The 57,671-nt window shown below is 42.2% G+C and carries 41 protein-coding genes (1 of these 41 running past the window's edge); 27 read left to right on the top strand and 14 right to left on the bottom strand.

The annotated features are described in order from the left end of the window. From P2W71_RS14535 to lhgO, 4 genes are all read left to right on the top strand, one after another. On the top strand, positions 1 to 639 hold the 3' portion of the coding sequence (locus P2W71_RS14535) for an SDR family oxidoreductase (RefSeq protein ID WP_276371992.1). It extends 405 nt beyond the left edge of the window; the window shows 639 of its 1,044 coding nt (coding positions 406–1,044); its start codon lies off the left edge, out of view; the stop codon is at positions 637 to 639. A 37-nt stretch (positions 640 to 676) separates the two neighbouring features. Beyond that, a complete protein-coding gene (gene rfbC, locus P2W71_RS14530; protein WP_276371991.1) occupies positions 677 to 1,225 on the top strand; it encodes a dTDP-4-dehydrorhamnose 3,5-epimerase in 549 nt (182 codons plus the stop codon). Between the two features lie 25 nt (positions 1,226 to 1,250). Further along, complete coding sequence (locus P2W71_RS14525; RefSeq protein ID WP_276371990.1) at positions 1,251 to 2,552, top strand: SAF domain-containing protein; 1,302 nt, start codon at positions 1,251 to 1,253, stop codon at positions 2,550 to 2,552. Positions 2,553 to 2,671: 119 nt separating this feature from the next. Further along, positions 2,672 to 3,868, top strand: coding sequence for an L-2-hydroxyglutarate oxidase (gene lhgO, locus P2W71_RS14520; protein ID WP_276371989.1), 1,197 nt, complete (start codon positions 2,672 to 2,674; stop codon positions 3,866 to 3,868). Positions 3,869 to 4,149: 281 nt separating this feature from the next. Here lhgO and P2W71_RS14515 read toward each other — a convergent pair whose 3' ends face one another. From P2W71_RS14515 to P2W71_RS14495, 5 genes are all read right to left on the bottom strand, one after another. Continuing rightward, complete coding sequence (locus P2W71_RS14515) at positions 4,150 to 4,980, bottom strand: WecB/TagA/CpsF family glycosyltransferase (protein WP_276371988.1); 831 nt, start codon at positions 4,978 to 4,980, stop codon at positions 4,150 to 4,152. 49 nt (positions 4,981 to 5,029) lie between these two features. Next, entirely contained in the window at positions 5,030 to 6,418 is a 1,389-nt protein-coding gene (locus P2W71_RS14510) for an undecaprenyl-phosphate glucose phosphotransferase (RefSeq protein WP_276371987.1), read from the bottom strand. Between the two features lie 312 nt (positions 6,419 to 6,730). Next, entirely contained in the window at positions 6,731 to 7,819 is a 1,089-nt protein-coding gene (locus P2W71_RS14505) for a response regulator (protein ID WP_276371986.1), read from the bottom strand. A gap of 29 nt (positions 7,820 to 7,848) precedes the next feature. Further along, positions 7,849 to 9,366, bottom strand: coding sequence for a HAMP domain-containing sensor histidine kinase (locus tag P2W71_RS14500; RefSeq protein ID WP_276371985.1), 1,518 nt, complete (start codon positions 9,364 to 9,366; stop codon positions 7,849 to 7,851). Between the two features lie 457 nt (positions 9,367 to 9,823). Continuing rightward, entirely contained in the window at positions 9,824 to 10,585 is a 762-nt protein-coding gene (locus P2W71_RS14495) for a Ku protein (protein WP_276371984.1), read from the bottom strand. Between the two features lie 128 nt (positions 10,586 to 10,713). On the opposite strand from P2W71_RS14495, the gene P2W71_RS14490 reads away from it, so the two are divergent. Next, a complete protein-coding gene (locus P2W71_RS14490) occupies positions 10,714 to 11,574 on the top strand; it encodes an alpha/beta hydrolase-fold protein (protein WP_276371983.1) in 861 nt (286 codons plus the stop codon). A 66-nt stretch (positions 11,575 to 11,640) separates the two neighbouring features. Here P2W71_RS14490 and P2W71_RS14485 read toward each other — a convergent pair whose 3' ends face one another. Next, positions 11,641 to 12,081, bottom strand: a complete 441-nt coding sequence (locus P2W71_RS14485; protein WP_276371982.1) for a peptidylprolyl isomerase — start codon at positions 12,079 to 12,081, stop codon at positions 11,641 to 11,643. 115 nt (positions 12,082 to 12,196) lie between these two features. On the opposite strand from P2W71_RS14485, the gene P2W71_RS14480 reads away from it, so the two are divergent. Then, positions 12,197 to 12,439: a hypothetical protein gene (locus P2W71_RS14480; RefSeq protein ID WP_276371981.1), complete on the top strand. Its 243-nt coding sequence runs from the start codon at positions 12,197 to 12,199 to the stop codon at positions 12,437 to 12,439. A gap of 136 nt (positions 12,440 to 12,575) precedes the next feature. Beyond that, on the top strand, positions 12,576 to 14,015 hold the full coding sequence (locus P2W71_RS14475; RefSeq protein ID WP_276371980.1) for a M48 family metalloprotease: 1,440 nt from the start codon (positions 12,576 to 12,578) through the stop codon (positions 14,013 to 14,015). A 9-nt stretch (positions 14,016 to 14,024) separates the two neighbouring features. On the opposite strand, the gene P2W71_RS14470 is transcribed toward P2W71_RS14475, so the two are convergent. From P2W71_RS14470 to P2W71_RS14460, 3 genes are all read right to left on the bottom strand, one after another. Beyond that, on the bottom strand, positions 14,025 to 14,369 hold the full coding sequence (locus tag P2W71_RS14470) for a P-II family nitrogen regulator (RefSeq protein ID WP_276371979.1): 345 nt from the start codon (positions 14,367 to 14,369) through the stop codon (positions 14,025 to 14,027). A 46-nt stretch (positions 14,370 to 14,415) separates the two neighbouring features. Then, the gene (locus tag P2W71_RS14465) at positions 14,416 to 15,741 is read right to left on the bottom strand and encodes an ammonium transporter (protein WP_276371978.1); all 1,326 of its coding nucleotides are present in this window, start codon (positions 15,739 to 15,741) and stop codon (positions 14,416 to 14,418) included. A 273-nt stretch (positions 15,742 to 16,014) separates the two neighbouring features. Then, a complete protein-coding gene (locus tag P2W71_RS14460) occupies positions 16,015 to 21,000 on the bottom strand; it encodes a tandem-95 repeat protein (protein ID WP_276371977.1) in 4,986 nt (1,661 codons plus the stop codon). Positions 21,001 to 21,148: 148 nt separating this feature from the next. Between P2W71_RS14460 and P2W71_RS14455 the strand changes: the two genes are divergently transcribed. Together P2W71_RS14455 and P2W71_RS14450 are read left to right on the top strand one after the other, a co-directional pair. Next, positions 21,149 to 21,610, top strand: a complete 462-nt coding sequence (locus P2W71_RS14455; protein WP_276371976.1) for an RNase H family protein — start codon at positions 21,149 to 21,151, stop codon at positions 21,608 to 21,610. A gap of 156 nt (positions 21,611 to 21,766) precedes the next feature. Then, entirely contained in the window at positions 21,767 to 22,816 is a 1,050-nt protein-coding gene (locus P2W71_RS14450) for a DUF4407 domain-containing protein (protein WP_276371975.1), read from the top strand. 55 nt (positions 22,817 to 22,871) lie between these two features. Here P2W71_RS14450 and P2W71_RS14445 read toward each other — a convergent pair whose 3' ends face one another. From P2W71_RS14445 to P2W71_RS14430, 4 genes are all read right to left on the bottom strand, one after another. Beyond that, entirely contained in the window at positions 22,872 to 25,622 is a 2,751-nt protein-coding gene (locus P2W71_RS14445; protein ID WP_276371974.1) for a tandem-95 repeat protein, read from the bottom strand. 168 nt (positions 25,623 to 25,790) lie between these two features. Further along, positions 25,791 to 28,259 (bottom strand): tandem-95 repeat protein, encoded by a 2,469-nt coding sequence (locus P2W71_RS14440; RefSeq protein ID WP_276371973.1) that lies wholly within the window; start codon positions 28,257 to 28,259, stop codon positions 25,791 to 25,793. Positions 28,260 to 28,436: 177 nt separating this feature from the next. Beyond that, the gene (locus P2W71_RS14435) at positions 28,437 to 29,240 is read right to left on the bottom strand and encodes a 3'-5' exonuclease (protein WP_276371972.1); all 804 of its coding nucleotides are present in this window, start codon (positions 29,238 to 29,240) and stop codon (positions 28,437 to 28,439) included. A 16-nt stretch (positions 29,241 to 29,256) separates the two neighbouring features. Continuing rightward, a complete protein-coding gene (locus tag P2W71_RS14430; protein ID WP_276371971.1) occupies positions 29,257 to 30,630 on the bottom strand; it encodes a Mur ligase family protein in 1,374 nt (457 codons plus the stop codon). A 238-nt stretch (positions 30,631 to 30,868) separates the two neighbouring features. On the opposite strand from P2W71_RS14430, the gene dnaB reads away from it, so the two are divergent. The 3 genes from dnaB (at position 30,869) to P2W71_RS14415 (ending at position 34,273) form a co-directional block, all read left to right on the top strand. Further along, positions 30,869 to 32,392 carry a replicative DNA helicase gene (dnaB, locus tag P2W71_RS14425; RefSeq protein ID WP_276371970.1) on the top strand — a complete coding sequence of 508 codons (1,524 nt, stop codon included), beginning with the start codon at positions 30,869 to 30,871 and terminating at the stop codon, positions 32,390 to 32,392. A 96-nt stretch (positions 32,393 to 32,488) separates the two neighbouring features. Continuing rightward, positions 32,489 to 33,277 (top strand): hypothetical protein, encoded by a 789-nt coding sequence (locus P2W71_RS14420; protein ID WP_276371969.1) that lies wholly within the window; start codon positions 32,489 to 32,491, stop codon positions 33,275 to 33,277. An 81-nt stretch (positions 33,278 to 33,358) separates the two neighbouring features. Continuing rightward, positions 33,359 to 34,273, top strand: a complete 915-nt coding sequence (locus P2W71_RS14415) for an aspartyl/asparaginyl beta-hydroxylase domain-containing protein (RefSeq protein ID WP_276371968.1) — start codon at positions 33,359 to 33,361, stop codon at positions 34,271 to 34,273. A gap of 20 nt (positions 34,274 to 34,293) precedes the next feature. On the opposite strand, the gene P2W71_RS14410 is transcribed toward P2W71_RS14415, so the two are convergent. Continuing rightward, a complete protein-coding gene (locus tag P2W71_RS14410) occupies positions 34,294 to 34,608 on the bottom strand; it encodes a tetratricopeptide repeat protein (RefSeq protein ID WP_276371967.1) in 315 nt (104 codons plus the stop codon). Between the two features lie 180 nt (positions 34,609 to 34,788). Here P2W71_RS14410 and P2W71_RS14405 point away from each other — a divergent pair, with 180 nt between their 5' ends. The 15 genes from P2W71_RS14405 to P2W71_RS14335 all read left to right on the top strand — a co-directional run. Then, the gene (locus P2W71_RS14405) at positions 34,789 to 35,526 is read left to right on the top strand and encodes an electron transfer flavoprotein subunit beta/FixA family protein (protein ID WP_276371966.1); all 738 of its coding nucleotides are present in this window, start codon (positions 34,789 to 34,791) and stop codon (positions 35,524 to 35,526) included. A gap of 14 nt (positions 35,527 to 35,540) precedes the next feature. Then, positions 35,541 to 36,494, top strand: coding sequence for an electron transfer flavoprotein subunit alpha/FixB family protein (locus P2W71_RS14400; protein ID WP_276371965.1), 954 nt, complete (start codon positions 35,541 to 35,543; stop codon positions 36,492 to 36,494). Between the two features lie 44 nt (positions 36,495 to 36,538). Continuing rightward, on the top strand, positions 36,539 to 37,138 hold the full coding sequence (locus tag P2W71_RS14395) for a bifunctional nuclease domain-containing protein (protein WP_276371964.1): 600 nt from the start codon (positions 36,539 to 36,541) through the stop codon (positions 37,136 to 37,138). A gap of 66 nt (positions 37,139 to 37,204) precedes the next feature. Further along, the gene (locus P2W71_RS14390; RefSeq protein WP_276371963.1) at positions 37,205 to 38,518 is read left to right on the top strand and encodes a nucleoside transporter C-terminal domain-containing protein; all 1,314 of its coding nucleotides are present in this window, start codon (positions 37,205 to 37,207) and stop codon (positions 38,516 to 38,518) included. A gap of 64 nt (positions 38,519 to 38,582) precedes the next feature. Then, entirely contained in the window at positions 38,583 to 39,263 is a 681-nt protein-coding gene (locus P2W71_RS14385; RefSeq protein ID WP_276371962.1) for an RNA methyltransferase, read from the top strand. A gap of 40 nt (positions 39,264 to 39,303) precedes the next feature. Further along, entirely contained in the window at positions 39,304 to 39,945 is a 642-nt protein-coding gene (locus tag P2W71_RS14380) for an ElyC/SanA/YdcF family protein (protein ID WP_276371961.1), read from the top strand. A gap of 115 nt (positions 39,946 to 40,060) precedes the next feature. Then, positions 40,061 to 42,523: a DUF5686 and carboxypeptidase-like regulatory domain-containing protein gene (locus P2W71_RS14375; RefSeq protein WP_276371960.1), complete on the top strand. Its 2,463-nt coding sequence runs from the start codon at positions 40,061 to 40,063 to the stop codon at positions 42,521 to 42,523. A 73-nt stretch (positions 42,524 to 42,596) separates the two neighbouring features. Continuing rightward, positions 42,597 to 44,531 (top strand): threonine--tRNA ligase, encoded by a 1,935-nt coding sequence (gene thrS / locus P2W71_RS14370; RefSeq protein ID WP_276371959.1) that lies wholly within the window; start codon positions 42,597 to 42,599, stop codon positions 44,529 to 44,531. Between the two features lie 85 nt (positions 44,532 to 44,616). Beyond that, entirely contained in the window at positions 44,617 to 45,189 is a 573-nt protein-coding gene (gene infC, locus P2W71_RS14365) for a translation initiation factor IF-3 (RefSeq protein ID WP_276372044.1), read from the top strand. 17 nt (positions 45,190 to 45,206) lie between these two features. Then, the gene (rpmI, locus tag P2W71_RS14360; protein WP_276371958.1) at positions 45,207 to 45,401 is read left to right on the top strand and encodes a 50S ribosomal protein L35; all 195 of its coding nucleotides are present in this window, start codon (positions 45,207 to 45,209) and stop codon (positions 45,399 to 45,401) included. Positions 45,402 to 45,479: 78 nt separating this feature from the next. Continuing rightward, a complete protein-coding gene (gene rplT / locus P2W71_RS14355; RefSeq protein WP_276371957.1) occupies positions 45,480 to 45,824 on the top strand; it encodes a 50S ribosomal protein L20 in 345 nt (114 codons plus the stop codon). A gap of 178 nt (positions 45,825 to 46,002) precedes the next feature. Next, complete coding sequence (locus P2W71_RS14350) at positions 46,003 to 49,155, top strand: hypothetical protein (protein ID WP_276371956.1); 3,153 nt, start codon at positions 46,003 to 46,005, stop codon at positions 49,153 to 49,155. Next, positions 49,155 to 50,297, top strand: a complete 1,143-nt coding sequence (locus P2W71_RS14345; RefSeq protein ID WP_276371955.1) for a hypothetical protein — start codon at positions 49,155 to 49,157, stop codon at positions 50,295 to 50,297. The genes P2W71_RS14350 and P2W71_RS14345 overlap by 1 nt, the downstream gene beginning before the upstream one ends. Continuing rightward, positions 50,278 to 51,525, top strand: a complete 1,248-nt coding sequence (locus P2W71_RS14340; protein WP_276371954.1) for a hypothetical protein — start codon at positions 50,278 to 50,280, stop codon at positions 51,523 to 51,525. Before P2W71_RS14345 ends, P2W71_RS14340 begins: the two co-directional genes overlap by 20 nt. 80 nt (positions 51,526 to 51,605) lie before the next feature. Continuing rightward, on the top strand, positions 51,606 to 57,671 hold a 6,066-nt coding region (locus P2W71_RS14335; RefSeq protein WP_276371953.1), incomplete at its 3' end, for a hypothetical protein.

Raw genomic sequence — 57,671 nt, 5'->3', positions numbered from 1 at the left:
GATTCTACACTCAACCCTTTGACGGCATATGCGCGTTCCAAGGTGTTTACCGAGCAGGACTTAAGACCGTTAGCGGATAAAAACTTTACGGTTACCTGCTTACGATTTGCTACGGCATGTGGAATGAGCCCTCGTTTGAGATTGGACCTTGTGTTGAATGATTTTGTTGCCTGTGCACTTGCATCAAAGCACATTACCATACTAAGCGACGGAACGCCGTGGAGGCCATTAATAAATGTTAAAGACATGGCGATTGCTATCGATTGGGCTATTGGCAGATCGGCATCACTTGGTGAGTTTTTAGCCGTGAATACTGGAAGCGAGGCATGGAACTATCAAGTTAAAGATTTAGCTGAAGCCGTTGCCTCCGTTATCCCCGGTGTTAAAGTTTCTATTAATACTGACGCTCCTCCAGATAAAAGATCTTATCGCGTAAACTTTGATTTATATAAAAAGATAGCGCCAAATCATCAACCTAAGTTCGATCTGATCACAACCATTAAAGATCTTAAGAAAGGTCTAGAGGAAATGAAATTCGGCGATGCTGATTTCAGAGATTCGAAACTGATGAGACTTAAAGTGCTTACATCTTTGCAAAGTTCATCTCAATTGAACAGCGATTTGAAGTGGCAGAAATAATTTAAAAAAATATCAAACAAAAAAAGCGGAGGGTAAATTGATCTTTACTGAAACTAAATTAAAGGGAGCTTTCATCATTGATGTTAAACGGCTCGAAGATGAACGCGGATTTTTTGGACGCGCTTGGTGTAAAAAGGAATTTCAGGAACACGGCTTAAATCCAAACGCCGTGCAAGCGAACGTATCTTATAACAAAGTTAAAGGTACGATTCGGGGAATGCATTATCAGGTAGCACCTTATATGGAAAGTAAAACCATACGATGCACATCGGGTGCGATATACGACGTTATTATTGACATCAGGCCTGATTCACCTACTTTTAAACAATGGATAGGGGTAGAATTAACAGAAGAAAGTTTTAGAATGCTTTATGTCCCCGAGGGATTTGCACATGGATTTATCACGCTTAAGGACCATACTTCCGTGCATTATATGGTAACAGAATATTATACGCCAGGAGCAGAAGCAGGAATAAAATTTGATGATCCGGCTTTTAATATTCAGTGGCCCATTAAGGCCGATGTTGTGTCGGATAAAGATAAAAGCCATCCATTGTTTGATGAAAAACTATTTAAATTAAAATAAAAGCCCAACTTAAAAATTTCACGCTATGATTATTGTAGATACCGCGCTCGCCAAACGCCATGAAGAAAAAAATCCGATAAGGGTAGGCCTGGTTGGCGCAGGATTTATGGGAAGAGGAATTGTATTGCAAATAGCAAACTCCGTTCCCGGCATGGAGCTGGTAGCCATTTATAATCGGAGTGTTGAAGGATCCAAGCGGGCTTATCGAGAAGCTGGTATTAACGATTTTCAAATTGTTAACACACAAGCTGAATTGGAAGACCGAATAGCAAAAGGAAAGTACTCCATCACTGAAGACCCTTTTCTGCTGTGCAAAGCCGAGAACATTGACGTTTTGGTTGAAGTTACAGGCGCGGTTGAATTTAGCTCCAGGGTAGTATATGAAGCGATCAAAAATAAAAAGCATGTCGTCATCATGGACGCTGAGCTCGATGGAACAGTAGGCGCGATTCTAAAGGTCCATGCGGATAAGGCAGGCGTTGTAATTACGAACGCCGATGGTGATCAACCTGGGGTTCAAATGAATTTGTTCCGATTTGTAAAAGGCATAGGTGTGAAGCCGGTGTTATGCGGAAACATCAAAGGGCTGCAGGATCCTTATAGAAATCCGACCACACAAGAGGGATTCGCAAAAAAGTGGGGACAGAACCCCGCAATGGTTACTTCATTTGCAGACGGCACCAAGATTTCTTTCGAGCAAGCTATCGTAGCTAATGCAACTGGAATGACAATCGGACAGCGCGGTATGTTTGGGCCTACTGTGCCCACAGGCACTCCGTTAAAGGAAATCATGAGTAAATACCCGTTGGATGTTTTAACCTCAGGTCCAGGCATTGTGGATTATTGCGTTGGCGCCGAACCAGGTCCTGGTGTCTATGTTCTTGGTACACATGACCATCCGTTACAAAAACATTATTTAAACTTGTACAAGTTAGGCGAGGGGCCTTTATACCTGTTCTATACACCATACCACCTTTGTCATTTTGAGGTTCCGATGACGTGCGCAAGGGCCGTACTTTTTAACGATGCAGCGATTACGCCGCTTGGTGCACCATTGGTAGAAGTTGTAACAACTGCTAAAATAGATCTTAAAGCAGGGCAAAAACTCGATGGCATTGGATTCTATATGACCTATGGACAATGCGAAACGGCGGAGATCACCGGAGAACAGCGTCTGTTACCAATGGGGCTTTCAGAAGGATGTGTATTGAAACGTGATATCGCTAAAGACCAGGTATTGACTTATGACGATGTTATTCTCCCAGAAGGAAGATTCAGCGACAAGCTAAGGCAAGAGCAAAATGAGTACTTTAAAGTAACTGCCTGAAGAAATCAAACCAAGTAAACGTATTTTTGCTTAAGTATCTGAAGGTTGATGTGCAATTTTCAGATACTTTGCACTTTTTATAATCATTTTAATCGCTAGTTTCACACAAAAAAATTTCTGTGCAATACGATGTTATCATTGTAGGCGGTGGTGCTGTAGGACTCGCCACGGCCTTGCAACTTAAAACCCAAAATCCAAAGTTAAAGGTTGTAGTTATTGAGAAGGAACCGGTGGTAGCGAACCATCAAACTGGGAATAACAGCAATGTAATACATTCGGGTATCTACTATAAACCAGGTAGCCTCAAGGCGAAAAATTGCATCCATGGGTATAATTTGCTCATTGATTTTTGTCAGAAGAATGGCGTGCCTTTTAACCTCTGCGGCAAAGTTATCGTGGCCACAGATGAGAAAGAACTTCCACTCTTAAAAACGATTTTCGATCGTGGACAGCAAAATGGGCTACCAAACTTAAAGATGCTTAATGCAGAGCAGCTAAAGGAATATGAGCCTCACGTTGCTGGAATAGCTGGGATACATGTGCCTCAAACTGGCATCGTCGACTATCGGGTTGTTGCTGAAAAATATGCTGAGGTGTTGCAACAGCAAGGCGGAGAATTAAAATTGGGTGAAAAAGTAAATGATATTAAGTTGGGGGGTAGTGAAGTCAGTGTTGTTACTCAGAAATCTACCTATACAGGAAAGTTGATTGTAAATTGTGCTGGGCTTTATTCAGACAAGATTGCCAAACTTACTTCTCCCAACGTGGATGTAAAAATTATTCCCTTCAGGGGTGAGTATTATAAATTGCGAAAGGAAAAGGAATATTTAGTCAAGACATTAATTTATCCTGTTCCCGATCCTAACTTCCCATTCTTAGGAGTTCACTTTACGACTATGGTCGGAGGGGGGGTAGAATGTGGCCCCAACGCCGTCCTTGCTTTTGCTAGGGAAGGCTACAAGAAATCAGACGTAAACATCTCTGAGTTGAGTGAAACGTTAATGTGGCCCGGTTTCCGAAAAATAGTTTCAAAATACTGGCGCACGGGCTTGGGTGAGATGCACCGATCTTACTCCAAAGCAGCATTTACAAAAGCTCTTCAAAAGCTTATGCCTGAAATCCGAGAAGAGGATTTAATTGTTGGTGGCGCAGGGGTGAGAGCACAGGCATGCGATCGAACTGGCGGACTCCTTGATGACTTTTTAATAGTGGAAGACAAGCAAGTGATCAATGTGTGCAACGCACCGTCGCCGGCAGCTACCTCTTCTCTTGCCATTGGACAAACCGTGGCCGATTGGGCAAAAAAGAGGTTGTAGAGCAAAGGAGATTGTAAAAATTCCGTTTGTTTGAACTAAAGATTTCCCCTAAGAGACAATCTTGTATTTGCTAAGCTATTTGCGAATCAAAGGCAATTGGGGTGTGATGAATCGAGTCTTTAAGACCCAGTGGTCTTGCTTGCTTGGTTCTATTGCTCTATTGCATTGAATCAGTGACCAGGGGTCTGGCCAAAGATAAATATACCTACAAATCAATCACGACTTATCTTTTACAGATTGCATCGCTTTTCGCTGCGAAGCATTCACAAGGATACCGTCGCTTAATGAAATTTGTTGGCGGTTCTAGCAGTTACACTTCCCATTCTAGAATGGATAAAGTATTTGAAGGTGAGAAGCAGGAAGTAAGTATTGGTATAGAAGTATCTCTTCCAAAGCCTTCCTGGTTCAAGGTATAGGCGGTAAGCCCACTCTAAGGAGAATCTTTGCATCCATGCTGGTGAGCGTTTCGCGGTTTCGGCATACACATGAAAAGCCTGTCCAAGTCCTAGCATGCATCCATGAATTTTACCCTTATGTTCGGCCATCCAGCGTTCTTGCTTAGGACATCCCAACGCAACAAATATTAAGTCCGCCTTAGATTCGTTGATACGATTAATGATTCCGGCTTTCTCGTCGCTTGAAAGCTTTCTGAAAGGGGGCGAATACAAGCCACAAATATTAAGCGCTGGGAATTCACGACTGGCTTTTGCAGCGATTTTCGCCAGAACATCATCCGTTGTTCCGTAGAAGAAAACAGATTTTCCTCTCGCAGCTGCTTCTCTTAGCAGATCAGGAAAAACATCCATGCCGCATACCCGTTCCTGGTTAATATTCTTCAGGTACTTTAGAAAAATAGATAACGGTTGTCCATCCGGAGCGACGATATCAGCATTTTTTACTACTGAGTTGAAATCGTTGTCCTCGTACGCTTCTATCGTCATGTGGACATTTGCAAAACACACGTATGACGAGGGTTTGCTTTCAGCGAGATAAAAGATCTCATTAATAAACCTTTTATAGGATCCTATTGATATAGGGAACGTAAAAATATTTTCTTTCACCATTTCTCGTGGAGGCGTTTGTAAAACACTATTTAAGAAAGCTCGTTCCAACCAAGATATTTAGAAAGCTCAAATCGAAACGAGTAAGCCAATGGCTTTGTTAATAAGCACTCTTCTCACCGTTTACCATATTCCATACTGTCAAAAATATGATCTTGATATCTAAAGAAAGGCTCCAATTTTCCATGTAATTCACATCATACTCAACGCGTTTTTCCATCAGGCCAACTTCCTTTGTCTCTCCACGGAAACCATTTACCTGTGCGTACCCGGTTATACCTGGCGTCACAAAATGTCTCACCTTGTATTTTTGGATAGTTTTTGAATATTGTTCCTGTTGCGCACTGATGTGTGGCCTAGGACCTACAACCGACATGTTACCCATAAGCACATTAACAAACTGAGGTACTTCATCCAAATTCGATTTTCTCAAAAAGCGACCAACCTTTGTAACTCTTGGATCGTCTTTGGTTGCCTGCCGCTCGGAGTTATTATTAACATACATTGTTCTGAATTTATAGCATTCAAACAGTTTGTTCTTTTTGCCTTGGCGTAATTGCTTGAAAATAATCGGCCCAGGGGAATCCAACTTAATGGCTATTGCAATGATCGGAACGATAATGGGGAAGATAAGCAGGATTACCAGGCTAGAAAACACGATATCAAAACCTCTCTTCAACCAAGCGTTTAACGTCACGCCTAGAGGCTCTCTCCTGGTTGTCAATACCGGGATTGAATCCAACATGAATACGTTGTACTTGTCTGTTACTGCTTCACCCAGATCTGGAGTAATTCTTAAGTAGATAAAGTTATCATCAGCAAATTTTGAGATTTCCTTTAATAACTCATCATTTCCAGGAGGCAAAGCGAAGTAGATTTCATCGATGTTTTCTTTTAAACAGAAAGCAGTTACATCTTTGATTTTACCTTTTACCAATTCTTTGTGAACCAAAAGTGGATCTGGATTATCATCAAAAAATCCTTTGAAATTGTATTTCGAAAAATCGTGTGATTCAAAGAAATTATAAAGAGCTCTCCCTGAGCGGGTAGCCCCAATGATGATTACTTGGCGTTGATCGAATCCGGAGAACTCGAAGTACTTCCACGTAAGTTTATAAACTACTCTAGAACCGATGAAGAATGCCGCAGTCAGCAAATAAACAAAAGGTAAAAATTGAACATTAAGCTGATAGGATTTCGTCGTGTATAAAATAATACTTAGTAAGCAAAAATGTGCTAGTAGCGTTCCAAATAAGCTAATGCTTATGCTTCTGATTAAGCTAAATTTATTAATACGATAAATCTCATTTAGAAAGCCCGCGATTACCCAGACAAGGCTAAAGATTACAAAAAATGAAGTTTCTTGATTGGTGGGTATTCCAGACGTGAACCCTAATTTCTTGGTTAGTGAAAACGCTAAAGAGATGAGATAAAAATCTAGGATAAATACCATCATCTTGATCAGGCGCGAATAATATTTATCTTCCATAAAAAATGATTTTAAAGCCAAACATGATGTAAAAATATACGGTGCAATACTCGTTTTGGATGACCAAAATCATCGGTTCGCAAAATCTTTCTCATCTGATTGCGAAGCTCCGTGAGCGGAACCTCAATGATTAATTAACAATTTGAAAACCAGAATGTTGGACAAGGGTAAAACGGCTTTCAAAACCTCGTTGGACGAGTTAATACCTGAAAAAAGGTTGAATATATTTTAATCTGCAATGCAGAATAAGCTTTTAAAATTTTCACAATCGATTTCTAACCCTGCAGTGTAACAAACAGTGAACGGAAATTGCTACCGCATTTTCGAAATTTTGTTGGCAAAAACCATTACCAAATGCTCAAGCTTTGCCTTTTCTTTGATCTTAATGCCCTCATCTGAAATTTCAATGAGACCTTCATCTTTAAAGTCAGCAAGGGTTCGGTTTAGAGATTCGGTAGCCGTACCGATCATATTGGAAATATCTTTTCTTGCAATGGTGATAATTTCCTTTTTGTTCGGGACATTATGCTGATTGTATATTTTAAGCAAAGCACCTGCAACGCGTTGACGAACTGATTGATAGGCCAAATCCAAGAGACGGTTTTCAGCCTCCATCAGGTTATTCGACAGCATCTTGATAAATTTCCTTGCAATGTCTTTGCTGGAATAAATTACCGTAAGAAAATCCTGTTTAGGGATAATGGAGATTTCTGCTTCTTCCAACACTTCTGCACTTTCGTTGTGTTGTTTTTCTTCAAGCAGGGGAACATAGCCCAGGAAATCCCCAGCGGAATGAATACCGGTAATTAGTTCTTTTCCATCGTAATTCGCCTTATAGGTTTTCACTTCCCCACTTATGATGAAATAAAGATCGGAGGGAGTCTGACCTTCCATGAAAACAAATTCCTTTTTCTTGAATATGCGCGCAGGCCTGTTTTCGGAAAGCTTTTGAAATTCCTTTAGTTCTCTTGCCTTATTGAAAAATGTATTAACATCGTAAAGGTCATTCTTCACGTTGGCTTTAAGTGATTCATTTTTCTTTAGCCTTATTTCAACAACCTTCAATAGGTCATGACCTTCAAATGGCTTGGTGATGTAGTCATCGGCCCCTAAGTTCATGCCCATCCGCAAGTCGTTTTTATCAGCCTTCGCAGTTAAGAAAATGAAAGGGATATGAGCGGTTTCCGGGTCGTTATTAAGGATGTGCAATACCCCATATCCATCCAGTTCGGGCATCATCACATCGCATAATATGAGATCAGGATGCTTTTGTTGTGCAATTTCGACCCCTATTTTGCCATTTGGGGCACTTAAAACGTTGTAATGAGCAAGCTTCAATATACTACAGATGTTCTCAGCCATCTCCTGATTGTCTTCAATCAACAATACGGTATATTTCATAAAATTTGATAGTCATTCAGGATGCTATATTAAGCTTGTTTTTCTAAAACATTTATATTCATTACAGGAATAATGGCAATAAAAGTGGTGCCTTTGTTAAGCTGGCTAGTAAATTCGATGGTGCCTTTTAAAAGGCGTATGTATTTCTTGGCAATATTCAGTCCCAATCCGGTTCCTTCAACGTTATTGGCGTTCTGTCCGCGGTAGAAACGTTTAAAAATTTGATGCTGTTCATTTTCGGGGATACCGATACCCTGGTCGGTCACACGAATCTTTAAGGTGTCTTTTTTGAGTTCAGCTGATAGCTGTATCTCAGCGTCATGAGGGGAGTATTCAATGGCATTTGAAAGCAAATTTGTCAGGATATTTTTGAGCAGGAACTTGTCCGTCATCACAGTGCAGTCTATTCCATCATGCGTAAAATGAATTTTCTGCTTTACCTTTTTTATGGATCCAATCTCCTGTAGAAACTCATCAAAGAAAGCTTTGACGTTAGTCTCTGTATAGGTAACCTTTAGCTTGCCTTCTTCCAATTTACCAAGTGATAGATAATCGTTAAGCAAGGCTGTAAGATTATGGACGGATCTTTTTATTTTGTCAAAGAAAGCTGTCTTTTCCAATTCATAATCCGCATCAGTATAATTTTCAAGAAGAAAGACTGAGGAAAGGATGGTGCTTAGCGGCGTTCGGAATTTATGGGAAGCCATTGTCACAAATTGTGATTTCAAAGCGTTGAGTTCCTTTTCTCTTTCCAGTGCTTTGATCAGATTATTCTCCAGATTTTTCTGATCTGTAATATTTCTAATAACTACCAGGACCTCGTTGATAACCCTATTGGTGTCTGGGATAGGTACCGCATTCAGCGTATAGGATTTATTATTAATTTTTATTTCCATGGACACTTGCTCGCCTTTGAAGGCATTTTGAAGTTCTGGTATACCGGCTAAGTTGAGCGCAGTATTTTCGCTTTTCTTACTATTTCTTGCCAATCCCAATTCTTTTATTTCACCACCATCTGCCAATATAAACTTCATGTCGGTATTGAGCACGCAAATAACGCCATCGGGAAAATTATGAGCCATCGCCTCTTGCAACGTTTTCCGTTTGACCAATTCTTTTTCGATTAGTCTTTTTTCATCAACTTGCCGCAGTAGATTCCCAGAAACTGATTCTAATTTTTTTAATGCATCATCCTTTTGAATTGTAAGTGATTGGATCAACTCACGCTTCACCATTTGATCTTTATCGTATTTTTTAAATCTGGAATTTGCATACACTGCTAACCATGGAAGCGACAGGGAAAGTAGAGGATTGATTAGACTATTAAAATCTGAGCTGTTATGTGTTATAAAATGTCCAGTTAGTATCGCTATCGTGGAAATGACTCCGAGATAAATAACATGCCGAAATGCCCCCGTGTATCTTAAAAGATAAAGTGCAACTATTAAATAAGATATGTTTCCTAAATGGCCGAAATATTCCAAAAAGAAAATTCCCAACACCAATATTAACCCTACGCCGAGCCTATCAAAACGATTTACCTGCATAATCTATTAAAAATGTTCCTTAACAGACTCATTTTATTCCCTTAACAATTAATTTCCAGCGAAGGTAGGGCATTTCGTTTTATCAATTAAATGACCCTCGTCATCAAATTCAGAGATATCTAAAAAGGTAATACACCGGGGTAAAAAAACAAAAGCGGGATTACCCCGCTTTCGGACCAAATAGTTTAGTGCCTTTTAAAACAGTTATTCTATTGGGTCTTTCTTAATCAGGGATACCTCCTTGATCAAACCCAGTTTTTGTTTCTGATTCCAGATGATTAGTTTTTTATCTGTTACGATAATTATCTCTACCCATCCTGACCTGACCGGACATGCCTCCCTAATCAAGACGATGAAAAGGTACAGCGACGGTTAACCTGGGGTCATGACTGCAATCATCATAGATCAAGATTTTTATCGAAAGGGTATAATTCTTCTATCTACGCGTTATTTATTGCTATGATGCCTTCTTCAAGCTGGCTTTTAGTTGGCTCATAAGATCCTTCGTTTTACGGTGAGTGACTTTCAACGGTTGATGCTTGATTTCTTTACCCTTTGCCTTTTCCTTAATAAGTTTTAATAATTCAGCAGTATAAGTGTCTTTAAACTTTTTGATATCAAAAGGTTTGGTAAGTTGGTCGATAAGACTCAGTGCCATTTTCATTTCGGTTGCCTTCGTTTTGCCAGCGGGCAAGCTCAATTCGCCGGGGTCGCGTACCTCCTCTGCAAATCTCAGGCGATTTAAAACGATGGCGTTTTTATAAGGGCGTAGAATGCAGAGATGTTCTTTATTTCTAAGGACAAAACTTCCGAGTCCTGCCTTCCCACTTTTTTTAAGAGCTTCCCGTAAAAGGGCATAAGCTTTCGTACCCGATTTCTCTGGCTCGAGAAAATAAGGCGTTTCAAAATAAATGCTGTCGATTTCTTCCTCCATTATGAATTCATCTATCTCGATGAACTTGCTTTTCTTTGGGCTTGCCTGTTCAAAATCCTTATCATTTAGGATAACATATTCACCCTTATATTTATAAGCTTTAACAATGTTATTCCAACTAATTTCCTTTCCTGTTTCTTCGTTTACTCTTTTGAATTTAATGTGCGCGTGATCTTTCTTGTCTAACATGTCAAGGTCGAGATCACTTTGCTGCGCAGCACTATATAATTTCACCGGAATGTTTACCAAGCCAAATCCGATTGCTCCTGTCCAAATTGCTCGCATAGAAGTTTTTTCATACGGCGTAGAAAAATAATGCCAATCTTATCATCTGTCGAGAGCAAGCTCATCAAATTAAACTGCCGCTTGCTCACCTCCATGTTATTTATCATTTTCGTCTAAACCATCAGCTAATGAAAACAAAACTCATGCTTTCGCTCCTGTTCTTCCTGCCATTCCTGGTGCTTGCGCAGAGTGGAAAAGTATTCGATAACCTCTCGTTGCCAAGTAAAATATTAAAAGGAAATAGAAAATATGCTGTATACCTACCGCCTGATTATGAAATATCACAGCGTAGCTACCCCGTCCTTTATTTATTGCATGGAGGAGGAGACGACCAGACGGGGTGGGTTCAGTTTGGTGAGGTATTAACGATCGCTGACCGGGAAATATTGGCTGGCCGAGCAACACCAATGATCATTGTTATGCCTGATGCTAACACTGGCACAAGAGGATATTTTAATGATTTGAAAGGTGAGTGGCGTTACGAAGATTTTTTCTTTGAAGAATTCATGCCCTTTGTTGAAAAAACTTATCGGATAAAGGGTGACAAACGGTTTCGTGCAGTCGCCGGACTTTCCATGGGTGGAGGAGGATCTTTTATGTATGCATTACACCATCCGGAGTTATTTTCATCTGCATGTCCGTTGAGTGCTTCTACAGGTCCGATTTCACTTGAGTCTGCAAAGGCATGGCTGGAACAACGAAACGTAAAAGGCACCGACGAGCAGATTGAGGCGTATTATAAGAAGCACAGTGCATTGGCGCTGGTGGAGGCAATGCCTGATGAGCAGAAAAAATCCGTACGCTGGTATATTGACTGTGGCGATGATGACTTCCTCTATGAAGGTAATTCTCTGGTTCATATTGCAATGCGGAAAAAAGAAATCCCACACGAATTTAGAATTAACAATGGAGGTCACACCTGGACTTATTGGCGAAACGCACTGCCTACAGTGCTGGGTTTTGTATCAGAAGGTTTCCACCAATATTAATGGATGATTCTTGTAACAAGCCAATGGTCTTAGACTTTGACTTGTTACAAAAACTTGATTCTTTAATTAATTCTCATCAAGAATAACCACTTTTTCCATTACGTCGCCTTGCCGGATGGAATCGATAATTTCCACACCTTCATAAACTTTTCCGAACACAGTATGGTTTCGATCCAGATGTTTTGTGGTATCGCGCGTGTGGCAAATGAAAAATTGAGACCCGCCCGTGTTTCTTCCTGCATGTGCCATTGAAATTACGCCACGGTCATGATACTGGTTCTTTCCTGTTAATTCACAATCGATGTGATAACCCGGGCCACCATTACCTATTCCATTTGGACATCCTCCCTGGACCATGAAATTTGGAATTACCCGATGAAAAGTTAGTCCATCATAAAAACCTTTTTCTGCCAGACTAATAAAATTTTTCACTGTGTTTGGCGCGTCTTCTTCAAAAAATTTAATTTTCATAACGCCTTTCTTGGTGTGGATTTCTGCTTTCTTCATTGCTTTGGTTTAAAATGCTAATTTAGAACAGATATTTATTTTAACACGTTCCTTAATGAACGATTGAATCATAAATGCGAGTTTTGCTTTGAATACTTGCCCAAGCCATAAGAAAATGTATGCATCCGAATCTCTTGCGGAAGAAGCTTTGGTGGCTGCCTGGGTAACTTTTGAATATTCATCTGGCAGTGGCCCCATAGGCGTGTACCGCTGTGAAGATTGTGGAAATTATCATTTAACCTCCAAAGGAACTATCAGCAAGAAGTTGCAAGAACATCTTGCCGGCGGAAACATAAAAAAAATGAAGGAGGCGAACGATTGGATTGAAAAAATCAAGCGAAGGAATAAACATTGGTAAGAATATTATTCTACACATTCGCGTGGAAGTTCTTCCTCACAATTTATGGCGAAATACTAGGGTGAACGAAAATAAATAGCTACGTCGTTGGCTTGATTTTATTTCTCCACTTGTGCCTCTCTTATAAAGGCAACACATGAAAAAAATCTTGCAGACACTGATAATTCTCGCCGCGTTTTTATTACTTGATTCATGCGCAAAAAATCCCGTGACCGGAAAACGAGATCTCATGCTTTTGTCTGAAAGTCAGGAAATTGCCATGGGTCAGCAATCCGACCCCGATATCATTAAATTTTTCGGTCTTTACGATGATAAAAATCTTCAAAAGTTTATCGAAGAAAAGGGGCAGCAAATGGCCGCTATATCACACCGTAAGGATTTGAAATATGAATTTAAAATTGTCGATTCGCCGGTTGTAAACGCATTCGCGGTTCCGGGTGGCTATGTCTATTTTACGAGAGGCATCATGGCCCATTTTAACAATGAAGCAGAATTTGCAGGCGTATTGGGGCATGAAATCGGTCATATTACCGCCCGGCATTCTGCAAAACAATACAGTAACGCCATGCTTGCTCAAATAGGGTTGGTAGCCGGAATGGCGCTCGCTCCTGAATTTGCGCAGTTCGCGGACTTGGCACAAAACGGGATTGGTCTTTTGTTTTTAAAATTTGGAAGAGATGCCGAGAGCCAGTCCGATAAGTTAGGAGTGGAGTATAGTACGAAAATAAATTATGATGCGCACGAAATGGCTGGCTTCTTTCAAACTTTAGATCGGTTGCAATCGCAGTCCGGAGGTGAGGAAGTTCCAACATTTCTTTCAACACATCCTGATCCTGCCGACCGGGAAAACAAAGTGGCGAAGCTTGCAGATGATTGGAAAAGGAAGACAAAATCCACAACACTTAAGGTCAATCGTGAAAGTTATTTAAAAATGATTGACGGAATTATCTATGGTGAAGACCCTAAACAAGGCTTCGTCGAAAATAACATATTTTATCATCCAGGTCTGAAATTTCAGTTCCCTATTCCACAACAGTGGTCTATCCAAAACACTCCAGAACAAGTACAACTAGCCTCCAAGGATGGCAAGGCAATGATGCTTTTTACATTTGCTCCAGGGCAATCGTTAGAGGCGGCTGCAGAGGCGTTGTTAAAAAATTATCAGCTTACTTTAGTTGAATCTCAAAAAAATAACGTGAACGGATTGCCGGTGATTGCTATGGTTGCTGACCAGACTTCGCAGGAACAGCAAAGCCTGCGAACGTTAATTTATGTAATTGAACACGGAAAAAATATTTATGCCATGATTGGTGTTACTTCGATTCCCTTGTTCAATTCATTCGCACCAACATTTAAAGCATCAATGCAGAATTTTAATACTTTGAGCGATCCTTCGAAGATCAATAAACAGCCGGAGCGTATTCGGATTAAAACAATAAAGCAAAATGCATCATTGTCAGAAGCCTTACGAAGTTTGGGTACTAATGAAAAACGACTGGAGGAGGTGGCTATCTTGAACGGTATGCAATTAACGGACCGGGTGGATAAAGGAATGCTGATTAAAGTGATCGACTGAGAGAAGATCCTATATTGCTTCTTGTCCTCGTTCTCCGGTTCTCAAGCGAATGCACTCCTCAAGATTTGTAATAAAGATTTTACCGCTTCCAATCAAACCATCATCATTTGCTTTAGTAGCGTTGATAATAGCGTTGCATGTTGCGTCAACAAATTCGTCGTTAACAGCAATCTCCAGACGAGAGTTCGGGACCAAATTTGGCACAACAATTTGCCCGCGGTAGATTTCCTCTGTTTTGCTTCGGCCATGACCGGCCACATGACTCACTGTAATTCTGGTTATGCCCGCTTCGATCAGTGCTTCACGGACCTGGTCTAATTGATTTTCGCGAATTATTGCTATAATGAGTTTCATGGATTTGTTCGTTTGTAGGAATAATGAAATGAATATAGGATTAAGCTTAGCTAGGATTAATCATGCCGTACCCTCTTTCCCCATGATAGTAGTTGTCAAGCCCTTTCATTTCGGCCTCGCTGTTAGCTCTTATTTTGGTAAATCTGTTCAATATGGCTAAAATCACTAAAGTACCAAATGCCGAGTATGCAACGGCCATCAACACAGCGAGTGCTTGGATGCCGAGCTGCTGAAATGCTGTCCAGGAGCCGCCCGCAATTGACGCCGCATCAGCCATCCAACTATCGCGGATAAAAAACGATAGGAAAATTGCCCCAACTATACCACCCACACCATGTATTCCAAAGGCATCCAATGTATCATCGTAGCCCAATTTGTTTTTCAGAATAATAGCCAGGTAACAAATTACCGTCGCGAGTGCCCCCAACGCCAAAGCTCCAGCAGGTTGTACAACACCAGCAGCCGGTGTTATTGCTACGAGGCCAGCCAATATACCACTGACAAAACCCAATGCCGTTGCTTTCCCCTGATGTACACCTTCAATGATGACCCAGGCAATTGCACCAGCAGCCGCAGCAATTTGGGTTGCTGTGAGTGCTTGAGCAGCGCTTAATCCGCTGGAGATACTGCTTCCAGCGTTGAATCCAAACCATCCTACCCAAAGCAGTCCCGCGCCGATCAGTGTCATCACTAAATTGCTCGGGCGCATTGGCAAATGAGGAAACGATTTTCTCGGGCCTAAATAAATTGCCGCCACCAAGCCGCTCACACCCGCCGATATATGTACAACTGTTCCACCGGCAAAGTCAATTGCCCCCTTTGGTCCCAGATTAAATAAGAACCCATCGGGCGCCCAGACCCAATGACATAATGGGTTATAGACTAACAATCCCCACAAAGCAATAAAAAAACAATAAGCTTTGTAAGAAACTCGTTCGGCAAAAGCACCAGCTATAAGCGCGGGTGTAATAATTGCAAATTTTGCCTGGAACATTGAAAACACGTATTCGGGAATACCTGCTTCCAAAATCACATCGTCAATGCCCTGCAATAGGAAGTAGTCCCAGTTCCATCCAAACCATCCACCCAAAATATTAGGTCCAAATGCCATAGCATAACCACAAATCACCCAAAGAACAGTCATAATGCCCATCGCCGTAAAGCTGTGCATCATTGTACCAAGTACGTTCTTAGTCCTCACCAACCCTCCATAAAACATTGCCAGACCGGGAATCATAAGCAAAACCAGTGCGGTAGATGTTAGCATCCATGCTGCGGCGCCCGAGTCAATTGCAGGGGTGTCAGCAGCAAATACGCCAGAGGGAATGGTCATCATTAATAAAAGGAGGGCAGGTCGTAGAACTGTTTTCATTGGGCGTTGTAGATTCCGTTATGTATAGCTGATGTTTTATAAATGTGCGATCCGGAAATACATGCTCGTTCTTCACCCTTCCATCCTTTCAGGAACATGATTTTTTATGGCTTCCAAATTATGACGCGAAATTAACAGACGATAATTATTTCGCAAGGAGGGGTCAAAATTAATCTGAAACGAACGGATGTTAATTAGTTTTCTTTAAAAGCGGGTAAAAGTAACCCCGAGATAGTAAAAATCAGATAATATTAGAAATATAGCCCTTAAGTACTAACGCAAGATCGTTACAGAACCTTTATAAGTTTTTTTAATGAAAGATAGTTTTAGATCTATTGTATAATAATAGGTATCAACTGGAAGTTGCTCGCCCTTATAAGTTCCGTCCCATTCGTTCTCTAAGCCGACAGTTTCAAATACCAATAATCCGCGTTTATTGTAAACGCGTACAACAGTGTCGTTAAACTGATCTGTCTTTGTAACAGGCTGAACAACCCAAGTACTGTTTTCTTCATCGCCGTTAGGAGTAAATGCATTTGGGATACTAAGTTCGACCGATGTTTCCAGTTCGATCGCCCGTTCTTTGTTTTCGCTAACCAATAAGCCATCACTGATATTAATATATATCCTTTTTGATTCGGTGGATATCTGGGAAGGTTCACCATTTGGATCTAGTGTCAGTCGATAATTATATCTAATTGTCTTTATTGCTTGCATATAATCAGCGGCGGTTGCATAGCCTATTAGCGATAATACGCCTTTGGAGGCATCGTAAACGCTTCTGATAGGCGATGCGTCATTGTTTTCAAAAATCAACTCATCGTTAGCCGCACTATAATTAACATCGATTAACCCAACTTCTGCGTAGCTTAAAAATTCATTATCTGTGTCAACGCATTCAAACATTTCAGTAAGCTGAATTGAACCGGAACCTGGCTCATAACGAATCGGCGTTGGTTCCAGATAAGTGATTTGCGGGGCGTCATTTACAGGTACGACATATACTCTCACTGCAAATGGCTCGCTTAAGTTTTCTCCGTCGCTTACCGTTACGTTTACTGACAATATACCGTTGAAATTTGCAGCCGGTGTAATCTGATTACTGACTACAGAATAATTTGGCCCGTTTCCCACATTCATTGTAAATCCGGTTGGATAATTATCGTCCGTATCTGTCACGCTGAGATGTTCGAAAGCCAATGTAAGAACTTCATCTTCATTTATAATCAATGGCTCTTGTCCGTTAATCAAAGGGGTTGCGCTGGGTAAAACGATATTAATTTTAAGCGTGAATGGCGCACTTTCCGCTTTGCCATCACTGACCCTTACTACAACGTTGAGTGGACCTACATAATTAAGCAGCGGTGTAACGGTTGTCTGATCTGCTCCTGATAAAGAATAATTTTCGCCAGGCGACACAATTAATACCAAATCCTTTATCTCCGAATCCGGATCCTGAATCGTTAAAGAACTCGTAGCGGTGGTCAATGTAAAGGATTGATTCATAGTTCTGATAACTGGGTTTGGAAATTGACCGGTTATTGACGGTGCTACATTGACATCCGTCACATTGATAATGGCCACAAACTCCGGGCTACTGGATTTTCCATCCAGGACCCGAACAAGTACCTGCAACTCACCATCAAAATCAGTTGGCGGCGTCACTACATTAGTAGAAACGCTATAATTGCCAGGAAGTATTACGAGGCTAAAGTCCGTTGGTGTGTTGTCTGGGTCAACGATTGTAAAATTTTCGGGCAGGAGTGTGATGGAAGTTTCTTCTTGGGTAGTGAGCAGATCCTGACCCGTAATCACAGGAGGGTCATTAACCGGGTTAACGGTCAATTCAAAGGTCGTTTGGGCACTTGCCGAGCCATCGCTAACGGTGAGTGTGATCGTCGATTTTCCGTTTTGATTGCTAGCGGGGGTTACCGTAATTGTACGTGTAGCCCCAGTGTTGGAAATGCTGATGTTAGCATCAGGTATCAGTGATTTATTGCTGGATGTGCCACTAACGGTTAGGCTATTTATCGGTGAATCGCCATCACCAATAGTAAACGTGACAGCTGTGGTTGCCACATCTTCATTTGTTGTCTGAGCTACTATACTGGTTATAGTAGGTGCATCATTCACGGATGCTACAGTAAGTTGAAACGCCGTAGAAGAGGTAGCTGAACCATCACTTACACTAAGGGTAATGGTGGTTGTTCCGCTTTGTCCACTGGCAGGTGTTATAGTAACTGTCCGATCTTCACCCGATCCCCCTACGACGATGTTTGCATTAGGCACCAAAGCTACGTTACTGGAGCTTCCGGTTACAACCAAGGCTGCACTGGCAGTTTCAGCATCATTTACTTTAAATGCAATGGCGTCCGTTGGGTCATTCTCACCTGTTGTCTGATTGTTTATCGCTGTTATGGATGGAGGATCATTAACAGCTGTTACAGTAACCTGAAATGAAGTAGAAGCACTTGCTGTTCCATCTGTTACTGTCAGCGTGATGGTTGTTGTCCCAGTCTGGTCGGAGGCGGGCGTTATTGTTACGGTTCGGCTGATGTTATCGCCAAACAAAACAATGTTATTATTCGGTACCAACGTTTCATTGCTTGAAATCGCAGTTACTGTAAGAGATCCAATTGGCGTATCTGGGTCACTCAATGTAAAAGGTAACGCAGCCGTTGCAACTTCTTCATTGGTGGTTTGATTGGATATCGAAGTTATCGTTGGCCCATCGTTCACAGAGCTTACTGTTAGGGTAAAGCTTGTTGAAGTAACGGCGGAACCATCGCTAACACTAATAGTAATTTCTGTTGAGCCATTTTGCCCGGAGGTTGGAGTGATGGTAACGGTCCTGTCGGAGCCACTGCCTCCAAAAGTAATATTGCCGTTGGAAACCAACGTTGTGACGCTTGACGTAGCACTTAGCACAAGATTAACAGCGGGTGTTTCAGCATCACCAATATTGAAGGGTATAGCTGGCGTTGGTGTATTTTCAGCCGTGGTCTGATTGCTTATTGGTGTAATGGTGGGATTATCATTGACTGGCGTGATCGTTAAATCAAAACTTGTCGAAGTACTCGATGATCCATCACTTACGGTAATGGTAATGGTGGCAGTACCACTTTGACTGGCACCTGGATCGATCGAAACAGACCGATTTGCCCCACTGCCGCCGAATGTAATATTGGCTGCTGGGACCAAAGAAGTATTACTGGACGACGCCGTAACGGTTAGACTGGACGCCGAAGTCTCGGCGTCTCCAATAGTAAAAGGAATAGCTGCTGTCGCCGTATTTTCAGCAGTTGTTTGATTGGCTATCGTGGAAATTGTTGGTGGATCATTTACATCGTTCACACTCAATGTAAAGGATGTGGATGCGTTCGCAGTTCCATCGGTTACGGTGATGGTGATGTTTGTTGCACCACTTTGACCGGCAGCAGGTGTAATGGTTACTGTTCTATTTGCACCACTGCCTCCAAAAACAATACTTGCATTCGGTACGACGGTTACATTACTTGACGAACCCGATACAGTGAGATCACCTACAGGATTGTCCGGATCACCAACGGTGAAGGGAATAGCGCCCGTGGCTGTATTTGCAGGTGTGGATTGATCGGTGATGGCTGAGATAGTAGGGGGGTCGTTAACAGCATTAACTGTTAATGTAAAACTTGTCGATGCATTATCCGCGCCATCGCTTACTTGAATCGTTATGGTAGCAGTCCCACTTTGGCCGGTAGCCGGTGTAATGGTTACAGTGCGATCAGCACCGCTTCCTCCAAAAACAATGTTCCCGTTAGGAACTAATGTTGTATTGCTTGATGACCCTGAAAGTGTTAAACCGCCCACCGGATTGTCCGTATCACCTACAGTAATAGAAATCGCACTCGTGGCTGTATTTTCAGGTGTGGCTTGATCGGTGATGGCTGAGATAGTAGGGGGGTCGTTAACAGCATTAACTGTTAATGCAAAACTTGTCGATGCATTATCCGCGCCATCGCTTACTTGAATCGTTATGGTAGCAGTCCCACTTTGGCCGGTAGAGGGTGTAATGGTTACAGTGCGATCAGCACCACTTCCTCCAAAAACAATGTTCCCGTTAGGAACTAATGTTGTATTGCTTGACGATCCTGAAAGTGTTAAACCGGCTACCGGATTGTCCGTATCACCTACAGTAATAGGAATCGCACTCGTGGCTGTGCTTTCACTTGTCGATTGATTGCTGATTGTTGAAATGGTTGGGGCATCATTGGTAGCGGTCACAGTTAAAGTGAAACTGGTAGATGCTACATCGGTTCCATCACTTACTTCTACAGTTATGGTAGCTGTGCCGCTTTGGCCGGCGGCAGGAGTAATGGTTACAGTGCGATCAGCGCCAGTTCCCCCAAAAACAATGTTCGCGTTAGGGACTAACGTTGTATTGCTTGATGACCCTGAAAGTGTTAAACCGGCTACCGGGTTGTCCGTATCACCTACAGTAATAGGAATCGCACTCGTGGCTGTGCTTTCGCTTGTCGATTGATTGCTGATTGTTGAGATGGTTGGGGCATCATTGATAGCAGTCACAGTTAAAGTGAAACTGGTAGATGCTACATCGGTTCCATCACTTACTTCTACAGTTATGGTAGCCGTGCCGCTTTGGCCGGCGGCAGGAGTAATCGTTACGGTGCGGTCAGCACCACTTCCTCCAAATGCTATGTTCGCGTTAGGGACTAATGTTGTATTGCCTGAAGACCCTGAAAGAACTAGATCTGCCACCGGATCGTCCGTATCACCCACAGTAATAGGAATCGCGCTGGTGGCCGTGCTTTCGCTTGTAGATTGATCGCCAATTGTTGAGATGGTTGGTGCAACGTTCGAGGCTGTAACAGTCAATATAAATGTTGTACTTGACGTTTCAGAGCCATCGTTTACTTCAATGGTTATCGTGGCAGATCCCGTTTGATCTGTTTCAGGAGTTATCGTCACATTTCGATCACTATCAGTGCCACCAAAAATTATGTTAGATGAGGTGACCAACGTAGTATTGCTGGAAGAGCCAGAAACTGTAAGATCGGCGGGAAGCGTTTCTGCGTCACCGATCGTAAAGCTAATGGCACCGGTTGGTGTGTTTACAGGCGTTGTCTGATCCCCAATTGATGAAATCGTGGGGGGTACGTCGTCCGAACCAGTTATGCTGATTGCGAACTGGCTGCTGCTAACGCGAAATGAACTCAGAAGACAAAAAGAAATGAACAATAAAAGATAGAGACGCATCATAGGACCCTAAAAGTAATTAAATATCTTAACCCCATTATTACTTTTGAAAGTAACGCATGAAACACAGCTTTGTTTTTTTCAGCAGCCGTAGAAGCAAACGTTTTAACGTTTTAAAAGATTTTAAATGGCGGCAAATTTCTTTAATTCAATGAAACAAGCAATAACCATTTTCACTGATGGAAGCTGTCATACTCAAATAAAGACGGGAGGATGGGCGTCAATTATTTTACACCAAGGCGAAAAGATTATACTTGAAGGCACATGTCATAAGACAACACATCAACGGATGGAGCTTACCGCAGTTCTTGAATCCCTAAAATACCTTCAGCTGAAAAATCTTATTGAGGAAGATATTTGTATTTATTCTGATAGCCAATATGTTGTCGATTTTCTAAGGCGGAAAGAAAAATTGAGGCTCGCTAATTTTCAAACGAAGAAACTGAAACCAATCCGTAACGCAGATTTGGTCCATATGCTAATGGCTTATATCGATTATCCCAACATCCAATTTCAAAAAATCAAATCTCATCAAAAACTTTCAAGTAATGAGTCGTACCTAAATCGGGAAGTTGACTTGTTATCTAAAAAAAATATGAGGGGACATAGGTAATGGCTTGATATCAAGCCGCCTATTTCCGTACAGCGCGCTGTTCAATATTGTACACCCTGATTGCCATTGGGAATCAATCAACAAGAAAACATTAGTGGCACGTGGATAGCGGTAAGCTATAACAATTTTAGAATATGTTTTGCGTTAAAGGCTTGCATGCATAAAATAACCTTTTTTTTCCATCGCTGTTCAGGCGCTGATATTAATCTCCTAGAAAAATGTCCGACCGAGTCTAGCAAATATGTAGGCATAGGCGCTACAATATTCTTTACGGGTTTGTTCGCTGCATTATCCGGAGCGTATGCACTCTTCACTGTTTTTGACTCAGTTTTAATTGCAATTGCTTTTGGTTTGGTGTGGGGTTTAATGATTTTCAATCTTGACCGGTACATCGTATCGAGTATGCGTAAAGAAGGGAAATTCTTGCGGGAATTTCTATTGGCTTCACCTCGACTGGTACTAGCCATCTTAATTTCTATCGTCATCGCCAAACCATTAGAGCTCAAAGTCTTTGATAAGGAAATTCAGCCCGAACTTGTGATCATGGAGCAAGAAGCATATGGCCGACAAGAGAAAGAGCTTCGCGCGCGTTTTTCTCCGACGCTCGATAGCCTTAAAAGCGAGATTCAATCCTTAAAAACGGAGATAACTGAAAAAAGCCGCCGACGCGACGAACTAAAAAAACTCGCGCAAGAGGAAGCCGATGGCACTGGAGGAAGTCGTAGAAAAAACCTTGGACCAATATATAAAGTCAAAAAAGCAGATGCTGATGCCGCCGAACAAGAACTGATGCGCTTAACCGAAAGAAATCAAAAGAGCATTGCCCTACTGGAGAAAAATATTTCCGTAACCGATTCGGCGATGGCATACCAATTTAACGCACTGGAAAAATCTAAAATCGATGGATTAGCGGCCCGAATGGAAGCGCTGGACAGAATAACAGCAAATAGTGATGCGGTTACATGGGCGCACTGGTTTATAATATTATTATTTATAGCCATAGAAACCGCTCCTGTTTTTGTGAAGCTCATTTCGACCAAAGGTCCCTACGACAATCTGCTTAGGATAGCTGAGCATAAATTTGTTGCGCAGGAAACTGAAGACCTGGCGCAAACCAATGCCGAAACAAAGGGCCGGACATCGTCCCTGCCTGAACATGAAAAGAAATTCGTTGCTAATTCTTTAGATGCGGAGTTGAGAACCTAGAAATGCACAATTGTGTTTCTTGGCCTCTCCGTTTTTAATTATCGCATTTGTAATGCTACCTTAAAATTGTTACTGCTCCCTTATAGGTTTTCTTCATGTAGGAAAGATTGAGATCGATGGTATAGTAGTAAGTATCGACGGGCAATTGCTGGCCGTTGACGATGCCATTCCAGTCGTTTTCCAAACCAATGGATTCATATAGCAACAGGCCCCGTTTGTTGTAAACACGAATTACTGCTTTATCTAATTGATCTTTATTGATGGTGTGAATATGCCAGGTATCGTTTGACATGTCACCGTTGGGCGTGAACGTATTTGGGATATCCAGCGACACCTCCGTTTCCATGTTTACTTTAAGTTCGTGCGTATCGCTCACCTGTTGTCCGTCATGAAGATTAATATAGATCGTGCGGGTCCCTGCCAGGATTTCCGATGGATTACCATTTTCATCCAGCGTCATCTTATAATTATAATGGATCGAGCGGATAGCGGTCTTGTATTCATCCAATGTTGCATATCCTACCAGGAATAGAATTCCTGCTGGGTCGTAAATGGCTTTAATTTTTGCTGAATCACTTGTGAGAAGAAGTTCATCATTTATTGCGCTATAGTTATCCTTCTTAAATCCAATTTCAGCCATGCTAAGATGATCATTGTCAACATCGGTTAAATCTAACGCATCAAAAACAGCAATCGGTTCACTGCCGGGTTCATAAGCAAGTTCAGTGTTTGTGAAATTCAGAATCTCAGGCGGATCATTAACAGGCGTCACCAAGATTGAAACCTTGAACTCATTGCTGGTATTTACACCATCACTCACTTTAACGCCAACTTCGATAAACCCATTAAGATTTGAAGCGGGTTTAATGGTACTGCCTGAAACAGTATACATATCGTTGTTGGCCGGTAATAGAATAAGTGAAAAACCTTTGGGATAAGCAGGGTTGTCGGCGTCTGTCACTTCTAAATGAGAAAGTAAAATTACGATGGAGCTGTCTTCTTGAATAACAAGCTCTTTCTGGCCATTTATTATAGGAGTTGAACTGGATGGAACTACCTGTATTTTTAAATCATAAGGGGGACTATCATCAGTCCCGTCATTTACGATTACACCAACAGATAGCGTATTGTTTCTAAAAGTGGGCAATGGCCTGATGGTAGTTCCCTCAACGCTGTAGTTATCGCCGGGTAGAACCTTTAGCGTGAATCCCGTCGGATATTTATTGTCGGGATCACTTACGATAAGGTGCGATAAATGTATAGCCAACGCAGAATTTTGAACGATGCTAATTGTTTTCTGTCCAGTGATAACAGGCGGTTTATTTTCGACAACGGGGGCGACATTAATTTTCAGCTGGTAATTGTCACTCTCTGCAAATCCATCGTTTACGCTCACGCTAACTGTCAGTATCCCTACGAAATCCGGTGCAGGATGAACATTATTTTCAATTACCGAATAGTTATCGCCCTTGGATATTTTAAGCGTAAAGCCATCAGGATAAGTATTATCTACATCACTAACCTTTAAATGCGAAAGATCAATAAGCAATGGTGTGCCTTTATTAGTGCTCAGGGGTACTTGCCCCGTAATAACCGGAGCGTCGTTAAGCGCTTTAACAGCTATAGCCAGTTTGAATGGAGCACTTTCACTTTTGCCGTCATCTACCTTTACATTAACCGAAAGGGCGCCTGAAAAATTTTGCTTAGGGGTAATTGTGGTTCCGGTATACGTATAGTTAGATCCTTGTGAGACTATTAAGGAGAATCCGTTGGGATAGGTGTTGGCCCCGCCGGTCACAGTAAGATAAGAAAGTTGTAAAGCAATAGGTTCGTCCTCATTTACATTTAGTTCAGTTTGCCCTGTAATTATCGGCGGTTTGTAGTCATCATTAACTTGAACTTTCAGATCGAATGCCTCACTATCGCTGTGACTATCATTTACTTTTACTTTCACTGTTAATTCACCAACGAAGTCATTCAATGGTGTGATGGTAGTTCCATTCACAGTATAATTATTTCCAGGTGAGACTTTGAGTGAAAAATCATCGGGATACTCATTGTCAGGATCTGTTACAGTAAGGTGGCTCAATGTAATCTCTACAGGAGTTGCCCGGACAGTGTTCACCGGCGCTTGGCCCGTAATTACCGGGGCAGTATTTTGCACTTTTGTGACTTCGACAGTTAAATCATAACGTCTGCTTTCGATCATGCCATCGTTAACAGATACAGGAACCTTTAGATTGCCTGTGAAACCCGCTCGTGGTTTTACTGTGGTTCCATCTAATGAATAGTTGTTTCCGTCAAATACATGGAGCGTAAAATCGTCCGGATATAGATTATCTGGATCATTAACCTGCAAATGCGTCAACGCTACCGTTAGGGTTTGCTCTTGATTGATTACCAGGGGAATCTGTCCTGTTATCTCAGGCCTTGCGTTGCTGTTTCCGGCAACTTCAATTTCTACCTCAAATCGCTTGCTGTTGAAACGGCCATCATTTACGCGGACTGGAACCTTTAGCCTGCCGCTAAAATTATCATCTGGAGTTACTGTGGCGTCATCGAGTTTGTAGTTCTTACCCTCAGAGACCTCTAGTGTAAAACCATTTGGGTATACCGGAAGAGCATCGCCATCCAATACAATAAGATTGCTGAGTTGAATTGTGATGGGCTCGTTTGTATTCGTTGTAAGTGGTGACGGCGTTTGGCCAATAATTTCGGGTCGGAATAAATTGAATTGACTAAATGAATTTATTGAAAAAAATAAAAATAGAAATAGGAGCACTGCCCGATTGAAAAAAGGTCTCATGGTGCTGAAGAGAAAATGATGTTCTGAATTTGTTCATTCAAAACTGTGCCATCGCCACTATGGTAGACGTAAATGGTTTTTAACGATATAGGTAAAAACGCCACAGCGTTTACTGTAGATTTTAATCCACAGCAGTAGAAAGAATTTGCCCTGAAATCTCCGATTAGTTTACCTTAAGATGGTAACGGTACCCTTATACGTTTTTTTTGTATAGGAGAGTTTTAAATCAATTGTGTAATAGTAGGTGTCAACTGGCATTACCTCACCGTTGAAAGAACCATCCCAACTGGAATCGAAGCCCTTGGTTTCAAAAACCAGCAAGCCTTTTTTATTATAAACTTTGACGATGGCCTTATCGAATTGTTGCGTGCTGACCACTGGCCTTACCTTCCAAGTGTCGTGGGCCTTATCGCCATTAGGCGTAAATGTGTTTGGAATATCAAGGTCGACGGAACTTTCAATCGTGAGCGTTCGGATAGCTTTTTCACTTGCAAGTTGGCCGTCACTTAATGAAAAATAGATCTTTTTCTGACCAGGTAGAACTTCTGACTGATTGCCTTGATCATCACGAGTTAGTTTGTAATTGTATTTTACCGATCTGATAGCCGAGTCAAATTTACTTAACGACGCATATCCAATCAGCGATAAAATTCCTCGGGAAGAATCGAAAATGCCTCTTATTTCATCCGTATTTTCAAAAAGTAATTCGTCATGCAACACATTAAAAGTAGTGTCAATTAATCCGATCTCAGCGAAACTCAAAAACTCGTTATCGATGTCTTCGGCTTCAAGTGCTTCGGTGATAGGGGTAGGGTTGACGCCGGGCTCATACGGTATGAGTGTTGACTCGAGATTCGTTATTCGTGGAGCATCGTTCACTGGAATAACATAAATCTTCAAAGGAAATACCGGGCTGTCTTCATTTCCATCGTGAACTGTAACATTCACAACCAGTAGACCATTCATATCTTGCGGAGGTGTAACGATAAGACCGTCGAAATTATACTCGCTATCTGGCCCGCCAGGGAGCACTTTCATGGTAAATCCATCAGGGTAGTGATCATCTTCATCGGTAACAAAAAGATCTCCCAACTTTATTGTTATGCTTTTGTCTTCATCAACAACCAGCGGTTGCTGGCCGGTGATAAGGGGTTTAGAGCCCGGTGGAACTACCTCGACCTTGAGGTTAAAAGGCGCGCTGTCGACCACCCCGTCGTTAACCACTACCCTTACCGTTAATGTACCTGTAAATCCGTTTGCGGGAGTGATTGAATTTCCTGAAGCCGTATAATTTGTTCCCGGCAGGATTTTTACCGGAAAGGCCGATACGTCCTGCTTGTCGGGATCGCTTACGCTTAACCGGGAGATGTCCAGAGAAGTTGTCCTGTTCGCCGGTACGAAAATCGGATTTTGTCCCGTTATAACAGGCACGTCATTTACAGGGGTAATAGTAATGGATAACTGAAATGGCTCACTATCATCAAGCCCGTCGTTGACTCTGGCTGGCACAGTTATAACTCCGTTAAAATTTACGGCAGGTGTTATTTTAGCCCCCGAAACGGAGTAAGAGGCGCCGGCTCCTTGCGGTATTTTTAAGATAAAGTCGGTAGGATAAGTATTGTCGGGATCCGAGACGATTAAATCAGCCAGTGTTATTGTTATGCTTTGGTCTTCATTGGTAACAAGCGCATCTTGTCCGTTTATTTTTGGGGCAATATTATTTTTAGGTAAAACTTCAATCTTTAATTCAAATTTTTTGCTTTCATCCTGACCATCATGAACCGTTACTGGGACTTTAAGGGTACCTGTAAAGCTTATGATTGGTGTGATTGTATTCCCGTTAACAGCATAATTGGTTCCTTCGTAAATTTTAAGTGTAAAGCCAGTAGGGTATGCGTTATCAGCGTCCTCAACCGTCAAGTGGCCTAATTCAATTGTGATTTTTTTTCCTTGATTAACGGAAAGCAGCACCTGCCCTTTGATTACGGGAATGATGTTTGGCTTAACCTGAATTTTAACTTCAAACTTATCGCTCTCTTCATGACCATCGTTCACACTGACCAGAACTTTCAGATCGCCAGTAAAGTTTGGGTCAGGAATAATTGTATTTCCGTTGATACTATAGTTATTCCCATCCGAAACGGTTAAAGTAAAATCGTCAGGAAAAATGTTATCATCATCTTTCACTTTAAGATGAGAAAGCTGTAGCGTAACAGAGGATCCTTCTTTGATGCTGATTGATTCCTGGTCGGTTATTTCAGGTTTAATGTTTATTACATCAATTTTTAAATCGAAAATATTACTATCGAATTTTCCATCATTTACTTGTACCTGTACCGTTAATGTTCCGACGAAATTGGCATTCGGGGTTACAGTTGCATCTACCAGCGTGTAATTACTTCCCTCAAATATCTTTAGTGTAAATCCCTGAGGGTATGCGGGTACAAAAATATCTGGGTCGGATACTCTAAGATTTTGAAAAGCTATTGTTATCGCAGTGTTCTTTTCGGTGATGAGTGGGGTAGGACGTTGGCCGGTAATTGTAGGGGCATTTAAATTAAATAATTGACTGAATGCAACTGTGTTAAGTCCGTTGGATAGAGAAACTATTAGTAATGTACGTACGAGGAGCCGCATAGGGTTGTTTGATCTTAGCCCACCAATCGGAGATCGGCCATGTAATATATTTCTTTAATAATGTCAATTTTAAGAAGGTGACCTCTAATAACCCTTCTTATTTCCGTTCATGATACAATATCTACGGTGGATTGACTTTCTTGAGAAAGGAAAGTTTAATGGAGTATTGAAAAAAGGCTATTTTTTGAAGCTTCTAAGCTTTATTTCGGTCAGTTTGCGTTTGGTGTCGAGCGGAAAATCTCCATTCATCATCCAGTCGTAGTAGGAGGGTTCTTCTTTAAAAACGGCGGTTACAAGCTTATTTTTGTGTTTCCCGAAGTTAAAAACTTCCTCACCTTTGCTATTAAGAACCATTCTACAGGCCAAATCTACCATTCCGGAGGATGTAAGCTTACTTAAGGTTTCTACATCATTTTGGATTCGCCCGATCTTTTTATCCAAGGAGTCGACCACATCTTGTCCTTCGTATTTTGCAACCTGGGCGAGTAGGACTTCCATAGTCGCCTGCGTGTCGGCTTCTGCGGTATGTGAGTTCTCGAAATCCTTATTTAAGTAAAAACGATAAGCGGCAGCCAATGTCCTTTTCTCCATTAAATGGAAGATCTTTTGAGCGTCCACGATTTTCTTTCGACCATAGTCAAAGTCTACACCCGCTCGCAGAAATTCTTCAACCAGCATGGGGATGTCGAACTTCAATACATTAAAACCAGCTAAATCTGCACCTTCAAAAAAACGTATGTAATCTTTGGCCACCTCTTTGAAGGTAGGTTTGTCTTTCACGTCGTCAGGACTGATTCCGTGGATTGCTGTTGATTCAGGAAGAATTGGAATTGTAGGATTCAGTACGTTTGCTTTTCGGATAGTTTCTCCGTTGGGCATTAATTTGATAACAGCAATTTCAATAATACGATCTTGGGTTATGTTTGTTCCAGTAGTTTCCAGGTCAAAAATGCAAAGTGGATTTCTTAGATTGAGTTTCATGAAAGGAACCGGCGGATTATATCGAATTTATTTTTTCAGCGAGTTGGGTAATATTCAGGCCACCAAAATTGCCTGAGCTCATCATGAGAAGGTTTTTATTTTTCCATGACTGTTGAAGTAGAAACTCTTGCAATTTTTGCTGGTCGTTGAAGATGTGCGCGGCCGGCGCAGCAAAACTTTTTCTTATTTCTGTATCTTCTAACGGTTCCAATTTTTTAAGTTTCATTTTTTCTGAATTCACGTAAATAATTTGTACCTGGGCAGATTTCATACTGTCTTTATACTGTGGTAGAAAATTTTTACTTAGGCTACTCAGGGTGTGAAGTTCAAGACAGGCAACCAAGTCCCGGGTAGGATGAATTTCTTTAAGTGCCTTGACAGTTGCCTTTACTTTGGAAGGTGCATGTGCAAAATCTTTGTAAAATGAAAATCCATCCACTTCCTTGATTTTTTGCAGCCTTCCGGAAGCTCCTTCGAAACTTGATATCGCAGCAAAAAACTGGTCGTCTGTTACGCCGATTTTCTTTAAGACTTCTTTTGCCCCACTGATATTTTGATAGTTGTGGCTACCAAATATTTTGATCGGATATTTTTCTTTTCCGTTCGTCAAGAAGAACTGAGACTTCTCATAAACGTGTGGGTGACTGCGATAGGGGATGGCGAGAACATCAGCTCTTTCTTTTTTGCTAATGATGAGGGCCATTGAATCCTGTTCGCAATAAATCAGGATTCCTCCTTTAGGAGTTTGGTCTGCAAACAAGTCGAATTGTTTTACATACTCTTCTTCAGTAGGAAAGACATTGGCATGATCCCATGAGATTCCACTGATAAGCCCCAGATGATGTTGATATCGTACAAATTTCGGCGTGGGATCTAACGCAGAAGATAAATATTCGTCTCCCTCTATTATTATAATAGGAGCATCAGAAAGCTTAACCGTGTATTCAACCCCATTAACTTTTGCACCAATAACGTAATCAAATTTGTGCTTCAAAAAATTAAGCACATGCACTATCATGGCGGTAATGGTAGTCTTACCATGACTTCCTGCGATGACAATTCGTTGCTTATTTTTTGATTGTTCGTAGATGTATTCCGGGAATGAAAATATTCTCAAGCTGAGTTCTTGTGCTTTGATAAGTTCCGGATTATCCTTCTTGGCGTGCATACCGAGGATAACGGCATCAAAAGATTGGTCTAATTTCTCAGGCCACCATCCTTCTTTCTCAGGAAGTAATCCATGCTTAATTAATGTGGCGCGTGAAGGGTCAAAAATTTCATCGTCCGATCCACTCACTTCATGCCCGGCTTGTTTCAAAGCTATTGCCAGATTATGCATTACGCTTCCACCAATTGCAATAAAATGTATTTTTTGTTTTTTACTTTGCATGAAACCAAAAAATTTCGGCTAAAGTAACTGAAAATGTTTGGTGTTTGAAAATTGATTGATGATCGCACAACAAGTGGAAATTATTTCACATTATATGAAAGGATGAAATTTATTCACACACACATCTGTTAATGTTTGTGGAATGTTTATAAGTTGTTGATATTAAAAATCTAATCATGTTTTGGTTTTTATACGTTTGTCACCCTTATAAAAGCAACTTAAATCCAACAACCACTGTATGGAGCAAAGCAGATCAACGTCACTGAGGTTCGGCAACAAGTCTACTAAGTTAATCCCGAGAGATATTTCGGAAAGTCTTGGTAAGCTGCCACCTCAGGCGCTCGATCTGGAAGAAGCAGTATTGGGTGCGCTCATGTTAGAAAAGAACGCACTTAATGCTGTTGTTGAATTTCTTAAGCCAGATCACTTCTATTCGGAAATGCATAAAGAGATATACAATGCTATCATTGATCTCTTTAAAGCGTCCGATCCTGTTGATATGCGTACAGTCGTCAATCAGTTGCGTAAGACAGGTAAGATCGAGTTGGTAGGAGGTGCTTACTACATTGCTGAGTTAACGTCGAAAGTAAGTTCTGCAGCAAACATCGAATACCACGCACGTGTGATCATGGAAATGGCGATCAAACGGGAGCTTATCCAGGTTGCCTCTGAAATTCATCACAATGCATATGAAGATACCACCGACGTATTTGAGCTTTTAGATAAGACTGAGCAGTCAATTTTTGAAATTTCAGATTCGAACTTGCGCAAGAACTATGATAACATGCGCAACTTGATGTCGCGTGCTATTCAAGAGCTTCAAATATTAAAGGAGCACAAAGATGGCTTGACGGGAGTTCCGAGCGGTTTCACTGCACTTGACCGGATGACATCGGGCTGGCAAAAATCGGATTTAGTCATCATCGCCGCAAGACCTGGTATGGGTAAAACTGCTTTCGTAGTCTCGGCACTTCGAAATGCATCAGTTGACTTTAAAATTCCAGTCGCCATATTCTCGTTGGAAATGGCGTCTATTCAGTTAGTTAACAGAATGATTTCTGCCGAAGCAGAGTTGGAAGGTGAAAAAATAAAACGGGGACAATTGGCTGATCATGAATGGACTCAACTCGTCCATAAAACCAACAAGCTGGCAACCGCGCCGATTTTTATTGATGATACGCCAGCCCTATCTGTTCTTGAATTAAGAGCTAAATGCCGAAGATTAAAGGCGGAACATAATGTCCAGTTGGTGGTCGTTGACTATCTTCAATTGATGCGTGGTGACCAGGGTGGAAATCGCGAGCAGGAAATCGCTTCCATATCGCGTGCATTAAAAGGCATAGCAAAGGAGCTCAATGTACCTGTACTCGCACTATCTCAATTAAGTCGTGGTGTGGAAACCCGCGGTGGAGATAAGCGTCCACAGCTTTCCGACTTGCGTGAATCTGGTTCTATCGAGCAAGATGCCGACATCGTTATGTTCCTTTATCGTCCGGAATACTATAAGATCACTGTCGATGAGGAAGGCATGCCTACACAAGGCGTTGGTGAAGTTATTATTGCCAAGCACCGGAATGGCTCTGTCGGAACGGCCAAATTGAAGTTCATTGGTAAATACACTAAGTTTGGTGACTTAGATGCGCCATCGTCATCTTACGAAAACCCGTTTTCTGGAATGATAACAAGGGAAAGCAGACTGAATACCTTTAAACCTGATGCTGAACCGCCAACACCATTTAGCGGCGATGAAACTCCCTTCTAAAAAGCGTATTTGATATTTTAACCCTTTTATCATCACGTTAGAAGAACGTTGTTCTTCCGTTTGCATTCGTCTTCATAACTTGATGATAAGTTATTTATGCAAAAATATTTCGCGATTTATTTTCTCTTGATCCTGATGGCTTGTTCGTCCGATGATGATCCGGTGGACTGTGAGGCTTCCGGACCTTCAATTAGTCTTGGCCAGGTTGTTAATGCAACCAGCTGCAGTACTCCAGATGGAAGCATACGGGTTTCAATAACCGGTGGTACGGAACCTTACCAAATATTCGCTAATGATATGCCTACGTTGAGCACTGGCCAGATTGAAAATTTAGCCGCGGGCAGCTACTCAATATTAGTTTCAGATGCAAATAGCTGCACGACATCCTTGGATAACATCACCATATTGTCAGATGATTTCTCTTTCACCACCAGCATTGTCTCTAACACTTCCTGTTTATCGGGCAACGGCGCCGTTACAATAAATGTCGTCAATACCAACCCGCCTTATAGTTTTAAACTAGGTGGCGGTAGTTTTACATCCGACAATCTCTTCACCGGTTTGACAACGGGCAACCATGTTATCACAGTCAAAGACAACAACAACTGTACGGTTACACTATCTGTTACAATTCCACAAGGGACTACGGGTACCAGTTGGGTAAGTGATGTCAAGCCTATCCTTGAAAAAAACTGTGCCATCACCGGGTGCCACAATGGAGTTTCCCGCTCTAATAATTTTAGCGATTATACCTCTGCTAAAACACATGCTAAAAGTATTAAGTCGAAAACTCAGGATAGGAGCATGCCTTTTGACGGAACGCTCACGCAAAGTCAAATCGATCTTATATCGTGTTGGGTTGATGACGGAGCAAAAATGAATTAGGTGAAAATTCTAGCCTTTAAGTTTTTTATTTTTTTGGCTAAAGTTTGAAACTTTGAAATGTTGCAACCGTTTTTAATCGTCATGACGTTGGAACTTATTATAAAAATAGCAGTCGTTTTAGTTTTACTAGCGACTACTTTATACATTCATTTCAGGGGTAAAGTAAAATATTCTTTTTTCAGGCAGTTGTTTGACCATTCAACATTTATGGCGCCGATCAATGCCATGATGTATGCATTTTCATCGGTTCCTAAAACTCCCTATTTGCCTGTTACCAGCATACCTTCATTAAATCAAATAAGAGATAATTGGGAAATCATCAAGGGCGAAGCGCTTACCCTGGAGAGTAGCAAACTTATCAAAGGTTCGAATAAATATAATGACATCGGTTTCAACTCCTTTTTCAGAAGAGGATGGAAACGTTTTTATTTAAAGTGGTATAATAATTTTCATCCATCTGCGGTCGAATATTGTCCTAAAACAATCGAGCTTTTAAAGTCGATGCCTAATATCAAGGCAGCCATGTTTGTAGTATTACCTGCAGGCAGCTATCTACCCGTCCATCGCGATCCATATGCTGGTTCCTTACGTTATCATTTGGGATTGATTACACCCAATTCAGAGAGTTGTAAGATTGTTGTAGATGGCGAAGGATATTTTTGGCGTGACGGTGAAGATGTTCTTTTTGATGAGACCTATATTCATTATGCCGAAAATAAAACCGACAAGGACAGGTTAATATTTTTCTGTGATGTAGAACGTCCTATGAAGTCGAAAGTAGGTGTTATACTTAATCGTTTTTTTAGTTGGCTAATACTTGCCTCTGCGGAGTCACCAAACTTGCCCACAGATAGAACAGGAGGCCTCAATAAAATATTTGGATATGTTTATCAAATCAGGTTGGTAGGCAAACGCCTGAAAGAATATAACAGAACGCTTTACTACATTTCAAAATATATTCTCTTCGCTTTAATTATCTACCTGGTATTTTTCTGATGTTCTAGGCGGAAAAATTATTAATCGTCATTCAGCTCCTCCAAGACGGAATTTAATTCTCTAAGGGTTTTTAAATCTTGTTGTTGACGGGCAACTATTATACCCTCATTAACTACCTGAATGGCTTCCTCTTTCTTTCCTAGTTGTTCGTACAACTTACCGAGCTGGTAGTAGGTAGGCAAGTAATCTTTTTTTGTTTTACTCAGTTGCAGAAATATATCAAGCGCTTGATACTGATCAATGTGTAGCAACTCCAGTCCAAGGGCATAGTGATTAAACGGATCGTCCGGTTCCTCCGTTATGAATTGCTTCAATTGCTTAATTCGATCAGACATGCGACAACTAATATTCTGCCAATTAAAAAAATAAATTGAATTCTTCTGACACTATCAATCAGTTACTTGTACTTTCCTTCAAATTTGAAATTTGTTGGGTTTTTCTTAATTGGAAAGTGGTTTTTTGTATCTTGAGCCGTGTTTCCAAAATGAGTTTTGAACTAATTGATTTAGAGAGAGATGAAGATTTTAGTATGCATTAGTCATGTGCCCGATACAACCTCGCGAATCAATTTTATTGATAATAATACCAAGTTTGATACCGCCGGAGTTCAATATATCATAGGACCTTATGACGATTATGCTTTGGCGCGTGCCATTGAGCTAAAGGAATCAACAGGTTCAACTGTCCATGTTTTGAATGTTGGTCTCGCTGATACAGAGCCAACACTGCGTAAAGCATTGGCTATTGGTGCAGATGAAGCAATTCGTATAAACGCTGAACCTACCGATTCATTTTTCGTGGCATCTCAAATAGCATCCCAAGCAAAGGCAAATGGCTATGATTTGATATTGATGGGCCGGGAATCCATCGATTATAATAGCGGTGTGGTTCATAGCATCGTCGGAGAACTCTTAAGCCTGCCGTCGGTTTCTCCTGTTATGAAGCTGGATATTGAAGGTAATAAAGCTAAAGTCGCCCGCGAGATTGAAGGTGGGAAAGAATATCTTGAAGTCAATCTTCCTTTTGTAGCCGGATGCCAGGAACCTATTGCCGAATGGAAGATACCGAACATGAGAGGTATTATGTCCGCAAGGACGAAACCATTAAAGGTGGTTGAACCAACAACCATTGATGGCGGCGTTAAGCTCACCAAATTTGAACTACCTCCGCCAAAAGGAGCGGTAAAAATGGTTTCCGCTGATAAGGTGGAGGAGTTAGTGACCTTATTGAAAAACGAAGCAAAAGTTCTGTAGAATAATTGAAGCCTATGCCCATATTAGTTTTTGTTGAGACTGCAGAAGGAAAGATAAAAAAAACATCTCTTGAGGGGGTCGCTTATGCTCATGCAATGGGCGGCCCGGTTACCGCTATTGCGTTAGGCGATGTTGAGACTGCGGAATTAGAAGGGCTCGGAAAATATGGCGCGTCAAAAGTTTTGCACGCTGCAGACCCCAAACTCAACAAAGGTATTATCCAAGTATACGCCTCGGTGTTGTCGAAAGCGATGCAGGATGAACAAGCGGATATTTTAATAATATCGAATTCATCTTTAGGTACACCGGTGGCGGCGCGTGTAGCCGTGAAGGTAGGAGCTAGTCTGGCGGCGAACATTGTATCTTTGCCTGAAACAACCTCCGGATTTGTTGTAAAGCGCAGTATCTATTCCGGTAAGGCGTTTGCGCACGTAGAATTAAAAAATCAAAAGAAAGTTCTAGTGTTAAGAAAGAATGCAGCCGATATTAAAGAAGTTGGCGCACCAGTTAAAGTAACACCCTATTCAGTATCGCTCTCTGATGCCGATTTCGCAGTAACCATTACTTCTGCAGAACTGGCGACTGGTGAAGTGTTGTTGCCAGAAGCTAATATTGTTGTATCGGGAGGACGGGGCATGAAAGGGCCTGAGCACTGGCATCTGCTGGAGGACCTCGCGAAAACCCTTCATGCAGCAACCGGTTGTAGCAAACCTGTCTCTGATATGGGATGGAGACCCCACCATGAACATGTTGGTCAGACCGGTATTAAGGTTGCTCCTCAATTGTATATTGCTGTTGGGATATCAGGTGCAATTCAACATTTGGCAGGAGTTAATTCTTCCAAGTATATTGTCGTGATTAATAAAGATGCAGAAGCCCCTTTTTTTAAAGCTGCTGATTATGGTATTGTGGGCGATGCCTTTGAAATCTTGCCCAAATTGACTGAGGCAATCAAAAAAGCACAGTAGAACTAATTATACTAAGACCCTTCGAAGATTAAATTTGAATTGATGTGAAGAAAATTAAATTAGAAATATTAGGGTTGTCCTCAAGCCAATCACAGACCGGTTCCTTTGCCTTAGTGCTTGGAGAAACAGAAGGAAACCGGCGATTGCCTATTATTATTGGAATGTTTGAGGCGCAAGCCATTGCTATTGAAATCGAGAAAATAATTCCGAATCGTCCAATGACCCACGATTTGTTTAAAGCATTCGCAAGCAATTTCCATTTTACCGTTGAAGAAATTATAATTTCTGATCTTAAGGAGGGTGTATTCTTTGCCAAAATAGTTTGCTCCGATGGCTTGAAAAAATCCGAGATTGATGCCCGTCCGTCCGATGCGATTGCCATTGGTCTTCGATTTGATTCTCCTATTTATACATACGAGAACATTCTCGCTGAAGCAGGCATTGTGTTGACTGATGAAGCCGAAGAGGATAAGCCAGAGCCTAAGACGGAAGCTAAAGTGAGGGTAAAAAAAGAAGCGTCACGAAAAGACGATTTCAAAAATTACTCCATCGAAAAACTTAATGATCTCCTCAAAGATGCTATCGACAAAGAAGACTACGAACGGGCGGCAAAAATCAGAGACGAATTAAGCAAAAGAAATTAAGAAGCAGAAAGCTCTCAGCACGTTGATCTGTCAGCTAAAGGCTTTTCAGCTTTAAACTAAACCCGGATGGCATACCTGCACGGACTTGTTGGGATTATTGTTCTTCTTTCCATTGCTTATTTGTTCTCCAGTCATAAAAAAAAGATTGATTGGAAACTGGTAGGAGCCGGTTTATTTCTTCAAGTTGTTATAGCGATCCTGGTTTTAAAAGTTCCATTCATCAGAAATGGTTTTGAGTTAATAGGCAGCGGCTTTGTGAAATTTCTTGGATTCGCCGCTTATGGTGCCGAGTTCTTATTTGGAGACTTGGCGCGCAATAGCGACGTCGTTACTCACTCGCGACATAACCTGGGTTTCTTGTTTGCTTTTCAGGCACTCCCCACAGTGATATTTTTTTCGTCCATCACCTCTGGGCTATACTATCTAGGAGTCCTTCAAAAGGTAGTCTATGGCTTCGCATGGATTATGACAAAAACCATGCGGCTCTCGGGTGCTGAAAGTCTCTCAGCCGCAGGTAACATTTTTTTAGGTCAAACCGAAGCGCCGTTGTTGGTAAGGCCTTTCATCGGCCGTATGACACAGTCGGAACTTCATTGCCTTATGACCGGCGGAATGGCAACGATTGCCGGTAGTGTGATGGGAGCTTACATCACTTTCCTGGGTGGAACAGATCCAGAGCAGCTTGTGAAATTTGCAACTTATTTGCTCTGCGCATCGATCATGAATGCACCAGGTGCAATTGTAATGTCAAAAATATTTCTTCCTGAAACTGAGCCGGAAAAAATTGACAAATCTCTTCGGGTAAACAAAGAATCCATTGGTGTGAATGTCATCGATGCGTTGGCTACCGGTGCCGCGGATGGTATTAAACTCGCCTTGAACATTGGGGGTATGTTGTTGGCATTCATTGCTGTTATTTATGCAATGAATTGGATACTGGTAGATGGTATAGGTTCATGGACAGGTTTAAATGCCTGGGTAGTGGAATCAACCAATGGAGCTTTCACCGGATTTTCACTGCAATATATTTTTGGTCAGATATTTCGTGTTTTTGCCTTTGCCATGGGAGTAAGCTGGTCGGAGGCCCTTCAGGTAGGCAGCTTGCTCGGACAAAAGATGGTGATCAACGAATTTGTCGCTTACTTAAGTTTGTCTGACATGAAGACTGCCGGTCTTCTTAGCGACAAAGCCATTATCATTTCAACTTATGCCATCTGTGGTTTTGCGAACTTTAGTTCGATAGCAATTCAAATTGGCGGAATAGGAGGGATGGCCCCTGATCGTCAAAGCGATCTATCAAGGCTGGGCATGAGGGCGCTGTTAGCGGCTTCACTTGCAACCATGATGTCTGGCACTATTGCTGGCGCTTTGTTCGGTTAATCTCAAAAAATTAACACGTTTATCTTATCATCATTTTAACCTAAAAGAATTACTAGCTTCATCTATGACCGATCGTGAACGATTAGTTTTTGAGCACCTTTCCCAATTCGTTTCTGATCATAAGAAAGAAGTTATTGAAAAGGTTCTGAGTGCGAGAACAAGACAGGTCACAGTTGTCCTGGAAGATATTTTTCAATCTCAAAACGCAAGTGCGGTAATAAGAACTTGTGAATGTATGGGGATCCAGGATATTCACATGGTTGAAAATATTACCAAGTACAGCACCAATCCAAAAGTCTTGAAGGGTTCGAACAAATGGATTGACATCAAGCATCATGCATCTAAGACTCTTAATAATACTGAATTAGTTTTGAGTCAACTAAAGGATCAAGGCTATAAAATTTTGGCAACCGACCCTGCCGAAGATGGCATTTCTATCGAAAAAATTAGCCTTGAGAATAAGATAGCATTTGTCTTTGGAAATGAACTCCGCGGCGTTTCGAAAGAAGCATTGGCGCTTTGTGATCAAAAGGTTAGAATTCCCATGTATGGATTTACGGAAAGTTACAATCTATCGGTAAGCGTAGCGATTTGTCTAAGCATGACCATCCCTAAAATGCATGCCGAGGGTCGATTTATTGGATTGACAGATCACGAGAAAGACTTCCTTAAGTTGAAATGGTACCGTAAAATAGTTAGGAAGTCAGACCTTATAGAACGAGAGTTTATCCGCACAATTGAGTAAATTTGGTTGTCCTATAATGGCTATTTCGTTGATGCGCTGGATGAAGAGAATATTTCTTACACTTTTTATTTTATTTATTTCGCTTTTCATATTCTCTAATCTATGGATCGTCAGAAGTACAAAAAGCAGGGTATTTTCTGATTTGAACAAGGTACCTCATCATCGAATTGCCTTAGTGTTAGGAACGAGTCACCGAACAGCCAAAGGCGATCCAAACCCCTTTTTCGAAAATAGAATTGAAACCGCCGCTGAACTCTACAAAAAAGGTAAAATTGATCACTTGATCCTGAGTGGCGATAACCGTTCCATATACTATAATGAACCTATGGCGATGTTGAAGGCCTTGCTTAAAAAGGGCATACCAGCATCCGCGATTACCCTCGATTACGCCGGTTTGCGCACTTTAGATTCCATCGTACGCTGCAAAGAAATTTTTGGACAGAACAAATTCATCATTATTACTCAACCGTTTCATAGCTACAGAGCGTTATTCATCAGCCGTTATCATAACATCAACGCGATTGCAATGGTAGCCGAGGAACCCGATTTTGAATACTCTTTCAAAGTCAGAATTCGGGAGTATCTTGCAAGGACGAAAGCTGTACTTGACCTCTATGTTTTAAAAACCGCGCCGCGGTTTCTAGGGCAGAAAGAAGAGGTGAATGTACAAGAAGCTCAATAACCTTATAGGGTGTACATGGGTTTAATAACTGTTTTTTAATTACTCACGCGTGCAGAACATTTTTCATCGGTTATTTTTTTATTCATACCGCATCTTAGTTATCGTTTTCTGTTTCATGACGGGTCCTGTTCTAGCGCAAGAAACGATTGTCAGGGGAAAGATTACAGATGTTAACTCCGGCGATCCTATTCCTTATGTAAATGTCATATTCCAAGGTACAACCATTGGCGTTACTTCAGATTTCGATGGCAATTATGAATTGAGGTCCAATACACCTGCCGATACGGTTGTTGTATCTTATATCGGTTATAAGGTAAAGAAAAGATTTATTATAAAAGGAACAACACAAGTTGTCAACTTTCAGATCGAGGAAGATATTACTAAACTTCAGGAAATCGTTTTTGTTGCAGGCGAGAATCCAGCTTTTGATATTTTAAGAAAGGTTGTACGCAATAAAAACAAAAATGACAAACGAAAACTGACTGCTTACGAGTATGATACCTATACGAAAATAGAAATCGACGTAGACAATCTTTCGGATAAATTTCGTCAGCGTAAAGTTGTTAAAAAGATCACACAAGTACTCGACAGTATTGAGCGGATTGCTGGCGAGGACGGCAAACCGATATTGCCCTTATTTATTACGGAAAGTGTTTCCAAAGTTTACTACCGTGATAATCCATCCCTTAAATTCGAGAACATTTTACGTTCAAAGATCAATGGTGTGGGTGTGGAAGATGGAACTACCGTAACTCAACTGGTAGGATCTTCATTTCAGGAATACAACTTTTATCAAAATTGGCTCAATATTTTAGCCAAAGATTTTGTTTCGCCGATAGCCGATGGATGGCGACTTTATTACGAATACGATTTGATGGATAGTCTTTACGTTGGTGATGACTATTGCTATCGACTAGATTTTTTTCCAAAGAGTCCACAAGATCTTGCCTTTACAGGAAGCATGTGGATCACAAGGGACGAGTTCGCATTGAAACAAATTGACGTAAGTATAGGGAAGCAAGCCAATCTGAATTTTATCGAAAAAATAAAAATTCAACAAGAGCTTGAACCCACTGCAGAGGGTGCATGGCTACCTGTAAAGAATCGGGTTCTTATTGATGTTAGTGAGGTCACAGGAACTTCGGCAGGTATGTTGGCAAAGTTTTACACGTCGAATAAGAATTTCGTTATCAACAAACCACGCCCTCTATCATTTTACGAAACACCCATTGTTATGGCGGAGGATGCACGCGCCAACGAAGAAGAAGATTCTTGGGATTCATTGCGTCATGAGCCACTAACGCCGACAGAAAAAAATGTGTATAAGATGATCGATACACTTCAAAACATTCCGGTGGTTAAGACTTATACAGATATTTTCAAACTCATTGTGGGTGGCTATCACCCCGTTGGTAAACTTGATGTGGGACCGTATATCTCGTTGTTTGCGGTCAATAACATTGAGGGGTTGCGGATACAACCTGGTTTTAAAACCAATGAAAAATTTAGTGGGAAATGGGTATTCGGGGGGCAGCTGGGGTATGGATTTAAAGACGAACGAATTAAATACATGGCATTCGTTCAAAATATTATGTCGAGGCGTCGATGGACAACCTTAACCGTCCGCGCTCGAAGCGATATCAGCCGTGTAGGAATTGATGACGAAAGCGCTGCTGATAATTTTTTGCTACTCGCGTCGCAGCGCTTCGGTGTTTTCAGGACGGGCTATTATTTTAATGAGGGGAGAATTGATTTCAGGCGCGAACTCTTTAAGGGGTTTCAACAACGTGTAGCCTTCCGTTATTCCACCTTTGAGCCTACTTTCAATTTTGCCTATTACGATCGCCCGGATGATATAGCCAATTCACAGATCAGAGAAAACTTTGAAACTGCTGAACTGATTCTTGAATCCAGGTATGCACGAGATGAACTTTTTATACAATCGGACAATGAACGCTTAAGCCTCGGAACCGTTAGATGGCCCGTTATCACTATTCGATACACCCGGGGATTAAAGGGTGTTCTTAATAGCAATTTTGAATATGATAAGCTGCGATTAAGTGTTTATAGACGCCTTAGATTTGGACCCCTAGGTGCGGGATACATGAATCTAACAGCTGAAAAAGTATTTGCTACATTACCGTATCCCTTAATGGCTTTGCACCTGGGTAACGAGTCTCCGTTTTATACATCGGTCACCTACAACCTCATGAACTATGGCGAATTCATCAGCGACCAGTTTGCATCTTTGAAATATGAACATCACTTCGAAGGATTTTTATTGAACAAGATTCCACTGATGCGAAAATTAAAATGGCGACTGGTCGGGACCGCGAATGTGATATATGGCTCGTTGAGTCAAAAGAATAAAGATATCATAGCCCCCATAACACTTGAAGGTGAGCCAACGCGGACTTTCGGATATTTTGATCCGAATCGTCCATACGTGGAATTAGGATATGGAGTCGAAAATATCTTTAAATTTTTTCGCGTGGACTTTGTCCACCGTCTGTCCTACCTCGGTAATCCCGACATCCGGAAATTTGCCGTACTCTTTAGCTTTCAATTCACTTTGTAATTCGTGCCTTTTCTACCATGACTTTTTGCATATTTGTGCCCGAATTAATTTTGTAGTTTAATTCAACTCTGAAATGAATATAAAAATTTCACTCCCCGACGGAAGTGTGCGTGAGTATCCGCAAGGTGTAAAAGGTTCCGAAATAGCCGCCAGCATCAGTGAAGGGTTAGCCCGTGTTTCATTAGCAATAGAAGTAAATGGAGAAGTGTGGGACCTCTCTCGTCCAATAACACAAGATGCTTCCATCAAAATTCTAACCTGGAATGACAAGGGAGGTAAAAATACATTTTGGCATTCCTCTGCACATTTAATGGCAGAAGCATTGGAAAGCTTATACCCGGGGGTAAAGTTCGGTATCGGACCGCCCATTGATAATGGATTCTACTATGACATTGACCTGGGGGATAAACCCTTCGGAGAGGAAGATCTTTTGGCGGTAGAGAACAAAATGAAAGAGCTAGCCAAAAAAGACAGTGTATACGACAGGAGGGAGGTTAGTAAAGCAGAAGCGCTCGAATACTTTACGAAAAAAGATGACCCTTATAAACTTGAGTTGATCGATGGTTTAGAAGATGGCAAGATTACCTTTTATCAACAAGGAAGTTTTGTAGACTTATGTAAAGGGCCTCATATTCCACATACCGGTTTCATTAAGGCTGTAAAACTTTTAAATGTGGCCGGTGCCTATTGGCGTGGAAATGAAAAAAATAAAATGCTCACCCGGCTTTACGGGATCACCTTCCCGAAGCAAAAGGAATTAGAGGAATACCTTCATCTTTTAGAGGAAGCCAAAAAACGTGATCATCGCAAATTAGGACGGGAACTCGAATTATTTGGATTTTCCGAAAAAGTAGGGATGGGTTTGCCACTTTGGCTACCAAAAGGTACAATACTTCGTGAACGCCTCGAACAGTTTCTTCGGAAGGCTCAGATTAAAGCCGGCTATGATCCGGTGGTTACTCCGCACATCGGTGGCAAATCGCTATATGTTACATCCGGACATTATGAAAAATATGGAAAGGATTCTTTTCAACCAATTCATACCCCCGATGAAGGCGAAGAGTTTTTGTTAAAACCGATGAATTGTCCGCATCACTGCGAAATTTATAAACTTAAGCCCCGATCTTATCGCGATCTGCCGGTTCGGTTAGCCGAGTTCGGTACAGTGTACCGTTATGAACAGAGCGGCGAATTACACGGTTTAACGCGGGTTCGTGGATTTACACAGGACGATGCGCACATTTTTTGCCGGCCCGACCAGGTAAAAGAAGAGTTTGTTAAAGTGATCGACTTGGTGCTTCATGTCTTTAATTCTTTGGGTTTTGAGAATTACACAGCCCAGGTTTCTTTAAGAGATCCTGCAAACAAGGAGAAATACATTGGCGAAGATCATTTATGGGAAAAGGCGGAACGTGAAATACAGGAAGCGGCTGACGAAAGAGGCTTAAAAACTGTGGCGGTTCAGGGTGAAGCTGCTTTTTATGGTCCGAAGCTTGATTTCATGGTAAAAGATGCATTGGGCAGAAACTGGCAGTTGGGGACCATACAGGTAGACTATCAACTTCCGCAACGATTTAATTTAGAGTATGTCGGATCAGATAATCAGAAACATACTCCGGTTATGATTCATCGTGCGCCGTTTGGCTCGTTGGAAAGGTTTGTCGCCGTGTTGATCGAGCATTGTGCGGGTAATTTTCCGCTTTGGCTTGCTCCTGATCAGATCGCGGTATTACCCATCTCAGAACGTTTTAATGATTATGCAAAGCTTGTATACGACAAGCTTAAGGAACAGGACATCAGGGGTTTATTGGACGATCGTGATGAAAAAATCGGACGTAAAATCCGTGACGCCGAGACCAAAAAAATCCCTTATATGCTTATTGTGGGAGAGAGAGAAGTCGCAGAAGGACTTGTCGCACTAAGGAAGCACGGGCACGGAGATCAGGGGAGTGTTCCACTCGAAGAGTTCGTAAATAGATTTAAGATAGAATGTGCAGCGCCAAATTGATTTTGAAAAAATGAAATAATGACGATATTTGCACCCTGTTTTTCAAAACGTAAATAGTAGCCACTTAAATAATAATAGTATCGCAATTTTTAATAACAACAAGCCGAGTTACAACAAACCACTAAGAAGGGGGCCTCAACGCCCGGAGGAACCTTATCGAGTTAACGAAAGGATAACTGCTCCAAAGGTTAGAGTTGTAGGTGATGAAATTAAAGTAGATGTCTATCCCATCCAGCAAGCCATTAAATTGGCGCAGGACCAGGGTTTGGATTTAGTTGAAATTTCTCCTAACGCAGATCCTCCTGTTTGTAAAATTGTAGATTATTCGAAGTTTAAGTACGAGCAGAAGAAAAAGCAGAAAGAGATAAAGTCGAAAGCAGTAAAGGTCGTACTCAAAGAGATTCGTTTTGGACCAAATACTGACGAACATGATTTCAACTTTAAGTTAAAACATGCTCAGAACTTTTTAAAGGAAGGCGCTAAAGTAAAAGCCACGGTTTTTTTTGCCGGAAGATCCATCGTATACAAAGAACGTGGGGAAATTTTACTTCTGAAGTTTGCGCAAGGGCTTGAGGATTTTGGCAAAGTGGAACAGTTACCAAAATTGGAAGGCAAAAGAATGGGCATGATTGTGATGCCAAAAGCAGGAAAAAAATAGAGTTTAATTTTATAAGGATGCCAAAATTAAAGACAAAATCAGGAGCCAAGAAACGTTTTAAAGTAACGGGCACTGGTAAAATAAAGCGCAAGAATGCTTTTAAGAATCATATTCTGACAAAAAAAGAAACCAAACAAAAAAGAAGACTCGGTAACAAGTCTTTGGTTCACAAGGCAGATATGAATAATGTAAAAGACATGCTTGTTCTTTAAGGTTTAGATGTTTAACCCGATTGCTGGCCGTAAAGATCACTCAATAGGTGTGACGCCATCCGTCAAAAATTCAGCAAAATGCCAAGATCAGTAAACAACGTAGCTTCAAGAGCAAAAAGAAAACGCATCTTGAAGTTGGCCAAAGGTTTCTTCGGCCGTAAAAAGAATGTATGGACCGTAGCTAAAAACGCTATTGAAAAGGGGTTGGTGTACGCCTACCGCGACAGAAAGCAAAAGAAAAGAGAATTTAGGGGCATTTGGATTGCCCGGATTAACGCGGGTGCCCGCCTGCATGGTCTCTCTTATTCCGAATTCATGGGTAAATTGAAGAAAGCCGATGTAGATCTGAATAGAAAAGTTCTTGCCGACTTGGCAATGAATCATCCGTCGGCTTTTGAAGCCATCGTGAATAAGATCAAATAATCGCATTCAAGTAAGGTAAATAGTGAAAAAGGGACGTAAAGTCCCTTTTTTTCATTTCAGAATTTTTGCTATATATTCGAGCGCATCATTTTTTTTCGCGAGGTATTTTTTAAACTGTGAGGTGTGCAACCAAGGATTTTCAGTGTCGATTCTTTAAATGTTAACGCGATAGGCTGACATGCAAAACCAGCCCTCTCATAGCGGCGATCCACAATCTAATTCCGACGTTTTTTCAAACGTTCCGCTTTCTGATGCTAACCCATTTCCGGGATTAAGGCCATTCTCCATCGATGACACGCATTTGTTTTTTGGTCGCGAACATCAGATTGATGATATCCTTTTAAAGATTTCTAAGAATCGATTTATCACCATCATGGGGTATTCCGGAAGTGGTAAGTCATCGTTGTTGTTTTGCGGATTAGTCCCTATCCTGTATGGGGGATTCGTTACAAACTCAGGGCCCTATTGGAATGTAATCACCACGCGTCCGGGTACATCACCGATCAACAATCTGACGGAATCTGTACTGGATTTTATGCTGAAGACAAATCGACTGGATGCCGACGGTGTTGAAATGCAACGCGCGATCATTAACTCCGTTCTGCGGAGTGGTTCGGATGGGTTAATAAAAGTCTCACAATATCTTCAACGTGGTCAAAGTGAAAATGCCTTTTTTCTGGTTGATCAGTTTGAAGAAATCTTCGGCTATCGTGAGCTAGCTGAGAGTAGTGAAGCATTGAACGAAGCACAGTTGTATGTAAACTTGTTATTGACTGCCATACAACAGGATAAAGTGTCTACCTATGTGGCACTTACGATGAGATCTGATTTCATTGGTGAATGCTCCATCTTTGCGGGCCTGACGGAACAAATCAACAACAGTAATTACCTGGTTCCACAAATGACGCGCGAGCAAAAACGAAGCGTTATTGAAGGGCCAGTAGCGGTTGCAGGCGGGAAGATTTCACAACGTCTTGTCAAGCGTTTATTAAATGACATAGGGAACACCCAGGATCAACTCCCCATTTTCCAACATGCGTTGATGCGTACCTGGGATTACTGGGTAGCAAATCACGAGCCCGGAGAGGTGATGGATATCCGGCATTATAATGCCATTGGAAAAATCAGTACTGCACTGGCCCAACACGCTAATGAAGCATACGAAGAATTGGCCTCACGTGATAAAGAAATCGCCGAAGTGCTTTTCAAGAATATCACGGAGAGAAACCAACTGAATCGTTTTATGAGAAGACCCTGCCGTTTGGGTATGGTCGCAGAATTGGCGGAGGCAAGTGAAGAGGACGTAATTCGTGTGGTCGATCATTTCAGAAGACCAGGCCGTTCCTTTCTGATGCCCGCGGCGAATATACCTTTACACAGTGATTCCATGATTGAGCTTTCGCATGAAAGCTTAATGCGCATATGGACAAGGTTAGAAGGATGGGTCAATGAAGAGTATGAATCTGCTTCCATGTATAAAAGACTTTCGGAAGCAGCCGCTATGTACCAGATCGGAAAGACTGGCCTATGGCGGCCTCCGGATTTGCAGCTTGCACTTAACTGGCAAAAGAAACAAAAACCGACCCGTGAGTGGGGTCAGCGTTATGATGAAGCGTTTGAACGTGCCATTGTATTCCTTGATACGAGTCGTATTACCTACGATGCGGAATTAAAAAATCAGGAGATGATGCAACGGCGTGTACTGAGACGTACACGTGCAACCGCCGTTATTCTGGGAATAGCCTTTATCGTCGCGATTATATTTTTCGTGTTCGCATATCTTCAAAAAATTCAAGCCGACCAAGAACGGCTAGCTGCTGAATCAAGCAGGCAAGAAGCAATCGCTCAATCAAAAATAGCGGAGGCTAATAAACTTGAGGCAGAACGAAAGACGATAGAAGCTGAGAATGCGAGAGAACAACTCCAGATTTCTAACGATGAATTAAAAGAAGCATACATAAAATTAACGTTCGAGAAGAACAGGGCAGAGTTAGCATTTTTAAAAGCGAAGGAAGAAGAAGCTAAGGCCATCGCGGCGGGTGAAAAAGAGAGAGCGGCAAAAGAACTTGCCGAACTTAAATCTGAAGAAGCGCAGTTAAACTACAGGCTTGCAAACAAACTCTATATGCTGGCGGTTGCTCAAAACCTGGCGACCAAATCAGTCCAGGAAGATGACGATAAGGACCTGAAGGGATTGATGGCAATGCAAGGATTTATTTACAACCGCAGGTATGAGGGAAAAGTATACGAGCCATATATATACAACGGTCTGTACGCGGCCCTGAAAAAAATTAATGGAACCACTTACAATGCGATGAAAATTGATGGCCCCTCCAGGACACATTTGCGATCGCTGGCAGTCTCTTCAAAAAGCGGTTTCTATATTGCAGGCGCCGATGGACGAATCTACGAGGGTGATCTGACCAAGCTTACGAATACTGCGACGACTTACGCTACTCCCTATCCGTCCAAAGTTATTGCATTGAGTAAGGATGAATCCTTCGTAGTCAATGGCAGCGATTCCTCCTTTGTCCAAATTTATAGTGTTTTGAATGGGGGTAGGGCAAAGGTTGTAGGAGGTTTTGATGGTCCTACAAATGATATTGAATTTTTGCCCGACAACTCCGGTTTCATTGTTTCAAGTGGAAGCAAAAAGTTATCGCTGGTCAATCAAAATACCGGCAACGTTACAACACTCGTAACACTGCCTTATGAACTCAAATCCATTTCCATCAGCGCTGATGGAAGGTGGTTGGCAGGTGCGGCATGGTCAGGCCAAGTTGTTTTATACAACTTGGATAACAAGTCAATTTCTATACTGGCACAAGAATCACCCAGCAGAATCTTGTCAGTCAAGTTCAGCCCTTCAGGCAAGTATTTGGCTTATGGCGTTGATGATATCAGCAATAAAAGGGGACTCGTTAAATTGTATGATTTGAATACCAGAGAGGTCCGCCAATTCTCAGGCCATCGCGCTGGCGTAAATGATGTCGCATTTAGTCCCGATGAAAAGTTACTTGCAAGCGCTGGATTGGATAAACGGCTTCAGCTTTATGTGCTGGACTTGCCGGAAGATTTGCCTGTAGTCATGGATAACAACAGTGGATTTATTTGGGATATCGAATTTGCCAAGGGATCTGATTATCTCATTGCCGCATGCAGTGAGTCTGAGATAAGGATTTGGCCCACCAACCCTTCATTGTTGGCTGAACAAATTTGCCCGAAGTTGAACCGAAACATGACACAGGAGGAATGGAAAAAGTATGTTGGCTACGGTGAGGAAACTCCATATGAGAATACGTGCGTACGTCTCCTAATAAAAGACTACTGATGTGTAAAAAAATAAGATGCTCAGTATTGATGGTGTTGTTTTTGTTTGGGGTTAGTCACATCCAGGCACAGACCGAATGTGAATTAGCCCTTACGCTGGCCACCGACGAATTTAATGCTGGACATTTGTATGGTATTCCTGCCATGTTAAGTGATTGCCTTAATAAAAACCAGAATGATGAATGGCGACAACGTGCTTACCTGCTTTTGACTGAAACTTACTTGCTATTAGAAGATCCTATTGGTGCTGAAAATAGTTATCTGGAAGTTTTGCGCGCTAATCCAGAATATGTAACTGATCCGCAGCGTGACCCTATCGACCTTGTTTATTTAAGTAAAAAATTCACCGCCACACCGATATTTGAATTCTATGCAATGCTCGGCCCTAACACATCCCCTATACGCGTTATTCACGATGTAACTATCGGTGGAGAATCGCAAACTAAGCAATCATACAAGCTCCGATTAGGATGGCAAATGGGGGCAGGGTTAAATTATAACTATAATAATAACGTTACTTTTTCAGCCGGCTTTAGCTATGTCTTTACCGGGTTCCAACACATAACAAACAATCTTTTTGGACCCAACAAAGATATTGTTGAGTTTTTAGACAGACAGACTTGGGCAACCTTGCCTCTAACTGTAAAATATGGCGATGATGAAGGAAAAATTCGACCATATACTTATGTCGGGTACTCTCTCAATTTCCTGCTAAGAGATAAAGGTATATTAAACGTTTTCAATCGTGATTCCCGAATGAGTTCCACTAACGGGCTTGGAGAAGAATTGTCATCAGCAGACAATGAAACACCAAATCTGAATTTGAACTCACATCGTCGGAGATTAAACGGATCATTTCTTTTTGGTGGAGGAGTTAAATATAAATACAAGCTTGATTTTTTCTTTGTGGACCTACGTTATGCGCTGGGTACCAAAAATATCGCGAATACTGAAAATCGATTTAACAATTATGCGGAGGGTCTTCCGTATCCATATGTCGATGATGATTTCAGATTGGATAATCTTTCAATATCCATAGGATATGTTCACCCGTTTTACAAGCCCAGAAAATTGAAAAAACCCAGGACGAAATCAGTATTCAGGTTCATTAACAGACAACGTAATGCGACTGATCAGTCTTAGCACGCTCGTTTTTATTATTTGTATGCTGTCTTGCGATACCGCAAGCAACGTTGAGCCTATCTTCGAAAACTATTTCACTAAGTATTACGGCGAAGACGGTGAACAAGAAGGTGTAGATCTTGTAAGAAACAACGACGGATCTTTTGTTTTATTAGGAAATTCCTATTCGCAAAGCGACCCCGTGTCTCCATTTATTGTAAAAACGGATGCATTGGGGAATGTTCTTTGGCAGCGTGAATTTAAAACAGATAATGAAACCGCTGTTGATATTGAACTGATAAATGGTGGGAGTCAAGTAGCAGTGCTCTCTAATGTTGAAAGAGCTACCACAAATGCATGTTTATATGTTTTGGGACAGGACGGGAATTTAATTGATAGCATTTTTATTACCAATACAAAGAATCAGGTAGCTAAAGCGGTAAGCGAATCTTCGGACAACGGTTTCTTGATAACTGGTTATAAGGATCCTAATCCCGAACGAAATCCGGACTTACCGCCCCCGGATCAAGCCGACATTCTTCTTCTTAAAATCAATAATACGCTGGACCTTGTCAGTGATTTGTCGCCAGGCGGTGGTGAGCATCTCGGGTCAGGGACAAAAGCGTTTGAAATCAGCCTGAATGATGCTATTTATTACATGGTTTTTGGTTATTCGGACAAGCCACGGAAAGGGTCAGTCGATTATAAGCTTTGCTTTCAATTAATCGCCTCGAACATAAACGGCGTACCAACCGGGTTGCATGAATTTTCTAATAATCAAATTAACGAGGAGCAAGTAGCTTCTTCCACTTTAAAAATCCCGCAAACATTAGGCGATGGCTATCTCATGATTGGAACCTCGACGTCTAGCGGATCCAGTGATTTGTATTTGACCAGATTCGGCAAACCTCAGAACCCCGATGTTGCAACGCGAACATTTGATCAGAAAATTCCACTTGGTAAAAGAATTGAAGGTATTGCAGGGGCAAATGCATCACCAGATGGGTATTTCATTGTGGCAAATGAGGTAAGAGATAACAACAAAAAGGATATTTTTTTACTTCGAGTGGAACGCGACGGGGCCGTTAGCTGGACAACAAGTTTTGGGTCATTAGAGGGCGATGATACCGCCGGAGGCGTAGAAGCGCTCCCTGATGGGCGTATTGCTTTATTGGGAACCATTCAATTGGAGACCCAAAAAAAGATGGCATTCATGATGACTAATGCGAATGGGCGATTTTCTGACTGATGTAATGCCGAAGCGGTTTGCGGCTACTTTCCTACGCCTTTAAAAATTAAGTTTATCCGTTCAAATTATCCCTTCTCTGGATGTTGAGATTTTACAAGACAGGGCTTATTTTTTTGCTATCCTTTCTGGGTATTTTACTCAACAATGCGGCTATAAACGCTCAGTGTAATTTTACCAATCTCGGTGCTGCTTATTGCATCAACGAACCTAGTTTCGCGTTAACCGGTGGAACAAATTATTATGGTCCGGGTGTAACAGGAAGTACATTTGATCCTGCTGGTGCAGGAGTTGGAACACATCAATTAGTTACAACGGATGGCAATCCCACTTCTTATGCTGTGGTAACTGGAGTTTACAATCCTGAGTCTCCGGTTGCTCCTACTTCCGTGATTTTAGGTGATAATTCTGAACAACTCGTCAACATAGGTTTTACATTTAATTTTTTTGGTACGGATTATACGCAGCTGCGAATTGGCAGTAATGGTGTACTAGGTCTTGGGGGTGCTCCGACAGTAACGTCTCTCGACGATAATCAGGCATTAGGCGATGCGGTCAATCCAAATAATATCATTGCTGTGGCTTGGGATGATTTAACCCCGGACCTCGGTGGTGCAGTAAGTTACTTTATTACCGGTAGCGCACCTTTTCGCAAATTTGTGGTGGATTATATAGCTGTAGATCGGGCTGGCGCTTTCACGATCACGGCACAAGCGCAGCTTCACGAGACCACCAATATTATTGAAATACATACGTTGGATGCGCTTTTTGCGACAAATACAGTGACCGCAACGCAGGGCATTGAGAGTCACGATCTAGGCTCCGGAATCACAACTTTTTATGGAATCGCTTCTCGCAATGATGCACAGTGGGACGCAATGAATGATTTCGTTTCTTTTGTGCCCACATGTTTGGACATTCAAACTGTAACGATTAACGCCCTTCCATCTGCAGCGTTAACAGTATCGCCAGCCACGCCGGCGGTTTGTTCGGGCAGTAGTGTTCCTGTCACGATTAATACTGCTGAAGCTGGTGTTCTTTATCAGTTGCAAGATAATGCTACAGATGCTCCTTTAAGTGGATTTTTTCTTGGTACCGGCGCAAATCTCATTATTAATTCTGATCCTGTTTCGGCTAATGTCACGATAAAAGTATATGCACGCCATGCAACCACACTTTGTGAAGTTGATTTAACAGATGTTGTCGCTGTCACAGTGGATCAATCACCCACATTAGCTACAGCAGGCCCCGACCAGACGTTATGCAGCACTTCAACGACATTAGCAGGTAATGTTCCAGTAATAGGCGCAGGGTTGTGGACGATTGTGAGTGGAGCGGGAGGAAGCTTTTTAGATGCTACCGATGAGGCTACAACTTTCAGTGGTGTATCAGGCACAACTTATGTATTACAATGGACGATCAGCAATGGGGTATGTGCCTCAAGTTCGGACCAGGTAACCATCCGTTTTGATGCTGCCCCCTCACCAGCAGCCAATGCAGGTGCAGACCAGACTTTATGTACAACTTCAGCCACCCTTGCCGCCAATACAGCGACGACAGGTACAGGCATCTGGACGGTAGTGAGTGGTGCAGGCGGAAGCTTTGTGAATGCAAACAGTCCGACGACGGTCTTCAATGGGGTAGCAGGAACCACTTATGATTTACAATGGACGATCAGTAGTGGTGTATGTGCACCGAGCAGTGATAATGTGCAGATACAATTTGATCAATCACCCACATTAGCTACAGCAGGCCCCGACCAGACGTTATGTTTAACGTCTGCAACTTTAGCTGGTAATGTTCCAGTGATAGGCACAGGGTTGTGGACGATTGTGAGTGGGGCAGGAGGAAGCTTTTTAGATGCTACCGATGAAGCTACAACTTTCAGTGGTGTATCAGGAACAACTTATGTATTACAATGGACGATCAGTAATGGGGTATGTGCCTCAAGTTCAGACCAGGTAACCATCCGTTTTGATGCTGCTCCCTCACCAGCAGCCAATGCAGGTACAGACCAGACTTTATGTACCACGTCAGCCACCCTTGCCGCCAATACAGCGACGACAGGCACAGGTACCTGGACGGTAGTGAGTGGTGCAGGAGGAAGCTTTGTGAATGCAAACAGTCCAACGACGGTATTCAATGGGGTAGCAGGTACCACTTATGATTTACAATGGACGATCAGCAGTGGTGTATGTGCACCGAGCAGTGATAATGTGCAGATACAATTTGATCAATCACCAACAATAGCTACAGCAGGCCCAGACCAGACTTTATGCAGCACTTCAACGACATTAGCAGGTAATGTTCCGGTGATAGGCACAGGGTTGTGGACGATTGTGAGTGGGGCAGGGGGAAGCTTTTTAGATGCTACCGATGAAGCTACAACTTTCAGCGGCGTATCAGGCACAACTTATGTATTACAATGGACGATCAGCAATGGGGTATGTGCCTCAAGTTCGGACCAGGTAACCCTCCGTTTTGATGCTGCTCCCTCACCAGCAGCCAATGCAGGCACAGACCAGACCTTGTGTTTAACGTCTGCAACATTAGCAGGTAATGCTCCAGTAATAGGCACAGGCATCTGGACGGTAGTGAGTGGTGCAGGAGGAAGCTTTGTGAATGCAAACAGTCCGACGACGGTATTTAATGGTGTAGCAGGAACGACTTATGATTTACAATGGACGATCAGTAGTGGTGTATGTGCACCGAGCAGTGATATTGTACAGATACAATTTGATCAGTCACCAACAATAGCTACAGCAGGCCCAGACCAGACTTTATGCAGCACTTCAACGACATTAGCAGGTAATGTTCCAGTAATAGGCACAGGGTTGTGGACGATTGTGAGTGGGGCAGGCGGAAGCTTTTTAGATGCAACCGATGAGGCTACAACTTTCAGCGGCGTATCAGGCACAACTTATGTATTACAATGGACGATCAGCAATGGGGTATGTGCCTCAAGTTTGGACCAGGTAACGATCCATTTTGATGCTGCTCCCTCGCCAGCAGCCAATGCAGGTGCAGACCAGACTTTATGTACGACTTCAGTCACCCTAGCTGGTAATGCTCCAGTAATAGGCACAGGTACCTGGACGGTAGTGAGCGGTGCAGGCGGAAGCTTTGTGAATGCAAACAGTCCGACGACGGTATTCAATGGAATAGCGGGTACCACTTATGATTTACAATGGACGATCAGTAGTGGTGTATGTGCACCGAGCAGTGATATTGTACAGATACAATTTGATCAATTACCAACAATAGCTACAGCAGGAGCAGACCAGACGTTATGCAGCACTTCAACGACGTTAGCAGGTAATGTTCCAGTAATAGGCACAGGGTTGTGGACGATTGTGAGTGGAGCAGGAGGAAGCTTTTTAGATGCTACCGATGAAGCTACAACTTTCAGCGGTGTATCAGGAACAACTTATGTATTACAATGGACGATCAGCAATGGGGTATGTGTCTCAAGTTCGGACCAGGTAACCATCCGTTTTGATGCTGCTCCCTCGCCAGCAGCCAATGCAGGTACAGACCAGACTTTATGTACGACGTCAGCCACCCTTGCCGCCAATACAGCGACGACAGGCACAGGTACCTGGACGGTAGTGAGTGGTGCAGGCGGAAGCTTTGTGAATGCAAACAGTCCGACGACGGTATTCAATGGTGTATCAGGAACGACTTATGATTTACAATGGACGATCAGTAGTGGTGTATGTGCACCGAGCAGTGATATTGTGCAGATACAATTTGATCAATCACCCACGGTAGCTACAGCAGGCCCAGACCAGACCTTGTGTTTAACGTCTGCAACATTAGCTGGTAATGTTCCAGTAATAGGCACAGGGTTGTGGACGATTGTGAGTGGGGCAGGAGGAAGCTTTTTAGATGCTACCGATGAAGCTACAACTTTCAGTGGTGTATCAGGAACAACGTATGTATTACAATGGACGATCAGCAATGGGGTATGTGCCTCAAGTTCGGACCAGGTAACGATCCGTTTTGATGCTGCTCCCTCACCAGCAGCCAATGCAGGTACAGACCAGACTTTATGTACGACTTCAGCCATCCTTGCCGCCAATACAGCGACGACAGGCACAGGTACCTGGACGGTAGTGAGTGGTGCAGGCGGAAGCTTTGTGAATGCAAACAGTCCGACGACGGTATTTAATGGTGTAGCAGGAACGACTTATGATTTACAATGGACGATCAGTAGTGGTGTATGTGCACCGAGCAGTGATATTGTACAGATACAATTTGATCAATCGCCTACGATCGCTGCCGCAGGCCCAGACCAGACCTTATGCAGCACTTCAACAACATTAGCTGGTAATGTTCCAGTAATAGGCACAGGGTTGTGGACGATTGTGAGTGGTGCAGGCGGAAGCTTTTTAGATGCTACCGATGAGGCCACAACTTTCAGTGGTGTATCAGGAACAACGTATGTATTACAATGGACGATCAGTAATGGGGTATGTGCCTCAAGTTCGGACCAGGTAACGATCCGTTTTGATGCTGCTCCCTCGCCAGCAGCCAATGCAGGCACAGACCAGACTTTATGTACGACGTCAGCTACCCTTGCCGCCAATACAGCGACGACAGGCACAGGTACCTGGACGGTAGTGAGTGGTGCAGGCGGAAGCTTTGTGAATGCAAACAGTCCGACGACGGTATTCAATGGTGTAGCAGGAACGACTTATGATTTACAGTGGACGATCAGTAATGGTGTATGTGCACCGAGCAGTGATATTGTACAGATACAATTTGATCAATTACCAACAATAGCTACAGCAGGAGCAGACCAGACGTTATGCAGCACTTCAACGACATTAGCAGGTAATGTTCCGGTGATAGGCACAGGGTTGTGGACGATTGTGAGTGGTGCAGGCGGAAGCTTTTTAGATGCTACCGATGAAGCTACAACTTTCAGCGGTGTATCAGGAACAACTTATGTATTACAATGGACGATCAGCAATGGGGTATGTGCCTCAAGTTCGGACCAGGTAACCATCCGTTTTGATGCTGCTCCCTCCCCAGCAGCCAATGCAGGTACAGACCAGACTTTATGTACCACGTCAGCCACCCTTGCAGCCAATACAGCGACGACAGGTACAGGCACCTGGACGGTAGTGAGCGGTGCAGGCGGAAGCTTTGTGAATGCAAACAGTCCGACGACGGTATTCAATGGAATAGCGGGTACCACTTATGATTTACAATGGACGATCAGTAGTGGTGTATGTGCACCGAGCAGTGATATTGTACAGATACAATTTGATCAATTACCAACAATAGCTACAGCAGGAGCAGACCAGACGTTATGCAGCACTTCAACGACATTAGCAGGTAATGTTCCGGTGATAGGCACAGGGTTGTGGACGATTGTGAGTGGTGCAGGCGGAAGCTTTTTAGATGCTACCGATGAGGCCACAACTTTCAGCGGTGTATCAGGAACAACTTATGTATTACAATGGACGATCAGTAATGGGGTATGTGCCTCAAGTTCGGACCAGGTAACCATCCGTTTTGATGCTGCTCCCTCCCCAGCAGCCAATGCAGGTGCAGACCAGACTTTATGTACAACGTCAGCAACCCTTGCCGCCAATACAGCAACAACAGGCACAGGTACCTGGACGGTAGTGAGTGGTGCAGGCGGAAGCTTTGTGAATGCAAACAATCCGACGACGGTATTTAATGGTGTAGCAGGAACGACTTATGATTTACAATGGACGATCAGTAGTGGTGTATGTGTACCGAGCAGCGATATTGTGCAGATACAATTTGATCAATCACCCACAATAGCTACAGCAGGAGCAGACCAGACGTTATGCAGCACTTCAACGACATTAGCAGGTAATGTTCCAGTAATAGGCACAGGGTTGTGGACGATTGTGAGTGGAGCAGGAGGAAGCTTTTTAGATGCCACCGATGAAGCTACAACTTTCAGTGGTGTATCAGGCACAACTTATGTATTACAATGGACGATCAGCAATGGGGTATGTGCCTCAAGTTCCGACCAGGTAACCATCCGTTTTGATGCTGCTCCCTCCCCAGCAGCCAATGCAGGCACAGACCAGACTTTATGTACGACTTCAGCTACCCTTGCAGCCAATACAGCAACGACAGGCACAGGTACCTGGACGGTAGTGAGC

Origin of the sequence: Chryseolinea sp. H1M3-3, assembly GCF_029360725.1 — a bacterium.
Lineage (GTDB): Bacteria > Bacteroidota > Bacteroidia > Cytophagales > Cyclobacteriaceae > Chryseolinea.
Note: the sequence above shows the minus strand (reverse complement) of the source record. Positions and strands in the feature narration are given on the sequence as shown.

What these genes read in the sequence shown, in the direction of transcription:
- P2W71_RS14525 (WP_276371990.1), top strand. Translation starts at nt 1,251, where the DNA reads ATGATTATTGTAGATACCGCGCTCGCCAAACGCCATGAAGAAAAAAAT.
- P2W71_RS14510 (WP_276371987.1), bottom strand. Translation starts at nt 6,418, where the DNA reads ATGGAAGATAAATATTATTCGCGCCTGATCAAGATGATGGTATTTATC.
- P2W71_RS14505 (WP_276371986.1), bottom strand. Translation starts at nt 7,819, where the DNA reads ATGAAATATACCGTATTGTTGATTGAAGACAATCAGGAGATGGCTGAG.
- P2W71_RS14500 (WP_276371985.1), bottom strand. Translation starts at nt 9,366, where the DNA reads ATGCAGGTAAATCGTTTTGATAGGCTCGGCGTAGGGTTAATATTGGTG.
- P2W71_RS14495 (WP_276371984.1), bottom strand. Translation starts at nt 10,585, where the DNA reads ATGCGAGCAATTTGGACAGGAGCAATCGGATTTGGCTTGGTAAACATT.
- P2W71_RS14490 (WP_276371983.1), top strand. Translation starts at nt 10,714, where the DNA reads ATGAAAACAAAACTCATGCTTTCGCTCCTGTTCTTCCTGCCATTCCTG.
- P2W71_RS14485 (WP_276371982.1), bottom strand. Translation starts at nt 12,081, where the DNA reads ATGAAGAAAGCAGAAATCCACACCAAGAAAGGCGTTATGAAAATTAAA.
- P2W71_RS14480 (WP_276371981.1), top strand. Translation starts at nt 12,197, where the DNA reads ATGTATGCATCCGAATCTCTTGCGGAAGAAGCTTTGGTGGCTGCCTGG.
- P2W71_RS14475 (WP_276371980.1), top strand. Translation starts at nt 12,576, where the DNA reads ATGAAAAAAATCTTGCAGACACTGATAATTCTCGCCGCGTTTTTATTA.
- P2W71_RS14470 (WP_276371979.1), bottom strand. Translation starts at nt 14,369, where the DNA reads ATGAAACTCATTATAGCAATAATTCGCGAAAATCAATTAGACCAGGTC.
- P2W71_RS14465 (WP_276371978.1), bottom strand. Translation starts at nt 15,741, where the DNA reads ATGAAAACAGTTCTACGACCTGCCCTCCTTTTATTAATGATGACCATT.
- P2W71_RS14460 (WP_276371977.1), bottom strand. Translation starts at nt 21,000, where the DNA reads ATGATGCGTCTCTATCTTTTATTGTTCATTTCTTTTTGTCTTCTGAGT.
- P2W71_RS14455 (WP_276371976.1), top strand. Translation starts at nt 21,149, where the DNA reads ATGAAACAAGCAATAACCATTTTCACTGATGGAAGCTGTCATACTCAA.
- P2W71_RS14450 (WP_276371975.1), top strand. Translation starts at nt 21,767, where the DNA reads ATGCATAAAATAACCTTTTTTTTCCATCGCTGTTCAGGCGCTGATATT.
- P2W71_RS14445 (WP_276371974.1), bottom strand. Translation starts at nt 25,622, where the DNA reads ATGAGACCTTTTTTCAATCGGGCAGTGCTCCTATTTCTATTTTTATTT.
- P2W71_RS14440 (WP_276371973.1), bottom strand. Translation starts at nt 28,259, where the DNA reads ATGCGGCTCCTCGTACGTACATTACTAATAGTTTCTCTATCCAACGGA.
- P2W71_RS14435 (WP_276371972.1), bottom strand. Translation starts at nt 29,240, where the DNA reads ATGAAACTCAATCTAAGAAATCCACTTTGCATTTTTGACCTGGAAACT.
- P2W71_RS14430 (WP_276371971.1), bottom strand. Translation starts at nt 30,630, where the DNA reads ATGCAAAGTAAAAAACAAAAAATACATTTTATTGCAATTGGTGGAAGC.
- dnaB (WP_276371970.1), top strand. Translation starts at nt 30,869, where the DNA reads ATGGAGCAAAGCAGATCAACGTCACTGAGGTTCGGCAACAAGTCTACT.
- P2W71_RS14420 (WP_276371969.1), top strand. Translation starts at nt 32,489, where the DNA reads ATGCAAAAATATTTCGCGATTTATTTTCTCTTGATCCTGATGGCTTGT.
- P2W71_RS14415 (WP_276371968.1), top strand. Translation starts at nt 33,359, where the DNA reads ATGACGTTGGAACTTATTATAAAAATAGCAGTCGTTTTAGTTTTACTA.
- P2W71_RS14410 (WP_276371967.1), bottom strand. Translation starts at nt 34,608, where the DNA reads ATGTCTGATCGAATTAAGCAATTGAAGCAATTCATAACGGAGGAACCG.
- P2W71_RS14405 (WP_276371966.1), top strand. Translation starts at nt 34,789, where the DNA reads ATGAAGATTTTAGTATGCATTAGTCATGTGCCCGATACAACCTCGCGA.
- P2W71_RS14400 (WP_276371965.1), top strand. Translation starts at nt 35,541, where the DNA reads ATGCCCATATTAGTTTTTGTTGAGACTGCAGAAGGAAAGATAAAAAAA.
- P2W71_RS14390 (WP_276371963.1), top strand. Translation starts at nt 37,205, where the DNA reads ATGGCATACCTGCACGGACTTGTTGGGATTATTGTTCTTCTTTCCATT.
- P2W71_RS14385 (WP_276371962.1), top strand. Translation starts at nt 38,583, where the DNA reads ATGACCGATCGTGAACGATTAGTTTTTGAGCACCTTTCCCAATTCGTT.
- P2W71_RS14380 (WP_276371961.1), top strand. Translation starts at nt 39,304, where the DNA reads ATGAAGAGAATATTTCTTACACTTTTTATTTTATTTATTTCGCTTTTC.
- P2W71_RS14375 (WP_276371960.1), top strand. Translation starts at nt 40,061, where the DNA reads ATGACGGGTCCTGTTCTAGCGCAAGAAACGATTGTCAGGGGAAAGATT.
- thrS (WP_276371959.1), top strand. Translation starts at nt 42,597, where the DNA reads ATGAATATAAAAATTTCACTCCCCGACGGAAGTGTGCGTGAGTATCCG.
- rpmI (WP_276371958.1), top strand. Translation starts at nt 45,207, where the DNA reads ATGCCAAAATTAAAGACAAAATCAGGAGCCAAGAAACGTTTTAAAGTA.
- rplT (WP_276371957.1), top strand. Translation starts at nt 45,480, where the DNA reads ATGCCAAGATCAGTAAACAACGTAGCTTCAAGAGCAAAAAGAAAACGC.
- P2W71_RS14350 (WP_276371956.1), top strand. Translation starts at nt 46,003, where the DNA reads ATGCAAAACCAGCCCTCTCATAGCGGCGATCCACAATCTAATTCCGAC.
- P2W71_RS14345 (WP_276371955.1), top strand. Translation starts at nt 49,155, where the DNA reads ATGTGTAAAAAAATAAGATGCTCAGTATTGATGGTGTTGTTTTTGTTT.
- P2W71_RS14340 (WP_276371954.1), top strand. Translation starts at nt 50,278, where the DNA reads ATGCGACTGATCAGTCTTAGCACGCTCGTTTTTATTATTTGTATGCTG.